The organism is Agromyces bracchium, assembly GCF_009709675.1.
In the GTDB taxonomy this organism is placed as follows: Bacteria; Actinomycetota; Actinomycetes; order Actinomycetales; family Microbacteriaceae; genus Agromyces; species Agromyces bracchium.
In genome coordinates this window covers 1-56,672 of record NZ_WMLB01000018.1, presented here as the reverse complement: position 1 = coordinate 56,672, position 56,672 = coordinate 1, and the positions used below count along the sequence as shown (strand labels likewise).

General features: G+C 72.2%; 54 protein-coding genes (1 of these 54 running past the window's edge). 20 read left to right on the top strand and 34 right to left on the bottom strand.

Features of this window, described 5'->3' with window-relative positions; genetic code table 11:
- A protein-coding gene (gene lpdA, locus GJ743_RS07035) for a dihydrolipoyl dehydrogenase (protein WP_155051198.1) crosses the window boundary here: on the top strand, positions 1-323 show its final stretch. It extends 1,078 nt beyond the left edge of the window; the window shows 323 of its 1,401 coding nt (coding positions 1,079-1,401); its start codon lies off the left edge, out of view; the stop codon is at positions 321-323.
- 60 nt (positions 324-383) lie between these two features.
- Positions 384-578: a hypothetical protein gene (locus tag GJ743_RS07030; protein ID WP_155051197.1), complete on the top strand. Its 195-nt coding sequence runs from the start codon at positions 384-386 to the stop codon at positions 576-578.
- 166 nt (positions 579-744) lie between these two features.
- Here GJ743_RS07030 and GJ743_RS07025 read toward each other — a convergent pair whose 3' ends face one another.
- Entirely contained in the window at positions 745-2,358 is a 1,614-nt protein-coding gene (locus tag GJ743_RS07025) for a solute symporter family protein (RefSeq protein ID WP_155051196.1), read from the bottom strand.
- Entirely contained in the window at positions 2,358-2,732 is a 375-nt protein-coding gene (locus tag GJ743_RS07020; RefSeq protein ID WP_155051195.1) for a DUF485 domain-containing protein, read from the bottom strand. The genes GJ743_RS07025 and GJ743_RS07020 overlap by 1 nt, the downstream gene beginning before the upstream one ends.
- Before the next feature lie 179 nt (positions 2,733-2,911).
- Here GJ743_RS07020 and GJ743_RS07015 point away from each other — a divergent pair, with 179 nt between their 5' ends.
- The 4 genes from GJ743_RS07015 to GJ743_RS07005 are packed head-to-tail and all read left to right on the top strand — an operon-like array spanning position 2,912 to position 6,814.
- A complete protein-coding gene (locus tag GJ743_RS07015) occupies positions 2,912-4,144 on the top strand; it encodes a sensor histidine kinase (RefSeq protein WP_155051194.1) in 1,233 nt (410 codons plus the stop codon).
- Positions 4,141-4,878, top strand: a complete 738-nt coding sequence (locus tag GJ743_RS07010) for a LytR/AlgR family response regulator transcription factor (protein ID WP_328288889.1) — start codon at positions 4,141-4,143, stop codon at positions 4,876-4,878. Before GJ743_RS07015 ends, GJ743_RS07010 begins: the two co-directional genes overlap by 4 nt.
- Entirely contained in the window at positions 4,875-5,351 is a 477-nt protein-coding gene (locus tag GJ743_RS19235) for a DUF485 domain-containing protein (protein WP_196216944.1), read from the top strand. The genes GJ743_RS07010 and GJ743_RS19235 overlap by 4 nt, the downstream gene beginning before the upstream one ends.
- Positions 5,348-6,814, top strand: a complete 1,467-nt coding sequence (locus GJ743_RS07005; protein ID WP_166548709.1) for a sodium/solute symporter — start codon at positions 5,348-5,350, stop codon at positions 6,812-6,814. The genes GJ743_RS19235 and GJ743_RS07005 overlap by 4 nt, the downstream gene beginning before the upstream one ends.
- Positions 6,815-7,125: 311 nt before the next feature.
- Here GJ743_RS07005 and GJ743_RS07000 read toward each other — a convergent pair whose 3' ends face one another.
- Positions 7,126-7,779, bottom strand: coding sequence for a GNAT family N-acetyltransferase (locus tag GJ743_RS07000; protein WP_155051192.1), 654 nt, complete (start codon positions 7,777-7,779; stop codon positions 7,126-7,128).
- A 134-nt stretch (positions 7,780-7,913) separates the two neighbouring features.
- Between GJ743_RS07000 and GJ743_RS06995 the strand changes: the two genes are divergently transcribed.
- Positions 7,914-8,135 carry a hypothetical protein gene (locus tag GJ743_RS06995; protein ID WP_155051191.1) on the top strand — a complete coding sequence of 74 codons (222 nt, stop codon included), beginning with the start codon at positions 7,914-7,916 and terminating at the stop codon, positions 8,133-8,135.
- A 104-nt stretch (positions 8,136-8,239) separates the two neighbouring features.
- Here the strand turns inward: GJ743_RS06995 and GJ743_RS06990 are convergent, their stop codons facing one another.
- The 4 genes from GJ743_RS06990 to GJ743_RS06975 all read right to left on the bottom strand — a co-directional run bounded on the left by GJ743_RS06990 (position 8,240) and on the right by GJ743_RS06975 (position 12,651).
- Entirely contained in the window at positions 8,240-9,526 is a 1,287-nt protein-coding gene (locus tag GJ743_RS06990) for an adenylosuccinate synthase (protein WP_155051190.1), read from the bottom strand.
- Between the two features lies 1 nt (position 9,527).
- On the bottom strand, positions 9,528-10,076 hold the full coding sequence (locus GJ743_RS06985) for a DUF3151 family protein (protein WP_196216943.1): 549 nt from the start codon (positions 10,074-10,076) through the stop codon (positions 9,528-9,530).
- Between the two features lie 51 nt (positions 10,077-10,127).
- On the bottom strand, positions 10,128-11,006 hold the full coding sequence (locus GJ743_RS06980; protein ID WP_328288888.1) for an NAD(P)H-hydrate epimerase: 879 nt from the start codon (positions 11,004-11,006) through the stop codon (positions 10,128-10,130).
- A 202-nt stretch (positions 11,007-11,208) separates the two neighbouring features.
- A complete protein-coding gene (locus GJ743_RS06975; RefSeq protein WP_155051188.1) occupies positions 11,209-12,651 on the bottom strand; it encodes a S8 family peptidase in 1,443 nt (480 codons plus the stop codon).
- A gap of 219 nt (positions 12,652-12,870) precedes the next feature.
- Between GJ743_RS06975 and argG the strand changes: the two genes are divergently transcribed.
- On the top strand, positions 12,871-14,298 hold the full coding sequence (gene argG / locus GJ743_RS06970; RefSeq protein WP_155051187.1) for an argininosuccinate synthase: 1,428 nt from the start codon (positions 12,871-12,873) through the stop codon (positions 14,296-14,298).
- Between the two features lie 198 nt (positions 14,299-14,496).
- Positions 14,497-15,972, top strand: a complete 1,476-nt coding sequence (gene cls, locus GJ743_RS06965; RefSeq protein WP_328288887.1) for a cardiolipin synthase — start codon at positions 14,497-14,499, stop codon at positions 15,970-15,972.
- Between the two features lie 21 nt (positions 15,973-15,993).
- On the opposite strand, the gene GJ743_RS06960 is transcribed toward cls, so the two are convergent.
- The 4 genes from GJ743_RS06960 to GJ743_RS06945 form a co-directional block, all read right to left on the bottom strand.
- Complete coding sequence (locus GJ743_RS06960) at positions 15,994-16,362, bottom strand: nuclear transport factor 2 family protein (RefSeq protein WP_155051186.1); 369 nt, start codon at positions 16,360-16,362, stop codon at positions 15,994-15,996.
- 15 nt (positions 16,363-16,377) lie between these two features.
- Positions 16,378-17,397: a magnesium and cobalt transport protein CorA gene (locus GJ743_RS06955; protein WP_328288886.1), complete on the bottom strand. Its 1,020-nt coding sequence runs from the start codon at positions 17,395-17,397 to the stop codon at positions 16,378-16,380.
- 118 nt (positions 17,398-17,515) lie between these two features.
- The gene (locus tag GJ743_RS06950) at positions 17,516-18,148 is read right to left on the bottom strand and encodes a TetR/AcrR family transcriptional regulator (RefSeq protein WP_155051185.1); all 633 of its coding nucleotides are present in this window, start codon (positions 18,146-18,148) and stop codon (positions 17,516-17,518) included.
- A gap of 46 nt (positions 18,149-18,194) precedes the next feature.
- Positions 18,195-18,866 (bottom strand): TrmH family RNA methyltransferase, encoded by a 672-nt coding sequence (locus tag GJ743_RS06945; protein WP_376862069.1) that lies wholly within the window; start codon positions 18,864-18,866, stop codon positions 18,195-18,197.
- A gap of 131 nt (positions 18,867-18,997) precedes the next feature.
- Between GJ743_RS06945 and GJ743_RS06940 the strand changes: the two genes are divergently transcribed.
- Genes GJ743_RS06940 through GJ743_RS06930 form a run of 3 tightly spaced genes read left to right on the top strand, consistent with a single transcriptional unit; the run spans position 18,998 to position 21,598 of the window.
- A complete protein-coding gene (locus GJ743_RS06940) occupies positions 18,998-19,915 on the top strand; it encodes a metal ABC transporter substrate-binding protein (protein ID WP_155051184.1) in 918 nt (305 codons plus the stop codon).
- Positions 19,912-20,700, top strand: coding sequence for a metal ABC transporter ATP-binding protein (locus tag GJ743_RS06935; protein ID WP_155051183.1), 789 nt, complete (start codon positions 19,912-19,914; stop codon positions 20,698-20,700). Before GJ743_RS06940 ends, GJ743_RS06935 begins: the two co-directional genes overlap by 4 nt.
- 1 nt (position 20,701) lies before the next feature.
- Positions 20,702-21,598: a metal ABC transporter permease gene (locus tag GJ743_RS06930; RefSeq protein ID WP_155051182.1), complete on the top strand. Its 897-nt coding sequence runs from the start codon at positions 20,702-20,704 to the stop codon at positions 21,596-21,598.
- A 111-nt stretch (positions 21,599-21,709) separates the two neighbouring features.
- On the opposite strand, the gene GJ743_RS06925 is transcribed toward GJ743_RS06930, so the two are convergent.
- The gene (locus GJ743_RS06925; protein WP_155051181.1) at positions 21,710-24,235 is read right to left on the bottom strand and encodes a rhamnogalacturonan lyase; all 2,526 of its coding nucleotides are present in this window, start codon (positions 24,233-24,235) and stop codon (positions 21,710-21,712) included.
- 183 nt (positions 24,236-24,418) lie between these two features.
- Here GJ743_RS06925 and GJ743_RS06920 point away from each other — a divergent pair, with 183 nt between their 5' ends.
- The 4 genes from GJ743_RS06920 (at position 24,419) to GJ743_RS06905 (ending at position 28,131) form a co-directional block, all read left to right on the top strand.
- Positions 24,419-25,078, top strand: a complete 660-nt coding sequence (locus GJ743_RS06920; protein ID WP_155051180.1) for a metal-dependent transcriptional regulator — start codon at positions 24,419-24,421, stop codon at positions 25,076-25,078.
- Between the two features lie 52 nt (positions 25,079-25,130).
- Positions 25,131-26,774 (top strand): FAD-dependent oxidoreductase, encoded by a 1,644-nt coding sequence (locus GJ743_RS06915; RefSeq protein ID WP_155051179.1) that lies wholly within the window; start codon positions 25,131-25,133, stop codon positions 26,772-26,774.
- Positions 26,771-27,181, top strand: a complete 411-nt coding sequence (locus GJ743_RS06910) for a UBP-type zinc finger domain-containing protein (RefSeq protein WP_155051178.1) — start codon at positions 26,771-26,773, stop codon at positions 27,179-27,181. The genes GJ743_RS06915 and GJ743_RS06910 overlap by 4 nt, the downstream gene beginning before the upstream one ends.
- Positions 27,182-27,333: 152 nt before the next feature.
- Positions 27,334-28,131, top strand: coding sequence for an HAD-IIA family hydrolase (locus GJ743_RS06905; protein ID WP_155051177.1), 798 nt, complete (start codon positions 27,334-27,336; stop codon positions 28,129-28,131).
- A gap of 55 nt (positions 28,132-28,186) precedes the next feature.
- On the opposite strand, the gene GJ743_RS06900 is transcribed toward GJ743_RS06905, so the two are convergent.
- The 9 genes from GJ743_RS06900 to GJ743_RS19960 form a co-directional block, all read right to left on the bottom strand.
- Positions 28,187-28,894 (bottom strand): NUDIX hydrolase, encoded by a 708-nt coding sequence (locus tag GJ743_RS06900; RefSeq protein WP_376862063.1) that lies wholly within the window; start codon positions 28,892-28,894, stop codon positions 28,187-28,189.
- 28 nt (positions 28,895-28,922) lie between these two features.
- Positions 28,923-29,150, bottom strand: coding sequence for a hypothetical protein (locus tag GJ743_RS06895; protein ID WP_155051175.1), 228 nt, complete (start codon positions 29,148-29,150; stop codon positions 28,923-28,925).
- Between the two features lie 10 nt (positions 29,151-29,160).
- Positions 29,161-30,108 carry a nucleoside hydrolase gene (locus tag GJ743_RS06890; RefSeq protein ID WP_155051174.1) on the bottom strand — a complete coding sequence of 316 codons (948 nt, stop codon included), beginning with the start codon at positions 30,106-30,108 and terminating at the stop codon, positions 29,161-29,163.
- Positions 30,105-31,043, bottom strand: a complete 939-nt coding sequence (locus tag GJ743_RS06885; RefSeq protein WP_328288885.1) for a ribokinase — start codon at positions 31,041-31,043, stop codon at positions 30,105-30,107. The genes GJ743_RS06890 and GJ743_RS06885 overlap by 4 nt, the downstream gene beginning before the upstream one ends.
- Positions 31,040-34,042, bottom strand: coding sequence for a septum formation family protein (locus GJ743_RS06880; protein ID WP_155051173.1), 3,003 nt, complete (start codon positions 34,040-34,042; stop codon positions 31,040-31,042). The genes GJ743_RS06885 and GJ743_RS06880 overlap by 4 nt, the downstream gene beginning before the upstream one ends.
- Positions 34,039-34,608, bottom strand: coding sequence for an orotate phosphoribosyltransferase (gene pyrE, locus GJ743_RS06875; RefSeq protein ID WP_328288884.1), 570 nt, complete (start codon positions 34,606-34,608; stop codon positions 34,039-34,041). Before pyrE ends, GJ743_RS06880 begins: the two co-directional genes overlap by 4 nt.
- A 9-nt stretch (positions 34,609-34,617) precedes the next feature.
- A complete protein-coding gene (locus GJ743_RS06870) occupies positions 34,618-36,024 on the bottom strand; it encodes a threonine/serine exporter family protein (RefSeq protein ID WP_155051172.1) in 1,407 nt (468 codons plus the stop codon).
- Positions 36,025-36,144: 120 nt separating this feature from the next.
- A complete protein-coding gene (locus tag GJ743_RS06865; RefSeq protein ID WP_196216942.1) occupies positions 36,145-37,548 on the bottom strand; it encodes a threonine/serine exporter family protein in 1,404 nt (467 codons plus the stop codon).
- 201 nt (positions 37,549-37,749) lie between these two features.
- On the bottom strand, positions 37,750-37,872 hold the full coding sequence (locus GJ743_RS19960; protein WP_268865787.1) for a hypothetical protein: 123 nt from the start codon (positions 37,870-37,872) through the stop codon (positions 37,750-37,752).
- Positions 37,873-38,009: 137 nt separating this feature from the next.
- Here GJ743_RS19960 and GJ743_RS06860 point away from each other — a divergent pair, with 137 nt between their 5' ends.
- Entirely contained in the window at positions 38,010-38,975 is a 966-nt protein-coding gene (locus tag GJ743_RS06860) for a LysR family transcriptional regulator (RefSeq protein WP_155051170.1), read from the top strand.
- Between the two features lie 72 nt (positions 38,976-39,047).
- Complete coding sequence (locus GJ743_RS06855; protein ID WP_155051169.1) at positions 39,048-39,836, top strand: enoyl-CoA hydratase/isomerase family protein; 789 nt, start codon at positions 39,048-39,050, stop codon at positions 39,834-39,836.
- 114 nt (positions 39,837-39,950) lie between these two features.
- Here GJ743_RS06855 and GJ743_RS06850 read toward each other — a convergent pair whose 3' ends face one another.
- From GJ743_RS06850 to GJ743_RS06835, 4 genes are read right to left on the bottom strand one after another with little or no spacing between them, the layout of a single operon-like run.
- Positions 39,951-40,763: an HPr family phosphocarrier protein gene (locus tag GJ743_RS06850; protein WP_155051168.1), complete on the bottom strand. Its 813-nt coding sequence runs from the start codon at positions 40,761-40,763 to the stop codon at positions 39,951-39,953.
- A complete protein-coding gene (dhaL, locus tag GJ743_RS06845) occupies positions 40,760-41,419 on the bottom strand; it encodes a dihydroxyacetone kinase subunit DhaL (protein WP_155051167.1) in 660 nt (219 codons plus the stop codon). The genes GJ743_RS06850 and dhaL overlap by 4 nt, the downstream gene beginning before the upstream one ends.
- 2 nt (positions 41,420-41,421) lie before the next feature.
- The gene (gene dhaK, locus GJ743_RS06840) at positions 41,422-42,414 is read right to left on the bottom strand and encodes a dihydroxyacetone kinase subunit DhaK (protein ID WP_155051166.1); all 993 of its coding nucleotides are present in this window, start codon (positions 42,412-42,414) and stop codon (positions 41,422-41,424) included.
- Positions 42,411-43,166, bottom strand: coding sequence for an MIP/aquaporin family protein (locus GJ743_RS06835; protein WP_155051165.1), 756 nt, complete (start codon positions 43,164-43,166; stop codon positions 42,411-42,413). The genes dhaK and GJ743_RS06835 overlap by 4 nt, the downstream gene beginning before the upstream one ends.
- A 152-nt stretch (positions 43,167-43,318) precedes the next feature.
- Here GJ743_RS06835 and GJ743_RS06830 point away from each other — a divergent pair, with 152 nt between their 5' ends.
- A complete protein-coding gene (locus GJ743_RS06830; RefSeq protein ID WP_328288883.1) occupies positions 43,319-44,089 on the top strand; it encodes an IclR family transcriptional regulator in 771 nt (256 codons plus the stop codon).
- 121 nt (positions 44,090-44,210) lie between these two features.
- Here the strand turns inward: GJ743_RS06830 and GJ743_RS06825 are convergent, their stop codons facing one another.
- From GJ743_RS06825 to GJ743_RS06785, 9 genes are all read right to left on the bottom strand, one after another.
- Complete coding sequence (locus tag GJ743_RS06825) at positions 44,211-45,746, bottom strand: CoA-acylating methylmalonate-semialdehyde dehydrogenase (protein WP_328288882.1); 1,536 nt, start codon at positions 45,744-45,746, stop codon at positions 44,211-44,213.
- A 98-nt stretch (positions 45,747-45,844) separates the two neighbouring features.
- Entirely contained in the window at positions 45,845-47,164 is a 1,320-nt protein-coding gene (locus tag GJ743_RS06820) for an aspartate aminotransferase family protein (RefSeq protein ID WP_155051164.1), read from the bottom strand.
- 134 nt (positions 47,165-47,298) lie between these two features.
- Positions 47,299-48,441, bottom strand: a complete 1,143-nt coding sequence (locus GJ743_RS06815) for an ABC transporter substrate-binding protein (RefSeq protein ID WP_155051163.1) — start codon at positions 48,439-48,441, stop codon at positions 47,299-47,301.
- 125 nt (positions 48,442-48,566) lie between these two features.
- Positions 48,567-49,442, bottom strand: a complete 876-nt coding sequence (locus GJ743_RS06810) for an ABC transporter permease (protein ID WP_230386616.1) — start codon at positions 49,440-49,442, stop codon at positions 48,567-48,569.
- Positions 49,439-50,371: an ABC transporter ATP-binding protein gene (locus GJ743_RS06805; protein WP_230386615.1), complete on the bottom strand. Its 933-nt coding sequence runs from the start codon at positions 50,369-50,371 to the stop codon at positions 49,439-49,441. Before GJ743_RS06805 ends, GJ743_RS06810 begins: the two co-directional genes overlap by 4 nt.
- The gene (locus tag GJ743_RS06800) at positions 50,368-51,243 is read right to left on the bottom strand and encodes an ABC transporter permease (protein ID WP_328288881.1); all 876 of its coding nucleotides are present in this window, start codon (positions 51,241-51,243) and stop codon (positions 50,368-50,370) included. Before GJ743_RS06800 ends, GJ743_RS06805 begins: the two co-directional genes overlap by 4 nt.
- 125 nt (positions 51,244-51,368) lie before the next feature.
- Complete coding sequence (locus GJ743_RS06795; protein ID WP_155051161.1) at positions 51,369-52,385, bottom strand: TIGR03842 family LLM class F420-dependent oxidoreductase; 1,017 nt, start codon at positions 52,383-52,385, stop codon at positions 51,369-51,371.
- A gap of 115 nt (positions 52,386-52,500) precedes the next feature.
- Positions 52,501-53,937 (bottom strand): dihydropyrimidinase, encoded by a 1,437-nt coding sequence (gene hydA, locus GJ743_RS06790; protein ID WP_155051160.1) that lies wholly within the window; start codon positions 53,935-53,937, stop codon positions 52,501-52,503.
- A gap of 108 nt (positions 53,938-54,045) precedes the next feature.
- Positions 54,046-54,894 carry a nitrilase-related carbon-nitrogen hydrolase gene (locus tag GJ743_RS06785; RefSeq protein WP_155051159.1) on the bottom strand — a complete coding sequence of 283 codons (849 nt, stop codon included), beginning with the start codon at positions 54,892-54,894 and terminating at the stop codon, positions 54,046-54,048.
- Between the two features lie 259 nt (positions 54,895-55,153).
- Between GJ743_RS06785 and GJ743_RS06780 the strand changes: the two genes are divergently transcribed.
- Positions 55,154-56,599: an aminotransferase-like domain-containing protein gene (locus GJ743_RS06780; RefSeq protein WP_328288880.1), complete on the top strand. Its 1,446-nt coding sequence runs from the start codon at positions 55,154-55,156 to the stop codon at positions 56,597-56,599.
- Positions 56,600-56,672: the final 73 nt, after the last annotated feature.

Genomic DNA, 56,672 nt, shown 5'->3' with positions numbered 1-56,672 from the left:
TCGGCCTCACCGAGCAGCAGGCGCGCGACGAGGGCTACGACGTGGTCGTCGCGAAGTTCCCGTTCACCGCGAACGGCAAGGCGAACGGCCTCGGAGACCCCGTGGGCTTCGTCAAGCTCGTCGCCGACAAGGCCCACTACGAGCTGCTCGGCGGCCACCTCATCGGCCCCGACGCCTCCGAGCTCCTGCCCGAGCTCACGCTCGCCCAGAAGTGGGACCTCGGCGCGCTCGAGCTCGCCCGCAACGTGCACACGCACCCGACGCTGTCGGAGGCGCTGCAGGAGGCGTTCCACGGCCTCACGGGCCACATGATCAACATGTAAGTCCTCGGTGGTCGAGTAGGGCGCCTGCGCCCGTATCGAGGCCCGCGGAAGGAACGACCGATGAACCTCTTCATGATCATCCTCGGCGCCGTGCTCGCCGTGGCCGGCGCGATCTGGACGCTTCAGGGCATGGGCGTGCTCCCCGGCTCGGTCATGTCCGGCGTGACGATGTGGGCCGTCATCGGTCCGATCGTCGCGCTCGGCGGGCTCGCACTGCTCTGGGTGGGCCTCGCGCGGCGGCGCCGCTCGCGCTGAGCGACGCCGCCCGGGCGCAGCGCAACGGGGGCGGATGCCGGGCCCGTGGCCCGAGGCATCCGCCCCCGTCGTGCCGGCGACGAGGTCGTGGGCAGGCGGTCCCACCCCGTCGCAGTCGTGTCCGGCGGCCGTCCATCCACCCCATCCCGGGCGGCCGCCGGAGTCTCTAGTGGTGCACCGCCTTCTCCGCGCCGAGCCCGGTGAGCGAGCGCACCTCCATCTCGGACTGCTTGAGCGGGTCCTCGCGACGCTTGTCGAGCACGCTCACGATCCAGCCGAGGAAGAAGGCCAGCGGGATCGAGACGATGCCGGGGTTCGACAGCGGGAAGATCGCGAAGTCGATCGCCTCGGTCTTCAGCATCGACGTCTCGGAGCCCGACACGACCGGCGAGAACGCGATGAGCACGATCGCCGAGACCAGGCCGCCGTACATGCTCCACAGCGCGCCGCGGGTCGTGAAGCCCTTCCAGAAGAGCGAGTACACGATCGTCGGCAGGTTCGCCGAGGCGGCGACCGCGAACGCCAGCGCCACGAGGAACGCGATGTTCTGGCCGTTGGCGCCGATGCCGCCGATGATCGCGACGATGCCGATGATGACCACCGTGCGGCGGGCGACCTTGACCTCGGCGCCCGGCTCGGGCTTGCCCTTCTTCACGACCGACGCGTAGATGTCGTGCGCGAATGACGCGGCCGCGGTGATCGTGAGCCCGGCGACGACCGCGAGGATCGTCGCGAACGCGACCGCCGAGATGAGGCCGAGCAGCAGCGGCCCGCCGAGGGCGAAGGCGAGCAGCGGCGCCGCCGAGTTCGGGCCGCCCGGAGCCGCGGCGATGACCTCAGGGCCGACGAGCGCGGCAGCGCCGTAGCCGAGGACCAGCGTGAACACGTAGAAGATGCCGATGAGCCAGATCGCCCAGACGACCGACTTCCGGGCCTCCTTGGCCGTGGGCACCGTGTAGAAGCGCATGAGCACGTGCGGCAGGGCCGCGGTGCCCAGAACGAGCGCCAGGCCGAGCGAGACGAAGTCGATCTTCGCGATCTCCGAGACGCCGTACTTCAGGCCCGGGTCGAGGATCGCCGGGTTCTCCGTGACCTCGACCGCACGGTCGAGCAGGGCCGAGAAGTCGAAGCCGTTGAGCGCGAGCACCCACACGGTCATCACGCCGGCACCGGCGATGAGCAGCACGGCCTTGATGATCTGCACCCAGGTGGTGCCCTTCATGCCGCCGACGAGCACGTAGAGGATCATGAGCGCGCCCACGACGGTGATGACCACGGCCTGTCCGACCTGGTCGCCGATGCCGAGCAGGAGCGAGACGAGGCCGCCCGCGCCCGCCATCTGGGCGAGCAGGTAGAAGAAGCAGACGACGAGCGTCGTGGTCGCCGCGGCGATGCGCACGGGGCGCTGCTTCAGGCGGAACGAGAGCACGTCGGCCATCGTGAACTTGCCCGTGTTGCGGAGCAGCTCGGCGACGAGCAGGAGCGCGACCAGCCAGGCGACGAGGAAGCCGATCGAGTAGAGGAACCCGTCGTAGCCCGTCATGGCGATGGCGCCGACGATGCCGAGGAAGGACGCCGCCGACAGGTAGTCGCCCGCGATGGCCGAGCCGTTCTGGCCGCCCGTGAACGAGCGTCCGGCCGCGTAGTAGTCGGCCGCGGTCTTGTTGTTCCGGCTGGCGCGGAACACGATGACCATCGTGATCGCGACGAAGGCGCCGAAGATCGCGATGTTGAGCCAGGGCTCGCCGGGCGATGAGCTCGCCGCTTCGAATCGCAGCATCAGCGGTTCACCTCCTCGCCGGCCTCTTCGAAGAGGCCGGTCTCGATCTCGTCGCGGATCGCCTCGGCCTTGGGGTCGAGGCGCTTGTTCGCGAAGTGCACGTACCACATGGTCACGGCGAAGGTCGTGACGACCTGGGCGAGGCCGAGGATCATGGCCACGTTGATGCTGCCGAACACGCGCGTCGACATGAAGTCGACCGCGTACACGGCCAGCAGCACGTAGGCCAGGTACCAGGCCAGGCAGACCCCGAGCACGGGGAAGACGAAACTGCGGTGGGTCTTCCGGAGCTCCTGGAACTCCGGGGATTGCTGCACGGCGGGGTAGTCGACGTGACTCAGGTCGACGTCCGCACTCAGGGCTTCTTTGCCCATGGCGTCTCTCCTTCGAGGGGGTGCGGCCGGGGCAAGCCCGCGCCGCTGCGGTCGCAATGCGTCCATGCTGAACCTGCGGATGCCGCGCCGGGGGGCCCGACCGCTCGTCGTCGGTGAACGGCGCCGACCGTGCGACGAACGGCGCGGGGCGACGACGAACGACGGCTACAGTCACATGCATGCCCGAGTCGATGCTGCTCGCCGCCGCTGCCGGCGTCGTCGCGGGCGCGCTCGCGGTGGGCGTCGTCGTGCTGCTGCGGCGCCTCGCGGTGCAGTCGAAGGAGCTGGGCACCGATGCCGAGCGCGCGACCTACGAGACGCTGCACCTGGCGTCTCGAGCCGCGAAGCACCTGCGCGGCGACATGACCGAGGCGGATGCCGCGCGCGCAGCGCGGCACCTGAGGTCCATGCTCGGCGCCGACACGGTCGCGCTCGTGATGACGGGCGGGCCGGTCGCGGTCGACGGCGACGAGACGCTCGTCTCCGTCGCGGAGCGGCTCGCCGACGAGGCGGTCGGAACCGGCAGGCCCCAGGTCGAGCGGCGCGTGCCGACCCCGTCGGGCGATGCGGATGCCGCGGCCGCGCCGATCCTCGCCGACGGCGTCGCGGTGGGCGCGGTCGTCGCCTTCGCGGGGCGGGTCCGCGCCGGGCTCGTGCGGGCGACGGGCGAGGTCGCCGAGTGGGTCGCCGCGCAGGTGGAGCTCGGCGAGCTCGACGCGTCGCGCGCGGCGCTCGCGGAGCTCGAGGTGCGCGCGCTCCGCGCGCAGATCAGCCCGCACTTCATCTACAACTCGCTGAACGCGATCGCGTCGTTCATCAACACCGACCCGGCCAAGGCGCGCGAGCTCGTGCTCGAGTTCGCCGACTTCACGCGCTACTCGTTCCGCCGCCACGGCGACTTCACGACCGTCGCCGAGGAGCTGCGCTCGATCGACTCGTACCTGAAGCTCGAGCGGGCGCGCTTCGGCGACCGGCTCCGCGTGACGCTGCAGGTCGCGCCCGAGGTGCTCTCGACCGTGATCCCGTTCCTCTCGATCCAACCGCTCGTGGAGAACGCCGTGCGGCACGGGCTCGAGGCGAAGGAGGGCGGCGGGCGCATCACGATCATCGCGGAGGACCGCGGCGCGTTCGCCGAGATCACCGTCGAGGACGACGGCGTCGGCATCGACCCCGAGGTCGCCGCGCAGGTGCTCGCGGGCGGCACGCCGGGCGAGCACGTGGGCCTCCGCAACGTCGACGCGCGCCTGCGGCAGGTGTACGGCGACGAGCACGGGCTCGTCGTGGAGACGAACGTCGGTGCGGGCACGCTGGTGCGCATGAGCGTGCCGAAATCGCAGCCGGGCCGCTCCGCGGCATCCGTCGACGCCCGCTCGGGCCGCCCCGCCGAACCGGATGGGAGACTGGTGCCGTGATCTCGGTCCTCATCGCCGACGACGAGCAGCCCGCCGTGGACGAGCTCGCGTTCCTCCTCGGCCAGGACCCGCGGATCGGCACCATCCACCGCGCGACCTCGGGCGCCGAGGCCATCCGGATCCTCACGCGCGAGCCCGTCGACGCCGCCTTCCTCGACATCCACATGCCCGGCCTGTCGGGCTTCGACCTCGCCCGCGCGCTCCAGCGCTTCGAGCACAAGCCGGCGTTCGTCTTCGTCACCGCCGACGAGGAGGGCGCGCTCGAGGCGTTCGACCTCGCCGCGGTCGACTACCTGCTGAAGCCCGTGCGCACCGAGCGGCTGCACCGGTCGGTCACGCGCGTGGTCGAGTCGATGGGCCAGGGTCAGGCGACGGATGCCGCGGCCGCGCGCCCCGAGATGATCGCCGTGACCCTCGGCGGCACGACCCGCATGATCCGCCGCGACGACGTGCGCTACGTGCAGGCGCAGGGCGACTACGCGCGGCTGCACACCGACGAGGCGAGCTACCTCGTGCGCGTGCCGATGTCCGACCTCGAGCGGCAGTGGGCGGAGGCCGGCTTCGTGCGCGTGCACCGGTCGTACCTCGTGGCGCTCCCGCACGTGACGCGGGTCCGGCTCGGCGGCGACCGGCCGACGATCGTCGTCGGGCAGGCCGAGCTGCCGGTCAGCCGTCGGCTGCTGCCCGGCCTTCGCGAACGACTCGAGGCGGCGACGCCGCGGGCGCGGCCGTGAGCGACGAACCGCGCGACGCCGACGGTGGTCGAGTAGGACGCGAAGCACCCGTATCGAGACCACCCTCCGCCGACGACTCCACACCGCAGGCCCCACCGCCCCGCGTCCGCGTCACCGCGCCGCGCAACTCGCACGCCGCGACATCCGACCGCCGCCCCGCCGCGCGCACGCGCGGACCCGGCACCGACACCGGGCCGACCGACATCCAGTCGGTCTACGTGCGCTCGCTGATCCGGTCGCAGTTGCGCCTCGCGCTGATCTGCGCGGGCGGGTTCGTGCTCGCGACGATCGTCTTCGTCGGCGTCGTCGTGCTGGCTCCCGCGCTCGACGACGCGTTCGTCGCGGGCGTGCCCGTCTCGTGGCTGCTCCTCGGCTTCGGGGTGTACCCGCTCGCGATCAGCGTCGCGGCGCTCTACGTGCGCGCGGCGTCGCGCAACGAGGCCCGCTACCGCTCGCTCGCGGAGGACGCGTGAGCCCCGCGATCGGGTACGCGGCGATCGTCGCCGTGGCCCTCGTGTCGGTGCTCATCGGGTTCTACGGGCTGCGCATCTCGCGCACGACGAGCGACTTCTACGTCGCGAGTCGCACCGTGCGGCCGTGGTGGAACGCGTCCGCCATCGGCGGCGAGTACCTCTCGGCGGCGTCGTTCCTCGGCATCGCGGGGCTGATCCTGCTGACCGGCTCGGGCGGCATGTGGTTCCCGATCGGCTACACCGCCGGATACCTCATGCTGCTGCTCTTCGTCGCCGCGCCGCTGCGCCGCTCGGGCGCCTACACGATCCCCGACTTCACCGAGGCGCGGCTCGAGTCGCTCGCGGTGCGGCGCGTCACGAGCGTCCTCGTCGTCGTCATCGGATGGCTCTACATCGTGCCGCAGCTGCAGGGCGCCGCGCTGACCGTGCGGATCACCACGGGGCTGCCGAGCTGGGTCGGCTCGGTCGCCGTCGCGGCCCTCGTCGCGATCGTCGTCGCAGCGGGCGGCATGCGCTCGATCACGTTCGTGCAGGCGTTCCAGTTCTGGCTGAAGCTCGCGGCGATCGCGGTGCCCGTCATCGCGCTGCTCATCGTCACCGGCGCGGTCGAGCCCGAGCTCGCGCCCGCACAGGCGTTCCCGGCGTCCGACGGCCCCGGCGCGCTCGATGCCTATCGGACCGTGTCGCTCATGGTCGCGCTGCTCCTCGGCACGCTCGGCCTCCCCCACGTGCTCGTGCGGTTCTACACGAACCCCGACGGCCCCGCCGCCCGTCGCACGACCGTCATCGTGCTCGTGCTGCTGTCGGTGTTCTACGCGTTCCCGACCCTGTTCGGGCTGCTCGGCCGCGCCTTCGCGCCCGACCTCGCGACGCCCGGAGATGCGGACGCACTCGTCCTCGTGCTGCCCGACCGCCTGCTGCCCGGCGTCTGGGGCGACCTGCTCACCGCGCTCGTCATCGGCGGCGCGTTCGCCGCGTTCCTCTCGACGTCGTCGGGCCTCGTCGTCTCCGTCGCGGGCGTCATCTCGCAGGACCTCCTCGGCGGCAGCGTCCGCGGCTTCCGCATCGCCGCGTTCGCCTCGACGGCCGTGCCGCTCGTCGTCGCGTTCGCGACCGAACCCGCAGGGCTCGCGGGCAGCGTCGGACTCGTCTTCGCGTTCACGGCGTCGACGCTCTGTCCGGTGCTCATCCTCGGCATCTGGTGGCGCGGGCTCACCGCGCGGGGCGCCATCGCGGGCATGGCCACCGGCGCGACGCTCTCGGGGGCGGCGATCCTCGGCGGCGCCCTCCTGACGGCGGCGGCGCCCGCCATCCGCCCGCTCATCGAGCAACCTGCCGCCTGGACGGTGCCGATCGCGGTGCTCGTGACCGTGCTCGTCTCGCGCGCCGACCGGCGACGGATGCCGCGGGGCACCGACGCGTTCCTCGCGCGGCTGCACCTGCCTGAGCGCGACCGCGGCTGAGCGCCGTGCGCGCCGGAATGCGGCCCGGCGTGCGGTCGTCCCACCGAGAGAGGGCCGTCGACGAGAGGTCTGAGCGGATCTCCGCGAGCCACCCCGCGGAACGGGCGATCAGCCACCGGGATCCGGCAGAAAGGGCCGCACGACGATCACCCATCGGGATCCGGGAGAAAAGGAGAACGGGACCACCTTTCCCCCACGTTTCACGAGGACACCCCCTCAGCGAGACGGGGTGCGGTGCTCCCGTCACGACGCGTCGGTGTCCTGGAGGAGCAGGCCGGCACTACCCGCGCAACGGCCCTGCGTGTCCTCCGTTAGCGTTCGCGCGGCGATCCTGCCAGCGTGACCGGCCTGTCGCCCCACGCCGCGAGCCGCGCCTCGAGGCCGGCCCGCACGGCGGGCCACTCGTCGACGACGATCGCGTACACCGCGGTGTCGCGCCACGTGCCGTCGGGGCGGCGCATCGCGCGGCGGTGGACGCCCTCGAAGCTCGCGCCGAGCTTCGCGATCGCGGCGCGCGAGCGCGCGTTGACGGCATCCGCCTGGAGCTTCACGCGACCGAAGCCGTGGTCGAACGCGAGGCCGAGCATGAGCAGCTTCACCTCGGGGTTGACGGCCGTGCCCCACACGCGCGGGTCGAAGCCGGTCCAGCCGATGTGGGCCGACTCGTTCGGCAGGTCGAGGTCGCCGAGCTTGGTGGCGCCGACGAGCGCGCCGTCGTCGGGGCCGCCGCGCAGCCGAACCGCGAACGGGATCGCATCGGACGCCGGGGTGTAGGAGACGCGGGCGAACACCTCGAACGCCGCATCGTCGGAAGGGAGTCCGGACGGTCCGCCGCCGAACCCGCCGGCGAAGACCTCAGGCCGCCCGATCGCCTCGCGCAGCGAGGGGAAGTCGTCCTCGCCGAGCGGCGTCAGCGCGACGTTGCGACCTTCGAGCGTGTGGACGAGCGGGCGACGAGCGGGCATCCGGCAAGTCTGGCACGCGCGACGGCGACGCCCGGCCTGTGAATCGGCCGCGACCCGTGCGGCTCGGCCTTCCGAGCCGCCGCGGCACGTACGTACGATTCCCGGGACACCGTTGTCGAGGGAAGGGGACACCCATGGGAGCGATGGACGACCTCGCGAAGAACGCGCAGGAGTTCGTGGAGCAGAACAAGGACAAGATCGACGAGGCGCTGAACAGCGAGCAGGCGGAGGACGTCAGCGACACGGTCCTCGACGCCGTCGCCGACGCCGTGAAGAAGGTCCTGCCCGACGAGCACGACGGCGTGGTCGACGACGCCCGCGCGAACATCGACAAGTCGATCGGCACCGAGCCGTAGGCGGCACGAGCGACGCGCGTCCCGCATCGAGACGAAGCGAGGGGCGGATGCCACGTGGCATCCGCCCCTCGTCGTCGCTGCAGGCCGGTACGGGCGCGCGGCCGCTAGTCGAGCAGGTCGTGCAGCTGCACGATCTCGTCGCGGCCGGGGCCGACGCCGATGGCGGAGAACCGCGCGCCCGACATCGCCTCGAGCTCGCGCACGTAGCTCTGCGCGTTCGGCGGCAGGTCGTCGAAGGACCGCGCGCCCGAGATGTCCTCGGTCCAGCCCGGGAACTCCTCGTAGACGGGCTTGGCGTGGTGGAAGTCGGACTGCGACACCGGGACCTCCTCCATGATCACGCCGTCGACGTCGTAGGCCACGGCGACCGGGATGCGGTCGATGCCGGTGAGCACGTCGAGCTTCGTCAGCACGAAGTCGGTGACGCCGTTGACGCGTGCGGTGTACCGCGCGATGGGCGCGTCGTACCATCCGGTGCGCCGGCGGCGGCCCGTGGTGGTGCCGAACTCGTGGCCCTTGTCGGCCAGGAACTCGCCCCACTCGTCGAACAGCTCGGTCGGGAACGGACCCGAACCGACGCGCGTCGTGTACGCCTTCACGATGCCGATGACGCGATCGATGCGGTTCGGCGCGATGCCCGAGCCCGTGACCGCGCCGCCCGAGGTCGCGTTCGACGACGTGACGAACGGGTACGTGCCGTGGTCGACGTCGAGCATCGTGGCCTGGCCGCCCTCGAAGAGCACCGTCTCGCCGGCCTCGAGCGCGCGGTGCAGCAGCAGCGACGTGTCGGTGACCATCGGGCGGAGCCGCTCGACGTAGCCGAGCAGGTCGTCGACGATCTCGTCGACCTCGATCGCGCGCCGGTTGTAGACCTTCAGCAGCAGGTGGTTCTTCTGGTCGAGGGCGCCCTCGACCTTCTGCCGCAGGATGTTCTCGTCGAAGAGGTCCTGCATGCGGATGCCGACCCGGTTGATCTTGTCCGCGTACGCCGGGCCGATGCCGCGGCCGGTGGTGCCGATCTGGCGCTTGCCGAGGAAGCGCTCGGTGACCTTGTCGAGCGTGCGGTGGTACTGCGTGATCACGTGCGCGTTCGCCGAGATCTTCAGCTGCGACGTGTCGACGCCGCGCGACTCGAGCCCTTCGATCTCCTCGAAGAGCACCTCGATGTCGACGACCACGCCGTTCGCGATCACCGGCGTGACGCCGGGCGTGAGGATGCCGGAGGGCAGCAGGTGCAGGGCGTACTTCTCCTCGCCGACGACGACGGTGTGCCCCGCGTTGTTGCCGCCGTTGAACTTCACGACGTAGTCGAGGCGCGAGGAGAGCAGGTCGGTCGCCTTGCCCTTGCCCTCATCGCCCCACTGTGCTCCGATCAGCACGACTGCGGGCATGTCAGTCCTCTCCTGCCGCGTCGGCGGCGTCGGGTTCGGCGAGGGGTTCGCCGGTGCGGGCCTCGGTGCCGACGGCCGGGGCGAAGAGCCCGGCTGCGGCCCCGACGACGGTGATGACCTGGGTGGGCGTGAACTCCGATGCGATGCGGGCGGGCGCCTCGGCGTCGGCGCCCTCGAGGTCGGATGCCGCGCGCGCAGCACGCTCGTCGAGCCCGAGCCGCGCTGCGGCACGACGTTCGGCGTCGAGCGCGCGCAGGTAGGCCCGGTTCGACTCCTCCGACCAGGGCACGGGCTCGCCAGGGCGCCATCCGGATGCCTCGAGCGAACCGCGTGCGAGGTCGACGGCGACGACGGCGTAGGCGAACGCGTCGAGCGCGCGCCCCTCGGAGTCGGCGAGGTCGGCGAGTTCGGCCCAGGCGAGGGGCGATGACGGGTGGTGGGCGACGACCCCGGCGACCGACCCACGGTCGGCTTCGCTCAGCGCCCGCCTGACCTCGGGTTCGTCGGCGAGCACCGCCTCGGCCTCCGGTGGGGTCTGTTCCTGAGTCACACTCAACCGTAACCCATGGGGTTCCGGCGGCCCGGGAGGGCGCCGTCGGCATCAGGGCAGCTCGTGCCGCCATCCGCTCGTGACGACCGGCTGCACCCCGGCGAGCGCCGGGCCGAGCCCGAGGTCGACGAGCACGATGCGCCCGACCAGTTCCACCGCGGGTCCGAACAGCAGTCCGGCCTTCACCGCACCCATCGTCACGGTCAGGTCTGCGGGCAGCACCGTCGGGTCGGGCACGCTCCCGTCGTCGGGCGAGATCCCGCTCGGCAGGTCGACCGCGACGACGAGCGGATGCCGCGTGCCGCGACCCGCACGCGCGACCCACTCCGGCCCGAGCACCGCGCGCACGCGCGCCACGACCTCGCGCGCCGTCCCCCGCAGCGCGGGGCTCGCGGCCGCCCCGATGCCGAGAATGCCGTCGATCAGCACGTCGGCCGCGCGGACCACCTCGTCGAACTCGATCGGGTCGTCGCCGAGCCCGGGGTCGAGGTCGCGAGCGCCCGCCGCGTGGGCCGCATCCGCCCCGGCCTCGTGGAGGCGCGAGCCGACCGCGACGATCCGCACGTCGGCGCCGCGCGCGGCGAGGTGCGCGCCGGCGAACAGCGCGTCGCCGCCGTTGTCGCCCGACCCGGCCATGACGACCACGAGCGGCGGCGGCGCCGCATCCGTCGTCTCGTCAGGCGCCCGAGTGTTGCCGGTTTCGCCGAATGATGCCGGTCTCGCGGTATCACTCGGCGCGAGCGGCATCACTCGGCGCCGCGGGACGGCCTCGGCCAGCAGCCGCGACACCTCGTCGGCGAGCGCCTCGGCCGCGCGTTGCATGAGCGGTTCCCCCGCCGCGAGCAGCGGGCGCTCGGCGGCGCGGACCTGCTCGGCCGTGTAGCCGTCGCGCGGCGACGGCCCGGCGGCTCGTGGATCAGAGGCGCTCACGTGCCGAGCCTACGCCGAGGCATCCGCCCCGCCAGGCGCACGTTTCTCAGGACCTGCCGACCCGCACGTCACCGTTCTCAGGAGGACACGCCGACGGATTCGGCGACGCGCCCGAAACATCCTGAGAACGGCATGGAACGCGACACGCGAGAGGGGCCGGGCCCGGACGGGCCCGACCCCTCAGGATCGATCGCTCAGTGCGTCACTGGACGACGTTGAAGGCGTTGACGTTGCCGGCTCCGTAGAAGCCGTTGCGCTCGCCGCCCGTGCAGGTCGCGGGGTAGCCCGGGCGCGGCTCGTAGACGCCCTCCGGGCACTCCAGCGCGGTCGCCGTGCGCTCGAGGAACGACGCGAGCTGGCCGACCTTCATGTCGGGGTGCGCCGAGATCGCGAGCGCCGCGACGCCGGCCGCGTGCGGCCCGGCCATCGAGGTGCCCTGCGACCAGCCCCAGCCGCCCGGGACGGTCGAGAGCACGGCGTCGGTGATGGTCGACGACGCGCCGCCGGTACGGAAGCGCGTGTCGCCGCCCGGAGCCGTGACGTCGACGACGCCCTGGCCGTAGGAGGAGTAGTAGCTCTTCTGCTCGGTCGGGCCGACGGCCGAGACCGTCACGACGCCGGGCGCCTCGGCGGGCAGGTCACGGCACGCGCCGTTGACCTCGCGCTCCTCGACCGGGCCGCTGCCGTCGTTCGGGCTGCCCGAGTCGATGAACTTGTGCTGCAGGTCGACGTTGCTGTTGCCGGCCGACGCCACGGTGAGCGTGCCCTTCGACTGCGAGTAGCTCAGCGCGCGCTGCACGGCCTGCCAGACCGGGCGCTGGCGCGGGTCGTTCACGCAGTTGAACTCCCACGGGTCGATGTAATAGCTGTTGTTCGTGATCGGCATGCCGTGGTCGGCGGCCCACAGGTAGGCGCAGATCGCGGCCTCGGGGTAGATGAAGCCCTCGTCGCTCACGACCTTGACCGAGGCGACCTTCACGCCGGGCGCGACGCCCGCGATGCCCACGCCGTTGATCGCCGCGGCGATCGTGCCGGCCACGTGCGTGCCGTGCGACGAGGTCGTGTTCTTCCATGCGGCCGGGTCGGTGTCGACGACGCCGCCGAGGCACGAGGCGCTCTGGTCGAACGCGACCTGCGACGCGAGGTCGGGGTGCGTGTAGTCGATGCCCGAGTCGAGCACGCCCACGACGACCGACGGGTCGCCGGTCGTGACGGCGTGCGCCTCGGGCACGTCGATCTGCTCCATGTCCCACTGGTTGGCCCAGAGGGGCTCCGCCGTGGGGTCGCCGGTCGCCTCGACCGCGGCCGAGTCGACCGTCTCGAGGATCTCGTCCTCGATGAGCGTCGTGCCGAGCCCGTCGGTCGACGCGACGGACTGCACGCCCCCGCCGACGACCGCGGTCTCGAACGCGGTGCTCGTCGACGTCGCGACGAGCACGCCGATCTGGTCGTAGCTGGCGACGACGGTGCCGCCGGCGGCCGCGACGCGCTTGGCCGCGGCCTTCGTGTTCGCGCCCTGCGGCGCGAGCACGAGGTAGGTGCTCTCCGGGCCGACCGCGGCGGCGGGGGCGACGGCTGCCGTCCCGACCAGGCCTACGGCCAGGGCGACGGCGGTTGCCGCGCCGATCACCTTGTGGTTCCTCATCCTGTCTCCGTTCGATGTGCGTGGAGTGGTGCACCGACGGCAGCATGGACCGTCGGACCGGCGTGTCCAGTGGATGCGACGAACGGCGGCGACGGTGTAGGGCCGCGCAGCCGGCCCGGCGAGCCTATCGGCGACCCCCGTCCGGGGGATAGCCCTTGCCCGATCGGCGCGTCGGCTGCACGTCGTCGCGCGCGCACGCGCGCAAGTAGGCTTGTCGGCATGTCGAAAGTCCTCTCGAGCCTTCCCGTCGGCGAGCGCGTCGGCATCGCCTTCTCCGGGGGTCTCGACACCTCCGTGGCGGTCGCCTGGATGCGCGAGAAGGGCGCTGTGCCCTGCACGTACACGGCCGACCTCGGCCAGCCCGACGAGCCCGATGTCGAGGCCGTGCCCGGCCGCGCCCTCGAGTACGGCGCCGAGATCAGCCGGCTGGTCGACGTGAAGACCGCGCTCGTCGAGGAGGGCCTCGTCGCCCTGCAGTGCGGCGCGTTCCACATCCGCTCGGGCGGGAAGACCTACTTCAACACGACGCCGCTCGGCCGCGCGGTCACGGGCACGATGCTCGTGCGCGCGATGATGGAGGACGGCGTCGACATCTGGGGCGACGGCTCGACCTACAAGGGCAACGACATCGAGCGGTTCTACCGCTACGGCCTCATGGCCAACCCGCGCCTGCGCATCTACAAGCCGTGGCTCGACAGCGCCTTCGTCACCGAGCTCGGCGGTCGCACCGAGATGAGCGAGTGGATGCAGGCGCGCGACCTGCCCTACCGCGCCTCGGTCGAGAAGGCGTACTCGACCGACGCGAACATCTGGGGCGCGACGCACGAGGCCAAGAAGCTCGAGGACCTCGACGCGGGCGTCACGATCGTCGAGCCGATCATGGGCGTGCGCTTCTGGGACGAGTCGGTCGCGATCCCCGCCGAGGACGTCTCGGTCCGCTACGACCAGGGCCGCCCGGTCGCCCTCAACGGCGTCGAGTTCGACGACCCGGTCGAGCTCGTGCTCGAGGCGAACCGCATCGGCGGCCGCCACGGTCTCGGCATGAGCGACCAGATCGAGAACCGCATCATCGAGGCGAAGTCGCGCGGCATCTACGAGGCGCCGGGCATGGCGCTGCTGCACATCACGTACGAGCGGCTGCTCAACGCGGTGCACAACGAGGACACGGTCGCGAACTACCACAACGAGGGCCGCCGTCTCGGGCGCCTCATGTACGAGGGCCGCTGGCTCGACCCCCAGTCGCTCATGCTCCGCGAGTCCATCCAGCGCTGGGTCGGCTCGGCCGTGACCGGCGAGGTCACGCTTCGCCTGCGCCGCGGCGACGACTACACGATCCTGAACACCGAGGGCCCGGCGCTCAGCTACCACCCCGACAAGCTCTCGATGGAGCGCGTCGGCGACCAGGCGTTCGGGCCGGAGGACCGCATCGGCCAGCTCACCATGCGCAACCTCGACATCGCCGACTCGCGGGCGCGCCTCGAGCAGTACGCCGCACTCGGCATCGTCGGCGGTGCGACCGCCCAGCTCGTCGGCGAGATCGCCGCGGGGCGGGCGGCCGAGATCCTCGAGGGCGAGGCCGAGACCGCGCTCGATGCGGCGACGGATGCCGCGAACGAGGCGGCCGCGTTCGACCTCGGCACCGACTGACGACGGGCGTACGTTTCTCAGGAGTTCTCCGGCGTGTCGCCGCAGGCGACGGCGTGTCGTCCTGAGAAGCGTCGGATCCGGCGCGTGGTTCCTGAGAAAAGAACCACCGCGGTCGTCGGGCGAGGCGCTCGCACCAATACGATCACCTCAGGACTCGTGGACTGGGGGCGATCGTATGGGTGCTGTCGAGGTGACGCCGTGAGCGGCGGCGAGTGGGCGGCGGTCGTCGGGGGTCTCGTGATCCTCGTCGACCTCGCGATCCGCATCACCGCGCTCATCATCATCCCGCGCGACCGCAAGCCGACGGCCGCGATGGCGTGGCTGCTCGCCATCTTCCTCATCCCGTTCGTCGGGATCCTGCTCTACCTGCTGATCGGCAACATCAGACTGCCCAAGCAGCGGATGGCGCGACAGGACGAGGCCGACCGGATGATCGCCGAGCGCACCGCCGGCGTCGACCTCGTGGCCGACCACGCGACGTGGCCCGCGTGGTTCGACTCCACCGTCGAGCAGAACACCCGACTCACGGGCCTGCCGGCGACCTCGGGCAACCGCGCGACCCTGATCGACGACTACCAGGGCTCGATCGACGCGATGGCGGCCGACATCGCGACCGCGACCCGGTTCGTCCACGTCGAGTTCTTCATCGTCGCGCTCGACGACACCACGCGCGGCTTCTTCGCGGCGATGGAGGACGCCGTCCGCCGCGGCGTCCGCGTCCGGCTGCTGATGGACCACATCGCCTCGTCGAAGGTCCCGCTGCACAAGGCCACGGTCGCGGAGCTCGATCGCATCGGCGTCGAGTGGCACTACCTGCTGCCCGTCCGCCCGTTCAAGGGCGAGTGGCAGCGGCCCGACCTCCGCAACCACCGCAAGATCGTCGTCGTCGACGGCGTCGTCGGGCACATGGGCTCGCAGAACCTCATCGACCGCAGCTACGACTCGCCGAAGAACCTGAAGCGAGGCCTCAAGTGGCAGGAGCTCGTCGCCAGGGTCACGGGCCCCGCCGTCGCCGAGCTCAACGCGGTCTTCCGCTCCGACTGGTACGCCGAGACGGGCGAGGTGCTCGGCGAGGACGCCAACGTGCCCGCGACCGACCTGCCGATCGACACCTCGGCCGAGGCGCTCGACTGCCAGGTCGTGCCGAGCGGCCCGGCGTTCGAGAGCGAGAACAACTTGCGGCAGTTCCTCACCCTGGTGAACTCGGCGCAGGAGCGGGTGATCATCACGAGCCCCTACTTCGTGCCCGACGAGGCGATGGTCTACGCGATCACGTCGGCGAAGCTGCGGGGGCTCGACGTGCAGCTGTTCGTGTCGGAGATCGGCGACCAGGGCGGCGTGTGGCACGCCCAGCGTTCGTACTACCGCGCGCTGCTCACGGCCGGAGTGCGGATCTGGCTCTACCCGGGCCCGTTCATCCTGCACGCCAAGCACCTGTCGATCGACGACGACGTCGCGGTGATCGGCTCGAGCAACATGGACATCCGGTCGTTCGCGCTGAACTTCGAGGTCACGATGCTCGTGCGCGGCGCCTCGTTCGTGGCCGACATGCGCGCGGTCGAGGCGAAGTACCGTGAGCTCGGCCGCGAGCTGACGCTCGAGGAGTGGAACCGGGAACCCGCGTCGGCCACGTTCCTCGACGGCATCGCGCGGCTCACCTCGGCACTGCAGTAGCGACGAGGGCGACGGATGCCGCTACGCCGGCGTCTGCTGGTGCGCGGCCACGTGCCACGCGCCGTCGTCGTAGAGGTAGGTCGTCGACATCCGCAGGTCGGCGACGTCGTCGCCGCGGCGCGCCACCGCACGGTACGCGAGGATCCCGGCCCGGTCGCCGAGTCGGACGATCGCCGGCTCGTGGATCTCGTACGCATCCCACGGGGGCGCGGCGCGGAAGGCCGCGATCACGTCGTCGCGGCCGAGCACGGCCCCCTCGACGATCATGACGGCGTCGCGGGTCATCGCGCGGGCGTAGTGCTCGCCTCCGTGGCCGTCGAGGATGGCGCGCCATCCGGCGTGCTCCTCGTGCAGGAGCCGGGCGGGCAGATCGTCGGTGATCTCGGTCATGCGGACACGCTACGCCTACATCCAGTTGCGGCGCTTGAAGATCACGTAGAGCACGACCGCGAACGCCGCCATGCCGGCCAGGGTCAGCGGGTACCCGAGCGGTTGGTCGAGCTCGGGCATGAACCGGAAGTTCATGCCGTAGATCGAGGCGATGAGCGTCGGCGCGAAGATGATCGCCGCCCAGCTGGAGATCTTCTTCACCTCCTCGCTCTGCCGGAGGCTCGTCTCGGTGAGCCGCTGCATCTCGTCGTTCTGCCGTTGGGTGACGAGCGTCGAGTGCACGGCGAGCGCGTTCTGCAGGAGCTGTCGGAACGACTCGCCGCGGTCGACGATCCGGAGCACGTGGTCGTCGGCGTCGCGCAGGTAGCGCTGCAGCTCGAGGTCGACGCCGTACTTCTCGAATCCGCGCTCGAGCGCTTCGAGGATCCCGACGATGGGCTTCGTGGCGCGCTGGAAGTCCATGACCTCCGAGGCGAGGTCGTAGATGCGGCGCGTCACCGCGGGATCGCCGTCGAAGAGCTGCTGCTCGATCTCGTCGATGTCGTTCTCGAGGCCCGACACGACCGGGCCGTACTCGTCGACGACCTCGTCGATCACCGCGTAGAGGACTGCCTCGGGACCTCGGGCGAGCAGTTCGGGCGCGCCCTCCAGGCGCCGGCGCACCCGGGCGAGGTCGGGCGACTCGGCATGGCGGATGGTGATGGCGAAGCCCGGCCCGACGAAGACGTGCAGCTCGCCGAACTCGACCTCCTCGGCCTCGTCGAGGTACCGGGCCGGTTTCAGGACGGCGAAGAGCGTCTGCCCGTAGCGCTCGAGCTTCGGGCGCTGATGCCCCTTCCGCGCGTCCTCGACGGCCAGGTGATGCAGCTCGAACTCGGCGGCCACGGCGTCGAGCTCGGCGTCGGTCGGCCGGTACAGCCCGATCCAGGCGAATCCGCCGCCGTGGCGCTCCCGGGTCTCGAACGTCTCCTCGAGCGACGCGGGCGTCGCGACGCGGCGCCCGTCGCGGTACACGGCGTTGTCGATGATCGGCACGGGACCAGTGTCATCCCGTCGTCGCGTGAGGCCGCGGCGACACGCACGCGGGGCGGCACCGATACCGGCGCCGCCCGCAGGCCCGGCCGCGGGTTCTGCGCGGCGGTCGCCGTACTCGTCAGTGAGTGACGGCCCAGCGGCTGGCCTCGGGCGTCGCGCGCGAGCGCACCAGCACGCCGGGTTCGAGCCCGAGCCGCGCCTCGGCCGTGCGGAAGGCGATCCGGTCGGCCTCCGCCTCGTCGATGAGGCCGAGCGCGTGGTGCTGCACGGCGACGCCGTCGATCAGCGCGGTGAGCGTGCGGGCGTCGGCCTCGGGGTCGGCGCTCGTGCCGTCGCCCGCGTCGACGATGCGTCGGATGATGCCCGCGAGGCGGGCATCGGACTCCCGGTGGTGGCGCGTGAGCGACGCGTGCAGCTCAGGGTTGCGCGGCGCCTCGCTCCAGGCGTCGATCCAGACGAAGTAGTGGTCGCGAGGCGTGGTCGAGAGCCAGTCGGCGAGCGCGGGGATGGGCTCGAGTCGCGTCGCGAGCTCCTCGTCCTCCTTCGCCTCTTCGAGCACGGCCGCGTCGAACGCGGCGGCGACGAGCTGCTCGCGCGTAGCGAAGTAGTGACGGATCAGGCCGTGGACGACGCCCACCTCTGCCGCGACGTCGCGGAGCGTGACACGCGCGAAGCCGTCGCGGGCGACGAGGCGCAGGGTCGCGGCGATGATCTGCTCGCGGCGCTCGGCGGGGTCGAGTCGGGTGGCCATCCTCCGATGGTAGGGCGCTCTTGTCCGCGCGGCCAACCGATCCGCGTCAGTGCCGGGCGTGCCGCCGCGCCCACTCGTGCATGACGATCGCCGCCGCGGCGCTCGCGTTGATCGAGCGGGTCGACCCGTACTGCGTGATCTCGACCACCCGATCGGCGGCCGCGAGCGCCTCGTCGCTGAGCCCGGGTCCCTCCTGTCCGAAGAGCAGCACGCAGCGCTCGGGCAGCTCGACGAGGTCGACCGGCTCGGAGCCCTCGACGTTGTCGACCGCGACGACCGGCAGCCCCTCGGCCGCCGCCCACGCGGTGAAGTCGGCCACGTCCGGGTGGTGCATGAGGTGCTGGTACCGGTCGGTGACCATGGCGCCGCGCCGGTTCCACCGGCGTCGACCGATGATGTGCACGGTCTCGGCGGCGAAGGCGTTCGCCGTGCGCACGATCGAGCCGATGTTGAGGTCGTGCTGCCAGTTCTCGATCGCGACGTGGAACGGATGGCGCCGGGTGTCGAGGTCGGCCACGATCGCGTCGAGCGACCAGTAGCGGTAGCGGTCGACGACGTTCCGTCGGTCGCCGTGCTCGAGCAGGTCGGGGTCGTAGCGCGGGTCGTCGGGCCAGGCCGCGCGACCGCCCGGCCACGGGCCGACGCCGTGCAGCGGGAGTTGGGGCTCGTCGTGGGCGTCGGCACCGGCGTGCGACGCGGCACCGACAGGCGGCTCCACTCCCGCGATATCCGCTCGGTCATCGGTCACGCGACCACGGTAGTCGCCGCGCCGCGCCCACGTCGCCACGGCAGGGACGGGGTGCCGCGAGGCGTGGTTTCGGTGCGCCGAAAAGCCGCTACGATTTCGGTATGCCGAAACGTGTCGTCGTCGCCACGAGCCTGATCGCCGCCGCCCTCGCCCTGAGCGGGTGCTCGGGCCTGTCCGCGAACGGGCAGGGAGACGGCCGCCCGGTCGTGCTCACGACCTTCACGGTGCTCGCCGACATCGCCGAGGAGGTCGCGGGCGAGCACCTGCGCGTCGAGTCGATCACCAAGGTCGGTGCCGAGATCCACGGCTACGAGCCGACGCCGGGCGACCTGCGGCGCGCGTCCCAGGCCGACCTCATCCTCGACAACGGCCTCAACCTCGAGGCGTGGTTCGAACGGTTCGTCGCCGACCTCGACGTGCCGCACGTGGTCGTCAGCGACGGCGTCGAGGTCATGTCGATCGCCGACGGCGAGGCCGAGGGCCTGCCCAACCCCCACGCGTGGATGTCGGCCCTCAACACGCAGGTCTACGTCGACAACATGGTCGAGGCGTTCTCCGAGCTCGACCCCGCGCACGCCGACGACTACGCCGCGAACGGCGAGGACTACCGGGCCGAGCTCCAGACCGTGCACGACGAGCTGATCGCCGAGCTGTCGGCCCTGCCCGACAACGAGCGGGCCCTCGTGACCTGCGAGGGCGCCTTCTCGTACCTCGCGCGCGACGCGGGCCTCACCGAGCAGTACCTCTGGGCGGTGAACGCCGAGCAGCAGGCGACGCCGCAGCAGGTCGCCGGGACCATCGAGTTCGTCGACGAGCAGCAGGTCCCCGCCGTGTTCTGCGAGTCGACCGTCTCCGACGAGGCCATGCAGCAGGTGGTCGAGGCGACGGATGCCGCGTTCGGCGGCGTCCTCTACGTCGACTCGCTCTCCGAGCCCGACGGCCCGGTACCCACCTACCTCGACCTGCTCCGCCACGACGCGGAGGTCATCACCGAGGCGCTCACCGGAGGCGCGCGATGAGCGGCCCCGCGACATCCGCTCGCCGCCCCTCGACGGACGGACCCGCACTCGAGGTGCGCGGCATCACGGTGCACTACGGCGACGTGCTCGCGCTCGACGACGTGAGCCTGACGCTCGACCGGGGCACGATCTGCGGCCTCGTCGGCATGAACGGGTCGGGCAAGTCGACGCTCTTCAAGGCGATCATGGGCAACATCCGCCCCGACCGCGGCACCGTCTCGATCGGCGGCCGGTCTCCTCGCCAGGCGCGGCGGGCGGGCATCGTCGGCTACGTGCCGCAGAGCGAGGAGGTCGACTGGTCGTTCCCGCTCAGCGTGCACGACGTCGTGATGATGGGCCGGTACGGGTTCCAGGGCTTCACCCGTCGGCCCCGGCGGGCCGACCGCGAGGCCGTCGCCGAGGCGCTCGATCGCGTCGAGCTCGCCGACCTCGCCGACCGCCGCATCGGCGCGCTCTCCGGCGGCCAGCGCAAGCGCGCCTTCGTCGCGCGCGGCCTCGCGCAGGGCGCCGACCTGCTCCTGCTCGACGAGCCGTTCGCGGGCGTCGACAAACGCAGCGAGGCGACGATCACCGACCTGCTGCGCGAGCTCGCCGACGGCGGCGCGACCGTGCTCGTGTCCTCCCACGACCTCGAGGCGCTGCCGCGCCTCGCCGACGAGGCGATCCTGCTCCTCCGCCGGGTGCTGCTGCACGGCACGCCGGAGGAGGCGCTGCGGCCCGAGCAGCTCGCCCGGGCGTTCGGGCTCGACCTCGCTTCCGGACGCCCCACCGACGGAGGCGACTGAGATGCCGCTCGACCTGCTGCTCGAACCGCTCGGCTACGACTTCATGCAGCGCGCGTTCCTCGTCACGATCACCGCGGCGATCGTGTGCGGGGTGCTCAGCTGCTGGCTCGTGCTGATCGGCTGGTCGCTCATGGGCGACGCGGTCTCGCACGCCGTGCTGCCGGGCGTCGTGATCGCGTACCTGATGGGCACTCCGTTCGCGGTCGGAGCCCTCGTGTTCGGGCTCGGCGCGGTCGCGCTGATCTTCCTCGTCCGGTCGACGAGCCGGGTCAAGGAGGACGCCGCGATCGGCGTGGTCTTCACCACGCTCTTCGCGCTCGGGCTGGTGCTCATCTCGGTCGTGCCCAGCCAGACCGACCTCGGGCACATCCTGTTCGGCAACCTGCTCGGCGTGAGCGCGGCCGACCTGGTGCAGGTGCTCGTGCTCGGGGCGTTCACTCTCGTGGTCCTGGTGCTCAAGCGCCGCGACCTTACGCTCTACGCGTTCGACCCGACGCACGCGCACGCCATCGGACTGAACCCGAAGGTGCTCGGCGCGCTGCTGCTCGCGCTCCTCGCGCTCACGGTCGTCGTGGCGCTGCAGGCCGTCGGCGTGGTGCTCGTCGTCGCGATGGTCATCATCCCGGGAGCGACCGCGTACCTGCTCACCGACCGGTTCGCGCGGATGCTCGTGATCTCGCCGGCCATCGCCGCGGGCTGCGCGATCGTCGGCATCTACGCCAGCTACTACCTCGACGCGGCCTCCGGCGGCATGGTCGTGCTGACCATGGGGGTCGTGTTCGCGCTCGTCTATCTCTTCGCGCCGCGGCACGGGGTCATCGGCCGGAGCCTGGCCGCCGCCCGCCGCCGTCGCGCCGGGGTCGCGCGGTCCGCCGAGGCCGAGCGCCAGCCCGCCTGACGCGGAACCGCCCCGGGAGCGCGGCACGGATCGCGCCCCCGGGGCGGGGTCGTCGGGCGGTGACGGATGCCGCGGCGCGCGGCACGCGGCATCCGTCACCGCATCACGGGCTCAGTCGTCGAACACGACCGTCCACTCCGCGTCGGCGCCGTCGGCGATCGACACCCAGGCCTTGGGCACGGCCACCACCGTGACCTCGCCGTCGGCGTCGAGCTTGCCCTTCTCCACGAGCTCGCCGTCGACGGAGTACGCGAACGCCGGGTCGTGCGGGATCTGCACCTCGTCGTGGTCGGTGCCGGGGCGGTCCTTGAACGTCGGGCCGACCGGCGTCGCCGGGGCCGTCAGCACGGGCACCCCCGCGAAGTCCATGTCGCTCGCGAGGTAGTAGGACGTGTACGACGGCTGGTTGTACGTCGTGTTCTGGCGGGCGACCTCGGCACGGTACTGCGGGTCGTGCATCAGGGTCGTGAGCTTGTGGCCGGTGACCTCGGTGCTCGTGTAGATGCGCAGGGCGTTCGAGTCGACGGTGCGGACGAGCAGCTCCTCGCGCCAGTCGCCGAACACGTCGGCGACGAGCGACGGGTTGCCCTTGGTCGAGTTGTTCGTGCGCGTGCCCTCCGCCGTGAGCACGGTGCCCCGCGTCCAGTCGTCGATCGTCGGCGTCGCGTTGCCGCTGCCGTTCACGATCTGCGTCGTGAGGTCGGCCGCCCAGCGGATCGACATGTTCGTGCCGGGCGTCGCCGCCGAGAGGATGTCGCCCTCGGTCGAGAGCAGGCCGCTCGCGTCGGTGCCGCCGGGCATGCTCGCCCAGACCTCCGTGCCCGCGACATCCGCCCGCACGTCGCCGATCATGCCGCGACCGGTGTCGCGACCCGAGTAGGCGCCGAACAGGATCTCGCCGGTGGCGGCGTCGCGCATGACCGAGCCGTACGGCGCCCACGTGCCGCCCTCGTGCACGGTCCAGATCTCCTGGCCCGGGCGGTTCGGGTCGATGTCGGTCACGTGCATGGCGTCGCCGTGGCCGAGGCGCGCGAGCGTGCCGGGTGCCGCGCTGCCCTCGGGCAGCACGTCGTACGAGCTGTAGAGCACGCTGCCGTCGTCGTCGATCGTCGCTGCGCCGTAGACGATCTCGTGCTTGCCGTCGCCGTCGACGTCGGCCGCGCTCAGCGAGTGGAAGCCCTGCGTCGTGATGCCGCCGTACTCGGGGTCGGTGCCGTCGACGCCGTGCGGCGAATCGTTGAACGGGTTCGACATGGGCGCGTGGCCGGAGTCGACGAAGAAGCGCTCCTGCAGCGCCTCGCCGTCCCAGTCGTAGGCGACCATCGTGGTGCGCGTGTAGTAGCCGCGTGCGAAGACCGCCGACGGGTGCTCGCCGTCGAGGTAGGCGACGCCCGCGAGGAAGCGGTCGACGCGGTTGCCCGGCTCGATGCGGCTCATCGCGTAGTCGCCCCACAGGAGGCCGTCGTCGCCGCGGCCGGGCCTGTAGGGAATGGTCTGCAGCTCCTCGCCCGTGGCGCCGTCGAAGACCGTGAGGTACTCGGGGCCGTCGACGATGAAGCCCTCGAACGTGGTGAGGTCGTTCCGGCTGCTGCGGCTCGGCGCGTAGACGTCGATGAAGTGGTCGACGAGCTCCTCGGCGGACTGCTCGCTCAGCGGGTACTCGTGGGCGACGGGAATCCCGAAGGCCTCCTCGAGCGTCGCCGGCCAGTTCCCGGCGACCACCTCGGGGTGCTCGCTCCAGCCCTGGAACATCTCGACGAGGTGCTGGCGGTAGTCGTCGGCGCTCATGCGGTAGTCGTCGTCGTGCGCGTAGCCGGCCGCGACATCCGCCTCGGGCATGGTGACGAAGGCCTCGGCGGCGACCGAGCCGTCGGCGTCGTAGGTGATCGACTTCGTGCCGGGTGCGGTCTTCAGCATGGTCTCCGCACGGCCGTCGCCGTCGAAGTCATAGGTCATGAACTGCGTGTAGTGGGCGCCGGCGCGGATGTTCACGCCGAGGTCGATGCGATTCAGCAGCGTGCCGTCGAGCTCGTAGGTGTCGAGGTAGACGGTGCCGGTGTAGCCCTTCTGCGAGACGTCCTTCGAGTTCGACGGGTCCCACTTGACCTGGAACTCGTAGGCGCCGTCGCCGTCGACGTCGGCGACCGTGGCGTCGTTCGCCGAGTAGGTGAAGGCCTCGCCGACCGGCGTCACGCCGTCGGCGGGCTTCTGCAGCGGCAGGTCGTAGGCGCCGTCGGCCCAGGCGGATGCCGCGGCGCTCGCCTCGAGTTCGACGCCGTTCACGATCGGCGCCACGGCGTACTCGGCGGTGGCCGATCCGTCCTCGTCGAGGTGGTTGGTGCTGTCGGAGACGGTCGCGATCTTCTCGCCGTCGCGGTAGACGGCGAAGTCGGGCCCGGCCATGCCGGTGTCGGTGGAGCCCGTCGCCTCGGAGCCGAGCAGGCGCCACGAGAGGAACACGCCCTCGTCGGTCGAGACGGCCACGAGGCCGCGGTCGAGCGCCTCGAGCTGCGGGGTGCCCGCGGGCGGGCCGGCGTCGGGCGGTGCGGCGTTCGCGGTCTGCGCGACGCCGGCGATCAGGCACCCGGCGGCGGCGACCGCCAGGGCTGCGCGGAACGGATGGTGTCCGAGATTCATCGTCGAATCCTTTGCTGGGCGTAGGGCCCGTCGTGGGGATTGAGCCGTCCCGATCTGGGATAGCGCTTTCCGTGCCCGAGCGACGCTACCCCCGAACGGGGGCGCGGTCAACCCCGCGGCATCCGCCCGGCCCGCCTGCTCGCCCCGCCCGCGCCGGAACGGACGCGGGTATCGTGGGGCCCGATGCCGACGACCCCCAGCCCCGCGATCGAGGACTACCTCAAGACGATCTACGGTCACACCGAGTGGCAGCCCGAGGCGATCACGCCGTCCGGGCTCGCCGCGGCGCTCGGCGTCGCCCCCTCGTCGGTCACCGAGATGGTGAAGAAGATGGCCGCCCAGGGGCTGGTGCAGCACGTGCCCTACGGTGCCATCCGGTTGACGGATGCCGGGCGCGCCCGCGCGCTCGCGGTCGTGCGCCGCCACCGGCTCATCGAGACCTGGCTCGTCCGCGAGATGGGCTACGCGTGGGACGAGGTGCACGACGAGGCCGAGGTGCTCGAGCATGCGCTCTCCGACCGGCTGCTCGAGGCGATCGACACCCGGCTCGGCCGGCCCGAGCGCGACCCGCACGGCGATGCGATCCCCCGAGCCGACGGCTCGCTCGTGAGCGAGCCCGCGATCCGCCTCGACGAGGCCCCGACGGGGCACGTGGGCCGCGTCATCCGGATCAGCGATCGCGACCCCGCGGTGCTGCGCGAACTCGAGACGGCCGGGGTCGGGCCGGGCCGCGAACTGCGGGTGACGGATGCCGCGGCGACCGCCGCCGTCGGCGTCGCGCTCGACGGGGCCGACCACGCGATCCCGCGCGCCGCCGCGGCCGGGATCTGGATCACGGCCTGAGCAGTCGCTGAACCCCCTCCCGGAAGCGCCTTCCGTCGGCGAGGATGGGGGGATGGGCGGTGCCGTCGAGAAGATCACCCCGGAACTCACTGACGCGCAATGGTCGCGACTCAGACGCTACGGCGTGCCGCAGGACGTCGCCGAGGGCGACGTCCTCTTCAAGGCCGGCGATCGCTCGTACGACCTGATCCTCGTCGAGACCGGCGAGGTCGAGGTGGTGCGCGAGGCCCTGTGGTGGACCGAGGAGACGCAGCTGGCCCGGCTCGGACCGCGCACGTTCGTCGGCGAGCTCGGCCTGCTCAACGGGCAGCGCGCGTTCCTCACCGCCCGCGTCACCGTGCCGGGGCGCGTGCTCCGGATCGACCACGACGCGCTGCAGAAGATGATGGCCGACGACGACGAGCTGTGCGACCTCATGCTGCGCACGCTGTGGGCGCGCCGCGAGATGCTCCGGCACGGCCCCGCCGCGTGGACCCTGAAGCTCGTCGGCTCGCAGAGCCCCGAGTCGCAGGCGCTGCGACGTTACGCCGACCGGCTCGAGCTCGTGCACACCTGGATCGACGTCGACGACCCGGACCTGTCGCACGACATCTGGTCGCACGGCTACACGCGCGACGACCTGCCGGTCGCCATCGTGCAGGGCGAGATCATCCGCAATGCGACGCCCGGCCAGATCGCCGAGATGCTCGGGCTCGCGTACACGGCCGAGGACGACACCGAGTTCGACCTCGCCGTCGTGGGCGCCGGGCCCGCGGGCCTCGCCGCGGCGATCTACGGCGCATCCGAGGGGCTGCAGACGGTGCTGCTCGACGCGGTCGCGCCGGGCGGGCAGTCGGCGACCACGTCGCGCATCGAGAACTACCTCGGCTTCCCCTTCGGCGTGAGCGGCGACGCCCTCACCTCGCAGGCCTCGCTGCAGGCCTTCAAGTTCGGCGTGCGCATCGCCTCGCCGTGCCCGGTCGTGAAGCTCGACGCCGAGAGCGGCGTGCACCGGCTGCTCCTCGCCGACGGCGCGATCGTGCGTGCACGGGCCGTCGTCGTCACGACCGGCGTCGCCTACCGCGGGTTGCCGATCGCGCGCTGGGACGACTTCGAGGGCGCCGGCATCCACCACGCCGCGACCGCGCTCGAAGTCCGGCAGGCCTCCGGGTCCGACGTGGTCGTCATCGGCGGCGCGAACTCGGCCGGGCAGGCGGCCCTCGCGCTGGCCCAGGGCGGATGCCGCGTGCGACTCGTCGTGCGATCCGGCGACCTCGCCGACCGGATGTCGAGCTACCTGGTCGACCGGATCCGCGAGGACCCGCGGATCGACGTCCACACCGGCACGCAGGTCTCGGCGTTGCACGGCGACGACACGCTCGCGCGCGTGACGCTCACCGGCGCCGTCGACGAGACCGTCGACTGCCGGGCCCTGTTCTGCTTCATCGGCGCGGTGCCCGCGACCGACTGGCTCGCCGACCTCGAGCGCGACGACGACGGGTTCGTCCACACGGGCGCCGACGTGCTCGCCCTCGGCGACGCCTGGCGGGCGGCGGGGCGGATGCCGCTCCCCTTCGAGACCTCGGTGCCACGCGTGTTCGCGGCGGGCGACGTGCGTCGCGGATCGATGAAACGCGTCGCGGCCGCGGTCGGCGAGGGATCGAGCGCGGTGGCGTCGGTGCATCGGGCGCTCGCCACGGCGGAGGTGTACGCATGAGCGCGGCAGCGTCGTCGGCGCCCGGGTCGGAGCCGACGCCCGGCGCCGAGCCCACGCCCGACGGGGTCGCCGAGCCCGTGCTCGCGCCCCCGCCGTCCGGCACCGGCTGCGCGGAGTGCCTCGACCTCGGCGGCTGGTGGTGGCACCTGCGACGCTGCGTCGAGTGCGGGCACATCGGATGCTGCGACGCGTCGCCCGGCCAGCACGCGCGTCGGCACGCCGAGGAGACCGGGCATCAGGTCGCCGCGTCGTTCGAGCCCGGCGAGGGGTGGTTCTGGGACTACGCCGCGGAACGCGGGGCGCGGCACGTGCCGCTCGCCCCGCCGCGCTGGCGGCCGGAGGACCAGGCCTGCCCCGGGCCGAACGGCAGCGTCCCCGAGAACTGGGAGGAACTGCTGCACCCCTGAGGGCCGTGCATGAAGATCCGGTGCACAGGCCGGCCAGCCGACCCATGGGGCGGAATCTCATGCGCTGGCGTCCGCGGCGGCGCTCGGGGCCCGTCGCGCGCGCGGCATCCGCCGTTCATCGTGCTGTGATGCGCGCGGCCTAGGCTTGGCGCATGGCGAAGCGTGAAGAGGTCGAGGCCTGGCTCACCGACATGGACGGCGTGCTCGTGCACGAGAACCACGCCCTCCCCGGCGCGGCCGACCTGCTGCAGCAGTGGGAGGACTCGGGCACGCCCTACCTCGTGCTCACGAACAACTCGATCTTCACGGCCCGCGACCTCTCGGCGAGGCTCCGCGCCTCGGGCCTGAACGTGCCCGAGGAGCGCATCTGGACCTCGGCGCTCGCCACCGCGGACTTCCTCAAGCAGCAGGTGCCCGGGGGGTCGGCGTTCGTGATCGGGGAGGCCGGCATCCTCACCGCGCTGCACGAGGCCGGCTTCATCATGACCGAGACCGACCCCGACTTCGTGGTCGTCGGCGAGACCCGGAACTACTCCTTCGATGCGATCACCAAGGCGATCCGGCTGATCGGCGCGGGCGCCCGGTTCATCGTCACCAACCCGGATGCCACGGGGCCGAGCGCCGACGGACCGTTGCCCGCGACCGGGGCGATCGCCGCCCTCATCACGAAGGCGACCGGCAAGGAGCCCTACGTCGTCGGCAAGCCGAACCCGATGATGTTCCGGTCTGCGCTGAACAAGATCGGCGCGCACTCCGAGCACACCGCGATGATCGGCGACCGCATGGACACCGACATCGTGGCGGGCATCGAGGCCGGACTGCACACCGTGCTCGTGCTCACGGGCATCAGCGACCAGCGCGAGATCGAGAAGTACCCCTTCCGGCCCGACGAGATCCTCGACGGCGTGTTCGAGCTCGTCACGGCCGAGCCGGTCGAGAGCGACCTGTAACCGGAGGGCGGCAGCCGACCGGCACGGGCGACCGGCGACGGCGACCTGCGGTCGCTCAGTCCACGTCGATCTCGCGCGCTCGATCCCACGGCTCGGTCCAGGCGAGCGCCTCGAACATCGCATCGAGCACCATCGCGGTGAACCCCCAGACCAGGCGGTCGGCCCCGCCCGACGTCACGAGGAACCCGGGACCGCGCCACTCGTCGCCGTCGCGCCGCAGCACCGTCGTGCGACGGTTCGCAGGATCGAGGAGGTCGGCCACCGGCGTCCGGAACACGGCGGACGACTCGGCGACGTCGACCGCGCGCACGGGCGACGGCTGCGACCACCAGCCGAGCACCGGCGTCACGAGGTGGCGGGAGTACGCGAGCGGGATGGGGTCGAGTTCGCCGAGCACGTCGACGCCCGCCGGGTCCAGCCCGGTCTCCTCGCGCGCCTCGCGCAGTGCCGCCGAGACGAGATCGGCGTCGCCGGGTTCGACGCGACCGCCCGGGAACGCGATCTGCCCGGCGTGCGAGCGCAACGTGTCGGCGCGCGCGAGCAGCAGCACGTCGAGGTCGCGCGAGACGGCCCCGGCCTGGGCCTCGTGGTCGCTCGGCAGCCCGTCGAGCACGCCGAAGAGGATGAGCACGGCGGCGGCCCGTGCGGCCTCGGGATCGATCGGCGGCCGCGCCGCGCGCCACAGGTCGCGCAGCTCCTCGTCCGCGGCCAGCGCGGCCAGCTGCGTGCGGGCCGATCGGCTCGCGTCGTCGCGGGAGTTCACCCGACGAGCGTAGCCCGCGCGGTCGTGGTCAGCGCGAGCGATCGCCGTCGCCCTCTCCGTCGGACGGCGCGACGGAGGGCGGCTCCGACGACGGATCCTCCGGCGCGTCCTCGGGCGCTCCATCGCCCGACGCGTCGGCGTCGATCGGCTCCTCCTCGCGCGGTCGGCGCGACCACCGGCTCTCGTGGAAGAAGACCTGCGTCACGATCACGAGCCCGACGATGACGATGCCGGCGACCCAGAACGTCCAGTCCATTCGCGCCCCCTCAGGCCAACCGTGCCACGGCGGCCTCGACATCCGCCCAGAACCGCTCGACGTCGAGCCCGACCGCGACGAAGGCGTTCGGCTCGCGGGCGAGCATGCCGTCGAGGTCGACGCTCGTCGCGCCGACGGTCTCCGACCCGATCAGCTCGACGTCGAGCCGCGTGCGCACGATCTCGACGGCGTCGGGGTCGGCGAGCACGGCGACCGCGACCGGGTCGTGCAGCGGCCCGTCGGGCATGCCGAACACCTCGTCGTTGGTGCGGCAGAAGAACTCGAGCAGCTCGTCGCCGAAGCCCGCGGTGCGGGTGCCGATCGCGGCGAGGCGCTCGCGCACGCGACTCGTCACGAGTGCCCGGTGCGTGACGTTCAGCCCCACCATGGTGAAGCGGATGCCGCTCTGCAGAACGAGGTCCAGCGCCTCCGGGTCGACCCACGCGTTGAACTCGGCGTACGGCGTCGCGTTGCCGCGTTCGGTCGAGCCGCCCATCCAGACGACCTCCCGGATCCGCGGTGCGAGGTCGGGCCGGTCGCGGAGCAGGACGGCGACGTTCGTGATGGGTCCGGTCGCGATGATCGCCACGGGCTCGGATGCCTCGGCGAGCGTGTCGGCGATGAGCTCCGTCGCGCTGCGCGGGTCGAGCGGCACGGGCGTCGGGCCGGCGTCGGGGTCGGGCAGCTCGGGGCCGCCGAGCCCGTTCTCGCCGTGGATCCACTCGGCCGTCGAGAGCTCGCGGGCGAGCGGCCCGCGGGCGCCGGCCGCGACCGGGACGTCGACGACGCCGGCGACCGACAGGGCGACGCGGGCGTTGCGGCTCGTGTGCTCGAGCGGGACGTTGCCGCCGACCGTGGTCACCGCGAGCAGCTCGAGCGACGGATGCCCCGCGGCGAACCAGAGGGCGAAGACGTCGTCGTGACCGGGGTCGCAGTCGACGATCACGGGAACGGTCATCCGAGCTCCAACCGGTCGGCCAGCGCGAGCACGTCGGCGCGCCCGGCGTACGAGTCCACGGTGCCGCGCGAGCCCACGGCGATCGCGCCCGCGGCCACGGCGACGCGCACCGCATCGGGAAGGGCGCGCCCCTCGGCGAGCATCGCGGCCAGGGCGCCGGTCGCGGCATCCCCCGCGCCCGTCGTGTCGACCGCGTCGACCTCGGGCGCCGCGACGGCCCACGCACCGTCGGCGTCCGCCGCGACCGCACCGCGTGCACCGAGCGTCACGACGACCGAGCGAGCGAGGTCGCCGACGACGGATGCCGCGGCATCCCGCCACGCGTCGACGTCGGCGTCGTCGGCCAGCGTTCGGCCGATGCCGACCGCGCGCGCCTCGTGCACGTTGACGACGAGCGGGTCGGCGACCGACGTGGCGTCCGCGGTGACGCCGACCGGGGGCGCGAGGTTCAGCACGAATCGCGTGGCGGCGTCATCGCACGCGCGCGCGAGCGCCTCGATGGTCGCCACGGGGAGTTCGCCCTGCGTGAGCACGACGTCGGCGGCCGCGATGCGCTCGGCTTCGGCGGCGACGACGTCGGGCCCGACTGCGGCGTTCGCCCCGGCCGTGACGACGATGGTGTTCTCCCCCGTCGCGGCCACGGTGATCTGGGCGACGCCGGTCGGGCTGCCCGGAACGGTCGCGACCCCCTCGGCCGGGAGCCCGAACCGCGCGAACGCGGCGCGCGCGACCTCGGCCGCGGCGTCGTCGCCGAGGCGCGCGACGAAGGCGACGTCGGCACCGCACAGGTGCGCGGCGATCGCCTGGTTCGCGCCCTTGCCGCCGAGCGACATCCGATAGTCGTGCGAATGGATCGTCTCGCCGGGCTCCGGGAACGCGTCGACGTAGCTCGTCGCGTCGACGTTCACCGACCCGAGGACGACGAGGCGGCTCACGCGGCGGCGGGCCCGGCCCCGGCGAGGCTCACCGTCAGCGGCTCGCCGCTCACCTGCTCGACGAAGCAGTAGTAGCTGCGCTGTCCCGCGTCCCACTGCTCCGCGGTCACGGGGAACGCCGTCACCATCTGCAGTTCGCCGACGCCTCCGGCCGCGGCCGGGTCGATGACGCCCTCGGCGGCGCAGAGCTCCTGCGACTGCGCCGCGAGCGCCTCCTCACCCGGGAACTCGGCGGCCTCGTCGCCCGCGAACGTGCCGCGGTAGGCGAGCTGCGCCGTGTGCGGGCTCGCGCAGTCGACCACCGTGAACTCCTCGGCCCACGGAGACTCGAACGGTTCGAGGCACTCGGTGCCGAACAGCGCCTCCCACGAGTGGACGCCAGCCGGCTGGGGCGCGGTCGGCGCCGCGACGGGTTCCTCCGTCGCGACGGGCGCGGCCGTGCCGGCGTCGCTCGGCGCGAGGAACCGCGTGCCGAAGGCCACGACGGCGACGATGAGCACGACGAGCGCGAGGCCTCCGGCCACCCAGGTCAGGACCTTGACCGGCGAGCGGCCGGTCGCGTCGTCGTCGGTGCGCGCGGCGGGCGTCGCCCGGTATCCGCCCCGATCGTCGTCGCCGGGGCGGGGCGGGGTCGCTCGGGCGGCACCGTACCCGTCGTCCCATCCGCCGCGGTCGTCACGGCCGAAGGGGTCGGCGGCGGGGGACTCGTATCCGTAGCCCGACTCGCGAGCCGGCGACCGGTCGAGCGCGGCCTGCTCGGATGCGTCGACCACCGACATCGGGCCGGTCGCGCCGAAGCCGGCGCCGCCGAACAGCGCGGCGAGGCCGTCGTCGCCGGCGCCGTTCGACTCGGGCCGGCCGCGCTCGGGGCGCTCGGTCGTGCGCTCGTCCACGTCGTACGCGGCCCAGGGGTCGTCGAACGCGGGCCGGTCGTCGTGGGCCGGTCCGTCGTCGAGCGCCGGCTGGTCGTCGAAGGCCCGGCGGTCGTCGTACGCCTGGCGGTCGTCGACCCGATCGTCGGGCGCGCCGAGGCCGAACGGGTCGTCGTCGACGGTGCCTGGGACGGCGGGCGTCGCGGCGCCGCGACGCGGACCGGGCGTCTCGTCGTCGCCGGACTCCTCGACCGGGACCTTCGGGTCGCGACCCTCGGGGTCCGGGGTCAGGTTCCAGAGGTAGCCGGACTGCGCGAACTCCCGCGCGCGCGGCGACTCGTCGGCGTTCCACGGGTCGGCCTCGGACCGCTCGTCGGCTGACGGCTGGGCGGCCTCGGGGGCACGTCGACGGTCGGCGAGGTCGTCGGCGTACCAGCGCACGTCGTCAGCCGCGTCGGCCGCCGGCTGGCCGACGTCCTCGCGCCAGTCGGTCGGCTCGTCGGACCATGCGCCGTTCGCCTGCTCGGCCTCGTCGCTCTCGCGCCACAGCTCGCGCAGGTCGTATCCGTCGTCGTGCGCCGCCACCTCGTCGTGCGCGCCGAACCGGTCGGCGCCGTAGTCGCCGGTGTCGGCGTAGGCGTCCGGGCCGAATCCGTCCGCGTCGTTCCCGTACGCGTCGTTCCCGTACCCCTCGGTGGGGAACGCCGCGCCGTCGAACGGACCGGGCCGGGTCTCGTCGTCGCCGTCGCCTCGGCCGTCGTCCGCGCCGTTCGCGCGGTGACCGGCTGCATCGTATGCCGGCCGCGTGTAGCCCTGCCGGTCGTACCCGTCGCGGTCGTAGCCGTCCTGGTCGTAGCCCTCCCAGTCGTAGCCCTGGGCGTCGAGTCCGTCGCCGTACCCCCGGGCGTCGCCGTCCCCGTCGTACGAGCCACCCCGCGCGGCGAAGTCCTGCACGTACCCGTCGAGTCCGAAGTCGCCCTGGCCCGCGCCCACCGCCGGACCGACCGGGTCCGCGTGGCCGGCGCCATCCGCCCAGCCCTGATCGGAGCCCGGCTGCTCGTAGCCGGTCGGGTCGTAGGCGCCCTGGTCGTAGCCCGGCTGCGCGTAGCCGGCCCCGTCGTATCCGGCGCGGTCGTAGGCCGCCGCGCGGTCGTACGCGCTCTGCTCGGCGTAGGCGCGCTGCTCGGCGTAGGCACCGCGATCGTCGTACGCACCGCGCTCGACGGGCTCGTCGAACGCCGGTCGATCGTCGTACGACGCGTGGTCGTACCCGTCGGCGGCCGGCTCGGTCTCCGTCGGCTGCTCGTCCTCGTGCAGCGCCGACCACAGCTCGTCCGCGAAGTCGTCGGGTGATCCCGGCGCCGGCGTCACCGGGGTGAACGAGCGGCGAGCGACCGGCGGTGGCGTGAATCCCTCGAACGGCGATCCCGCCTCGGGCTGCTCCGGCCCCGGCTCCGGCCGGGCCTCGGTCTCGCGGACGCGGGGCGGCGTGTTCGACGGGTCGGCGAGCTGCCGGAAGGCGGCGCGCAGCCCCGCTTCCGTGTCGAGCGACTGGGGCTCCGGCGACTCGCCCCAGGTCAGCGCGAAGTTCGCGGGCGGGGTGACCGGCCCGGGCGGAGCGTGCGGCGGCTCGGGCTGCCGCGCGAACGCGGGCGGCACGATGCCGCCGACGGGCGGCTCGACCGACGTCAGCCGGTCATCGACCGGCGGCTCGGGGATCCGGGGCCGCTCGGCGGGCGGGTTGGTCCAGGCCGGCTGGTTCCAGGCCGGCGGGTTCCACGCCGGCGGATTCGAGGTCGGCTGGTCCCAGGCCGGCGGCGCGTCCACGCGCCCCGACACGGTCGGTTCGATCGGCTCGCCCACGACGGGGAGCGCTCGCGTCGGCGCGTCATCGGACGCCGCGGGCTCGGCGACCGAGAACCAGTCGAGCGACTCCTCGCTGCGACGGCGGGGGCGCGACGGCGACGCGGGCTCGACGCGTGGCGCCTCGGCCTCGGGTGCGACGGGCGGCTGCGGGGCCTGACGGCCCTCGAGATCGGGTCGACGGCCGCTGCCGAGCTGGCTCATGAGCCAGTCGGTGTCGTCGTCGAATCCGTTCGCGCCGAAGCGTCCGTCGCGTTCGTTCATGACAGTCCCAGATCCTTCAAGCCGATGGCCGCGAGGTAGGGGACCCCCGCGGCTTCGATGACCTCGCGTGCGCCGGTGTCGCGGTCGACGACGACCGCGACGGCCGCGATCTCGGCGCCGACGGCGCGGAGCGCCTCGATCGCCTTGAGCGGCGAACCGCCCGTGGTCGAGGTGTCCTCCAGCACGATGACGCGCTTGCCCGCGACATCCGGCCCCTCGACCTGCTTGCCGCGGCCGTGGTCCTTGGGCTCCTTGCGGACGACGAACGCGTCGTACGCGAGGCCGCGCGCGGCGCCCTGGTGCAGCACGGCGGTCGCGATGGGGTCGGCGCCCATCGTCATGCCGCCGACGGCGACGACGTCCGGGACGTCGGCGATGAGGTCGAGCATCACCTGGCCGATGAGCGGCGCGACGCGATGGTCGAGGCTCACCTTGCGGAGGTCGACGTAGTATGACGCCTTCTTGCCGCTGGTCAGCGTGAAGTCGCCGTGGAACACCGCGTCGCTCGAGATGAACTCGATGAGCTGTCGGCGGGCCTCGGCGGACTGGGGATTCCGGGAAGTCACCCGAATACTCTAAGACTCCACCGCCTGAGAGGAACGTGCGGATGTCTCGGGAACCGCCCCGGCGACCTCGCCGGGGCGCGCACGCCGCCTCCGCCCGCCGCCCCAGAACGACCGCGGCATCCCCGGGACGAAGCGCGCCCACAGCGGGGCGTCCTCGTCCTGCAGGGCCGCGGGCATGTCGACGTGGAACTGCGCGATCTCCTCGGCGCCGTGGTGCACGACGCGGTAGAGCGCCGTGCCGATGAGCACGCCGAGCGCGATCGACATGACCGCGGTCAGCGCCGTCGCGAAGTCCTCGAGCCCGGCCGCCGTGCCGACGGCCTCCGTCAGTCCGACGAGTCCGGCCGCGCCCGGGACCAGGATCCAGAACGCGGGGAGGAAGGTCAGCTGCGACGGCGCTCCGCGCCGCAGGCTCGCGATCCACAGCACGACCGGGGTCATCGCGAGCGCGCCGATGAAGCCGCTCACCGTCGCGCCCACGAGCGCGGCGCCCGCTACCTGTCCGGCGTAGGCCACGCCGACCGCGAGCAGCACCCAGCCGAACGTCGACGGCGGCGAGGAGAAGTGCAGGTGGTTCCCGATCGCGAACAGTACGACGCCGACCGGTGCGACCCACCACGCGAGTCCGGACGACGGCTCGAGGGGCACGTACGTGGCGCTGGAGACGCCTACGACCGTGCCCGCGGCGAGGATCCCGAAGGAGAGGAGCGCGAGCTGGACCATGCCGAACACCAATCGGGCGGCCCCTGCGATCATCTGCCCGGCGGCGAGCTCCATCGTCGCCGTCGTCAGCACCCCGCCAGGGAGGAAGGTCGCCAGCGGCGCGATGAGCAGGCGGATCGGATCGCCGATCTCGATGTACTGCGCTAGGAGGAAGACGCTGAGCGCGCACGCGAAGGCCGCGAACACCGGGAACACGAGCTGGAGCGTCGGCGACCGCACGAGCTTGGCGAGCCCGACGAAGGCGCCCAGCGCGAACGCGACCACCGCGCCCTCGATGGTCGGTGCGAGGAGGAGGGCGAGTCCGGTGGTGAGGAGGGCGTGCCCGAGCGTGCGGACGAGCCATCCGTGCCTCGGATGCATCGCACCGATCTCGTTCAGGCGGCGGATGCCCTCGACCGGGGCCACCGCCGCCCGTCGGGCCTCCTCGATCAGCCGGTACAGCGCGGCGATCTGGTCGAAGCGGAAGTTCGCCCGGACCGACCGGATCGCAACTCGGCCCTCCTCCGCACCTCCGACCTGGACGAGGATCACCGTCGGCAGCACCACGAAGTCGGTGTCGTCCCGCCCGTAGGCGCGGGCCACGGCGTCCACCGTGTCGTTGATGCGGTCGACCGCCTCGCCCGCGGCGTTCATCCCCTCGGCGAGGCCGAGGAGGAAGCGACGGAGGACGGCGCGCTCGTCGACGTCGGACATCGGTCCCCCTCGCGTCGCCGGCCCTTGCCCACACGGTACGACGGGATGCGGGCGCCGCTGCGGTGCGACGCGCGATCGGCCGACTCCGGGCCGCGCCGAGGACGGGCGTGGACGACGAGCTCAGCCTTCGGGACCGGTGGGCTTCGGGTCGGGCTCGGGTTCACGGTCGCGCGCCGCCGCGTCGGCGACTCCGACGCCGGTGCCGGGCGACCGGTCCGCCGTCCCCAGCATCGCAGGCAGGTCCACGTGGAAGTCCGCGATCTCCGCCGCACTGCGCCGGAGGAAGCGGTAGAGCGCCGATCCGATGAAGACGCCGAGCGCGATCGACATGACTGCGACGAAGGCGGTCGTGACGTCGTCGATGCCTGCCGACTGCGCGACGGCGCCCTCGGTGACCCCGACGAGGCTCGCGGCGCCCGGCACGAGGATCCAGAACGCGGGGGTGAACGTGAGCTGCGACGGCACCGCGCCCCGACGGAGGTCCTCGATCCACAGCACGAGCGGCGTGGCGGCGAGCGCACCGATGAACCCGCTCGTCGGCGCGCTGAGCACCAGCGCGCCCAACTGCTGGGCGGCGTACGCGACGACCAGCGCGAGCAGCACCCACCCGAAGGAGCGGCCGGGCGCTGCGTAGTGCAGGTAGACGCCCAGCCCGTAGAGCGCAAGGCCGATGCCGGCGACCCACCAGGGCAGCGTCTGCTGGACCTCTCGGGGCACATACTCATCCTCGCCGACGCCGATCACGGTGCCCGCGGCGAGGATGCCGAGGGCGAGCAGCGCCAGTTGGACGACGCCCGCTCCGAGCCGTGAGGAGCCCGCCACCATCTGACCGGCGGCCAGTTCGCGCACGCCGGTCGTGAGCATGGCTCCGGGCAGGAAGGTCGCGAGCGGCGCGATGAGCAGCCGAAGCGGATCGCCGATCGCGACGACGGGCGCGAGGAGGAAGACGATGAGCGCGCAGACGAAGGCCGCGGCGACCGGGAGGATGAGCGCGAGCGTCCTCGACCGGGTCAGCTTGGCGATTCCGACGATCGCGCCGAGGCCGAAGCCGACGACCACGGCCTGCCAGCTCGGGGCGAGCAGCAGCGCGAGGCCCGCGACGAGCAGCGCGTGCCCGAGCGTGCGCATGAACCAGTGGCGGGACGGCGGCATGGCGCCGATCTCGTTCAGGCGACGGATGCCGTCGGCCGGCTCGATCTCGGCGGACTTCGCCGAGCGGACGAGGCGGGCCATCGCCGCGATCTGGTCGAACCGGAACGACGCACGGACCGAGGTGAGCGCGAGCCGGGCGGACTCGGCGCGACCGGTCTGGACGATGGCGATGGTCGGCAGCACGACGACGTCCACGTCGTGGAGTCCGTACGCGTCGGCGACCTCGACGACCTCGGCTCGGATCCGGTCCGTGGTCTCGTCGGAGGCCGTGAGGCCCTCCGCGATGCCCAGCAGGAACGCCCTGAGCAGTGCCGGGTCCTCCGACGTCGGTGCGGCCTCTGCCGATGGCGGGGGCGTGGGGGTGATGGGCATCCGCTCGTTCCTCCGGTCGTGCCGGGGCATCATGTGGGCGGGCGTCCGGGCCCCGGTGGTGCGGTCACGGTAATCCCGGCGGGGAGTCCATGTCGAGGGGGTCCTCCCCGCGTCCGGGACATGCGAAGGGCCGCCCTGCGGGGTGTCCCTCCCCCGCACGGCGGCACTGCTCGGAGCCCTGACGGCCCCGCGACGCGCGACCTAGACGGTGCGCGCGAAGGTCTCGCGCGGCTGGCGACGGTATCCGTCGCGCGCGGTGACGACGAAGGAGCTGACGATGCCGGCGATCGAGGCGGCGGCGAGCATGGCGAAGACGGTGAACACGGCGGTTCCTTTCGAGAGTTCGTTGGAATGTCGGGCGACTCGGTGCGCCCTTGCACGTGTCCGACATGAACCATTGTGCACCTTCGAACAGTTCAGCACAATCTCACGGAACTACACTGATGATGTAGCATTGCTACATGGACGTACGCCGCCTCGACCTGCTCCGCGAACTCGCCGAACGCGGCAGTGTGACCGCCGTCGCCGAGGCGACCGGTCGCACCCCCTCCGCGGTGTCCCAGCAGCTCAAGGTGCTCGAGCGCGAGGCCGGCATGCCGCTCACCGAGCGCAGCGGTCGCGGGGTCGTGCTGACGAGCGCCGGGCACGCGCTCGCGCGCAGCGCGACCGAGGTGGCGGTCGCCCTCGAACGCGCCTCGGCGCTCTGGGACCAGTTCCGCAACCACCCGAGCGGCGAGGTCTCGCTGCTGACGTTCCCCACGGTCGGAGCGACGCTCCTGCCGCAGGTGCTCGCCGACCTCCGCTCGGTCGCCGGCCTCGTCGTGCGGGCGACCGACCTCGACCCCGAGCTCGCCGAGTTCCCCGACCTGACGAACGAGTACGACATCGTGCTCGCGCACACCATGCCCGGCGAACTGCCGTGGGGCGGCCGCGGCCTCCGTGCGCTCCCGCTCCTCACCGAGCCGCTCGACATCGGCCTGCCGGCCGATCACCGGCTCGCGGGGCGCGCGCACGTGACGCCGGCCGACCTCGTCGAGGAGACCTGGCTCGGCGTGCCGCCCGGCTTCCCGTTCGAACGGATCCTGCACGCGATCGAGCAGGCCGGGGGCCGACGCGTCGAGGTCAGCCAGCACTTCAGCGACATGCGCATCATCGAGGCGTTCATCGCGGCCGGCCTCGGCATCGCCTTCGTGCCGCGCTACACCTCGGGCGCGGTGCCCGAGGGGATCGTGCTGAAGCCCCTGCGCGGCGTCGCGTCGGTCCGCCAGATCTTCGCGCTCGTGCGGCCGGATGTCGCGGAGCGGCTCGCCGTGCGGACCGTGCTCGAGGTGCTCGTCGACCGGGCCGCACGGCTCGAGCGGTCGTACGACCACCCGTCGCGCGGCGCGGTCACGCCGGCGGAGTCCTCCGCGACGGCGACCGACTGACCCGGCCCGCGAGCGCGCGACCTTCGGAGATCGCCCGCCGGAGGCGACGGGCCAGCGGGGTAGCATCCGAGCATGCCCGACGACGTGATCCTGTTCGACGTGCGCGACGGCCTCGCGCACCTCACCCTCAATCGACCCGAGCGGCTGAACGCGGTCGATCCGGCGGCGATCGACCGGTGGCAGGCGCTCGCGCACGAGATCGCGGAGCGCGACGACATCGGCGCGGTGCTCTTCGACGCTGCGGGGCGTGCGTTCTGCGCGGGCGGCGACGTCGTTGCGATGGCGCAGCTCGCGGCGACCGCGAGCAGAGACGGCGACGGCGGCCCGGGCGCGCTCATCGAGGCACTCGCCGACCGCATCCACGACGGTCATCGCGTGCTGCGAGAGAGCACGAAGCCCATCGTCGCGGCCGTGCAGGGCCCCGTGGCCGGCGGCGGCCTCGGCTTCATGCTCGTGGCCGACGTCATCGTGGCGTCCGAGCGGGCGACGTTCGCGAGCCGCTACAGCGACGTCGGGCTCACGCCCGACTGCGGGGTGAGCACGCTGCTTCCCGAAGCCGTCGGCGTGCGCCGCGCGCTCGAGCTCACGCTCACGTCGCGGACGCTCTCGGCGACCGAAGCACTCGAGTGGGGGATGGTGGCCGAGGTCGTCGCGCCGGATGCGCTCGTGGCTCGCGCACGCGAGATCGCCGACGGATGGCTCGCAGGCGCGACGCACGCGTTCGGCCAGGCGAAGCGCCTCGTGCACGCGGGCCGCGCGCGGTCGTTCCAGGACTCGCTCGACGATGAGGCGGCGACGATCGCCGCGGCGTTCACGACCCCCGACGCCCAGCGCCGCATCGCTGCGTTCGCCGGCCGCTGACCCGCCTGACGCTCACCCCTCCCTCCACGTCCAAGTGCGGTTCCTGCGGTGGAGTGCGGTACGGAACCGACCTCCACCGCAGGAACCGCACTCGGACGCGGGCGGGCGAGCGCGTCAGCCGGCGGCCGGCGTCGGGAGCTCCCCGAACCCGTCGGCGAGCAGGCGGCGCAGCGCGTCGACCGCGGTGGCGGCGTCGGGTCCGCTGCCGTCGAACCGCACGGCATGGCCCTGCTTCGCCCCGAGCGACATCAGCCCGATCATGCTCCTCGCCGGCACGGGCCCGGTCCCCGTCGTGAGGTTCGTCACGTCGACGACGGCGTCGAACGCGCCCACGGCCTGGACGAGGAGCGCCGCGGGCCGGGCGTGCAGCCCCTCGGGATTGACGACCACCTCGTCCGCCGACCGCGGATCGTCGACCTCGACGGCCTCGGCGGGCGCCGCTGCCGGCGCCGCGTCACCCGGCGCGGCGTCGACCGGCTGCACGACCGGCTCCACGACCCGCTCCGCGGGCGCCGCCGCGGCCGTCGCATCGGACGACCCCCGCTTCGCGTCCAGCGCCGCGGCCGACTCGCGTGCGACCTCGTCGAGCGCCGCGCCCGTCGCCGCCAGCACGAGTCCCGCCGTGATTCCCTCCACGAACGGCCCTGCACCGACCACGACCTCCGTCGTGGACTCCCGGAGCTCGAGCGCGAGTCCGGCGCTCAGCACAGCCGAGCCGAGGTCGGTGACGACGAGCACGCCCGGGACGCCCTGACCGGCGAGTTCGTCGATCGCGGCGGCGACCGCCGTCGCATCCGTGCCGAACCGGCCGTCGGAACCCGCGGCGATGCGCACCGGCGGCGCCTCGCCGTGCACCATCTGCATGCCGAGCTCGACCGCGGCCTCGGCGAGGCCCGGGCTGTGCGAGACGACGACGAGCCCGATCATCCGATGCGCTCCGATCGAGCGTCGGCGAGGGCCTGCACGAGGATGGCGGCCGAGGTCGCCCCGGGATCGAGGTGGTCCGCGCTGCGCTCGCCCAGGTAGCTCGCCCGCCCCTTGCGGGCGACGAGCGGGATGGTCGCGTCCCGCCCGAGGGCTGCGGCGGCGGCCGCCTCCCGCAGCGACTCGACGATCGGGCGGCCGCCCTCGGCCGCCGCACTCAGCGCCTCGGCCGCCGGCTGGAGCGCGTCGACCATCGTCTTGTCGCCCGGCTCGGCCCGGCCACGGGCGACGACCCCGGCGACACCCGCGCGGAACGCGTCGGCGAGGCCGGCGGTGTCGAGCTCCGGAGTCGGACCGACGGACTTGGCCATCTCGAGGAACAGCGTGCCGTACAGCGATCCGCTCGCACCCCCGACGGTCGACACGAGCGCCATCCCGGAAGACTTCAGCAGTGCGCCCGCGTCGTCCGGCGGCGCGTCCGCGAGTCGCTTCCGCACCGCACCGGTGCCTCGCGCGATGTTCGTGCCGTGGTCGGCGTCGCCGATGGCCGAGTCCAGCGCGGTCAGCCGATCGGCCTCGGCCGCGATCCGCTCGTCGAAGCGGAACATCCACGCCACGAGGTCGTCGACCGTCAGGCGGCCGTCGTCGGAGCCCGCCATGCCTACACCCCCCACCGGAGTGCGGCGGTGCTCACGGGCGCGTCCCAGAGTCGCAGCATCTCGTCGTCGGCGCGCAGCAGGGTGAGGGAGCATCCGGCCATGTCGAGGCTCGTGATGTAGTCACCGACGAGGACCCGAGCGACGGTGACGCCGCGCTGCTCGAGCAGGGAGGCGACGGCGCCGTACATCAGGTAGAGCTCGATGAGCGGCGTGCCGCCGAGCCCGCTGAGCATCGCGATCACCGGCGCACCGGTGAAGTCGTGGTCGGCCAGGATCGCCGACACGAGCGTCTCGGCGATCTCCGACGCGGAGGTCAGCGGGGCGCGCGTGCGTCCCGGTTCGCCGTGGATGCCGACGCCCATCTCGATCTCGTCCTCAGGGAGGTCGAAGCTCGGCTTGCCCACCGACGGCAGCGTCGCGCTGGTGAGGGCGACCCCCATCGACCGGCCGTTCTCCGAGACACGGGTCGCGACGGCGTGCACGGCATCGAGGTCGGCCCCCTCCTCCGCTGCGGCACCGGCGATCTTCTCGACGAAGACGGTCGTGCCGACCCCGCGACGCCCGGCGGTCCAGGTCGAGTCCTCGACGGCGACGTCGTCGGCGACGAGGACGGTCTTCACCGCGATCCCCTCCGCCTCGGCGAGCTCGGCGGCCATCTCGAAGTTGAGCACGTCCCCCGTGTAGTTCTTCACGATGAAGAGCGCACCGGCTCCAGTGCTCACGGCCTGCGCGGCGGCGAGCATCTGGTCGGGCGTCGGCGAGGTGAAGACCTCGCCCGCGCAGGCGGCGTCGAGCATGCCGGGGCCGACGAACCCGCTGTGCAGCGGTTCGTGCCCCGAGCCGCCGCCTGAGATCAGCGCGACCTTGCCGGGTTTCGGGTTCGCTCGTGCGACGACCCGGTCGGCGAAGTCGACGGCGAGCTCGGGGTGGGCTGCCGCGACGCCCTTCAGTGCGTCGGCCAGCACCTCCGACGGTGCATCGATGAACTTCTTCATGCGCGTGCCTCCTCTTCGACGAGCGCTTCGGTCAGGGTGGTGCGGTCGGCCCGGGTGCGGGAGACCAGGCCGAACGCGAGGCCGGCGAGGACTCCGCCCGCGAGCTCGGCGATGACGTAGACCGGCCACTGCTCCCACTGCACCGTTCCGCCCAGGAGCTGCTGCACGAGCATCGGGCCGGTGGTGCGGGCCGGGTTGATCGACGCACCGGTCGCGGGCGCCACGGGGATGATCGCGGCGAACACCACGAGGCCGATGACGAGCCCGGCGAATCCGGGGGCCGCCTTGCGGTGGATCACCCCGAAGACGGTGAAGACCAGGAGGAAGGTGCCGAGGAACTCGGCCGTGAACGCCTGCCAGATCGGGATGTCGCCGTAGGATGCCACGCCGAGGCCGAGTTCGCTCGCCTGCGGGCCGAGGGCCCCGACGATGGCGAACGCGCCGACGGTCGCGCCCAGCACCTGCGCGATCACGTACCCGGGTACGTCGCGCCAGGCGAACTTGCCCGTCGCGGCGAGGGCGAGCGTCACGGCGGGGTTGATGTGGTTGCCCGAGATGTAGCCGAACACGTACACCGTCGCGACGACGATGGTGCCGAAGGCGAGCGAGATGAAGCCGAGATCGGCGGGGGCGAAGGGCGCGTCGCCCCTCACCAGTGCGAAGGCCGGCACGGAGCCGACGCCGACGAACACGAGGAAGGCGGTACCGAGGAACTCGGCGGCGAGCCGCTGCCAAGTCCGGTTGTCATCCATGATCTGCGTTCTCCCTTGAACGAGGTTTCACCAATCGATTCGGTATTATCGAATGGCTTTCGGTAATACTGAATGGTGGACCTCTCGCTCCTCGCTGTCAAGAACCAGACAGAATGGGGATGCACGGTGGGCGCGACGATGAGGGGGAGCCGGTGATCCAGTCGATCGACCGTGCGGCGAAGATCCTCACGCTCCTGCAGGGCTCGCGCCGCATGGGCATCTCGGAGCTCGCCGCCGCGCTCGACCTGCCGCCGTCCACCGTGCACGGCATCGTGAAGTCGCTCCAGGCGCACGGGCTCGTGGCTCAGCAGCCGAGCGGGAACCGCTACGTGCTCGGGCCGGCGCTCCTGAAGCTCTCGAGCGTCTACCTCGACACGCTCGACGTACGGGCGCGCGCGATGCGCTGGATGCACGAGCTCTCCAGCCGCACCGGCCTCGCGACCCGTCTCGGTGCGGAGCTGTTCGGCGAGGTCATCGTGATCCACCACGACCGTCGCCCCGACGGCACCGAGCAGATGCCCGAGACCGGCCTGACGATCCCGAGCCACGCCTCGGCGCTCGGGAAGGTGCTGCTCGCCTACGACTCGGCGCACGCCGCGGACGCCCTGTCGCGCCCGTTGGCGGCGCTCACGGCGGACACCGTCACCGATCCCGAGCAGGTACGGGCCGGCCTCGAGCAGGTCCGCAGGGAGGCGCTCGGCTTCGAGAACGAGGAGGCCGTCATCGGCGAGTCATCCGTCGCCGCACCGGTCTGCTCGGAGGACGGCGACGTGGTCGCCGCGGTCGCGGTGGTCATGCCCTCGACCGACTGGCCGCCGTCGGACGCCCTCATCGGCGCGCTCCGCGACGCCGCGCGGAGCATCTCGCGCGACCTCGGCGCGCCCACCTGGCCGCCGCGCCCGCCCGCGCCCGCCCGCGCCTGAGTGCGCCCGAGCGCGCCTGAGGGCGATTCCTGCGGTGGAGTACAGGAAGAGCACCACCTCCACCGCAGAAATCGCCCTCGGTCGCGCGGCGCGGGGCCGCGTCGGCGCGACCCGCGTCGGATCAGTCGTGCTGCGGGAAGCCCAGGTTCAGCCCGCCGTGGCTCGGGTCGAGCCAGCGCGAGGTGATCGCCTTCTCCTGCGTGAAGAAGTCGAAGCCGCGCGGGCCGTAGGCCTTGGCGTCGCCGAAGAGCGAGTCCTTCCAGCCGCCGAACGAGTGGTACGCGACGGGCACGGGGATCGGCACGTTGATGCCGATCATGCCGACCGTCACCTCGCGCTGGAAGCGCCGCGCGGCGCCGCCGTCGTTGGTGAAGATCGCCGTGCCGTTGCCGTAGCGCGAGGAGTTGATCAGGTCGACGCCGTCCTCGTAACCGTCGACGCGGACGACCGAGAGCACCGGGCCGAAGATCTCGTCGCGGTACACGGCCGACGAGGTCGGCACGTGGTCGATGAGCGTCGGCCCCATCCAGAAGCCGTCGGGTTCGCCGTTCACGTCGGGGTCGCGGCCGTCCACGACGACGGATGCCCCGTCCGCGCCGGCCACGTCGAGGTACCCGGCGACCTTGTCGCGGTGCTCGCGCGTGATGAGCGGACCCATGTCGCAGCCCCTGGTGCCGTCGCCGGTGACGAGCCGCGACATCCGCTCGCTGATCTTCGCGACGAGCTCGTCGGCGATCGAGTCGACCGCGACGACCGCGGAGATCGCCATGCAGCGCTCGCCCGCCGAGCCGAAGCCCGCGTTGACGGCGGCGTCGGCCGCGAGGTCGAGGTCGGCGTCGGGCAGCACGAGCATGTGGTTCTTCGCGCCGCCGAGCGCCTGGACGCGCTTGCCGTTCGCGGTCGCCGTCGCGTAGATGTACCGCGCGATCGGGGTCGAGCCGACGAACGAGATCGAGCGCACGGTGGGGTGCTCGAGCAGCGCGTCGACCGCGACCTTGTCGCCGTGCACGACGTTGAAGACGCCGTCGGGCAGTCCCGCCTCCTGGAAGAGGCGCGCGAGCCAGACCGAGGCCGACGGGTCCTTCTCCGACGGCTTCAGCACGACGGTGTTGCCCGTCGCGATCGCGAGCGGGAAGAACCACAGCGGCACCATCGCCGGGAAGTTGAACGGGCTGATGACGCCGACGACGCCGAGCGGCTGGCGCAGCGAGTACACGTCGATGCCGGTCGAGACGTTCTCGGAGTACTCGCCCTTCGTGTACGCGGGCATCCCGCAGGCGAGCTCGACGACCTCGAGGCCGCGGGCGATCTCGCCGAGCGCGTCGGCGGTCACCTTGCCGTGCTCGCTCGTGAGGATCGCGGCGAGCTCGTCGGTCCGTGACGCGAGCAGCTCGCGGAAGCGGAACATGATCTGCTGGCGCTTGGCGATCGAGGCGTCGCGCCACGCGGGGAACGCGCGGGCGGCGGCCTCCACGGCGAGGTCCACGTCCTCCGTCGAGGCGAAGCGCACGCGGCGCTGCTCGATGCCGTGCGCGGGGTTGTAGACGGGGCCGGTGCGCTCGGAGGCGCCCGACGCGGGCGCGCCGTCGATCCAGTGCTCCACCATCTCGGCGGTCGCGGTGCCCTCGGCGCTGGGGGCGGTCTGGGTGTCGGTCATCAGTCTCGTTCCTTCCGAATCGAGTGTCCGGGTCGTGTTCACAGGGTGGTGGCCGGGTGGTGCGTGCCGCGGTGCCCCGGGATGCCGCGGCATCCGTCTCACACGGCGACGGTGCCGAGCACCTCGTCGTAGATCGCGGTGGCCTGCTCGACCTCCTCGGCCGTCACGACGCACGGCGGCACGACGTGGATGCGGTTCTCGGCGACGAACGGCAGCAGGCCGCGCTCGACGAGCGCGCCCTGGATGCGGCCGACCTCGGCCGCGGGCAGCGGCTCGCGCGTCTCGGGGTCGGCGACGAGGTCGAGCGCCCAGAAGACGCCCTCGCCGCGCACCTCGCCGATCACGGCGTGCTTCTCGGCGAGCTCGGTGAGGGCGGGGGCGATCGCCTCGGCGCCGACGCGGCGCGCGTGGTCCACGATGCCCTCCGACTCCATGGCGTCGAGCGCGCCGACGATCGAGGCCATCGCCAGCGGGTGGCCCGAGTAGGTGAGCCCGCCGGGGAACACCTTCTCGTCGAAGTCGGCGGCGATCTCGTCGGAGATGACGACGCCGCCCACGGGCACGTAGCCCGAGTTCACGCCCTTCGCGAAGCTGATGAGGTCGGGCTTCACGTCGTAGCCGTCGAACGCGAACCAGCGCCCGGTCCGGCCGAAGCCGCACATGACCTCGTCGAGGATCAGCATGATGCCGTGCCGGTCGCAGAGCTCGCGCACGCCCGCGAGGTAGCCGGGCGGCGGCACAAGCACGCCGGCGGTGCCGGGCACGGTCTCGAGCAGCACGGCGGCGATCGTCGCCGGGCCCTCGGCCTCGATCACGCGCCGCAGGTGGCGAAGGGCGCGCTCCGACTCCTCCTCGGGCGTCGTCGCCCAGAACTCGGAGCGGTAGAGGAAGGGCCCGAAGAAGTGCACGTGTCCGCGCGCGAACTCGTTCGGGATGCGACGCCAGTCGCCCGTCGACACGATCGCGGCGCCGGTGTTGCCGTGGTACGAGCGGTACGTCGAGAGCACCTTGTCGCGGCCGGTGTGCAGGCGCGCCATCCGGATCGCGTTCTCGTTCGCATCGGCGCCGCCGTTGGTGAAGAACACCTTCGACATGCCCTCGGGCGCACGGTCGGTGATGCGCTTCGCGGCCTCGCCGCGGGCGAGGTTCACGGTCGGCGGGCCGATCGTGGTCAGGAGCTCGGCCTGCTCGCGGATCGCCGAGACGACCGCGGGGTGCTGGTGGCCGATGTTGACGTTGACGAGCTGGCTCGAGAAGTCGAGGTACTCGCGACCGGAGTGGTCCCAGACCTTCGTGCCGCGCCCGCTCGCGACGACGAGCTGCGGGGGGCTGCCCTGCGCCGACCAGGAGTGGAAGACGTGTTCGGCGTCGAGCTCGCGCGCGAGCGCGTCGAGGTCGGCGGTGAGGTTCTCGGTCATCAGCGTCGTCGCCTTTCTTCAATGATGCACCCGGCCCGGTGATCGAGTAGCGCCCGGCGGGGCCGGACGCGTATCGAGATCCCGCACGGGTCTCGATACGGCGCTGCGCGCCTACTCGACCACCGGAGGTGCCACTAGTTGCCGCCCTCGGTGAGGGTGACCTCGATGGGCTCGTAGGACTCGCCCATCACGTCGACGCCGTCGGCCTCGAGGTTCGCGATGGCCTCGTCGACGTACTCGTTGGTGTACGAACCCTCCGGCGGGTCGGTCGTGATGACCTGCGCGCCGTCCTGGTTCTTGGTGGCGAGGGCCATCTCGACGGTGGCGTCCCACTGGTCCTCGTTGATGTGGCCGATGCCGCTCGACGACGGCCAGATCAGCTTGTTGATCTCGTTGGCCATCCAGAGCTGGTGGCTCGTGCCGAGCGTCGAACCGGCGGCCGTGACCGCGTCGGCCGCGGCCTGCGGGTCGTCGCGCTGGTCGATCCAGCCGAGGATCGCGCCCTGGATGAGCTTGACCGCGGTCTCGGCGTACTCGGGGTCGTCCGCGAGGCGGTCGGAGTTCGCCCAGATCGCATCCTGGAGCATGGCCGTGCCGACCTCGTTCCAGTCGATGACCGAGAAGTCCTCGGGCTGGTAGAGCTCCCCCGTCTCGGGGTTCACGGCCTCGAGCAGCTGCGCGTACTCGTTGTAGGTCATCGCCTGCGCGGCGTCGATCTCCTTGTTGAGCAGCGCGTTCATGTCGAAGTTCTGCTGCACGATGGTGTAGCCCGACGCATCGACCTCGGTGAGGCCCGCGAAGAGCTCCCACTCGTTGCCGAAGCCCCAGCTGCCGATCTGCTTGTCCGAGAGGTCCTCCGGGCCCTCGATGCCGCTGTCGGCCCAGGCGACCTGCAGCGTGCCGCTGCGCTCGAAGACCTGCGCGATGTTCGTGATGTTCGCCCCCGCCTCGATCGACGCGAGCGCCTTCGGCACCCACGCGATCGCGAAGTCGACGTCGCCGGCGGCCAACACGTCCTGCGGGACGATGTCGACCGCACCCGGGATGATCTCGACGTCGAGGCCGAGCTCCTCCCAGTAGCCGTTCGCCTCGGCGAGGTAGTACCCGCCGAACTGGGCCTGCGTGAGCCACTGCAGCTGCAGGGTCACGGGTGTGAGCTCGCCGTCGGCGGTGTCTCCGCCGTCGCCCGAGTCGCTGCCCCCGCCGGAGCAGCCGGCGAGCACGAGCGCGGTCGCGGCTGCTGCCGCCGCGCCCGCGAGGATCCGGTTGCGCTTCATGTGCATTCCTCTCTTGGTGGTGGTGCTCGTGGTGCGGGATCCGACCGGCGGTGCCGGTGGCTGGGGCCGGACGGCGTCGGCCGGCGAGGCGTTGGCGGGGTCCCGGGTTCGGGCCGGGTCCGAGGTCATCGGTGGCGCGAGGCGATCCTCTCGATCAGGCTGGTGAGGACGAAGAAGACGAGGCCGAGCAGGATGGCGCCGATGACGAACGCCCACGCGCGGGCGTACGCGCTCGACGCGGCGGCGGTCGTGATCGCCGAGCCGAGCCCCTGGCGCGGGCCGCCGAAGTACTCGGCGACGAGCGCGGAGATCACGGCGAGCGACGAGGCGATGCGGAGGCCCGTGAAGAAGTGGGGCAGCGCCGATGGGATCGTGACGAGCCGCGTGAGCTGCGACGGCGTCGCCGCGTACGACTTCATGAGGTCGCGGTGCACCGGCCGCACCTGGCGGAGGCCGCGGAGGGTGTTGAGGAAGACCGGCACGAACGCGGCGATCGAGGCGATGAGGATGCGCGCGACCTCGGAGGTCGAGCCGAACATCGTGTAGAACACCGGCGCGAGGGCGACGATCGGCACCACCGCCACCGCGGCGACGACCGGCGCGAGCATGCCGTCGACGGGCCTGCCGACGGATGCCGCGATCGCGAGCAGCACGCCGATGACCGCGCCGATCACGAGGCCGATGAGCGCGTTCAGCCCGGTCGCGAGCGTTGCGGCGAGCACCTGCGGGGCGTACTGCACGAGCTGGTCGAGGATCGCGGAGGGACTCGCGAGCACGAACGGCGGGATGCCGGCGGCGACCACGACGAGCTCGGCGAGCAGCACGAGCACGATGAACAGCGCGACGGGCGGCAGCACGAGCTTCGCGAAGCGGGCGAGCGGGCCGTCGCCGGCCGCGCGGCGGCGCGGGGCAGCGGATGCCGCGAGCCCGGGCATCGCGATCGTCGGGTCCGCCGCGGGCGGCGGCGTGGTCTCGACGCGCTCGGGTGCGGCACTCGTCATCGCACGTCCACCCCCCTCGCCGCGCCGGCGGCCGGCGCGGTCTCGGGCCCGTGGAGGGCCTCGCGCACGGCGGTCACGCCCGCGAAGAACGCGGCGTCCTCGCGGAGGTCCTCGCCGCGGTCGGCGGCGTCGCCGAGGCGCACGTCGATCTCGTCGGTGATCCGGCCGGGCCGGGGCGACATCACGACGACGCGGTCGGAGAGGTAGACGGCCTCGGGGATCGAGTGCGTCACGAACACGACCGCGGCGCCGGTCTCGGCGCGGATGCGGAGGAGTTCGGTCTGCATGCGCTCGCGCGTCATCTCGTCGAGCGCGCCGAACGGCTCGTCCATCAGCAGGAGCCTCGGCTGCTCGGCGAGCGACCGGGCGATCGCGACGCGCTGCTGCATGCCGCCCGAGAGCTGGTCGGGGTAGTGCTTCGCGAAGTCGGCGAGGCCCACGAGCTCGAGCAGCTCGGCGACGCGCGAACGGCGGGTCGCGGCATCCGCCCCGTGCAGTTGCAGCGGGAGCTCGATGTTCGCGGCGACCGACCGCCAGGGCAGGAGTCCGGCCTGCTGGAAGGCGATGCCGTACGACTGGTCGATGCGAGCCTGCTTCGCGGTCTTGCCGAAGACCCGGATCTCGCCGGCGGTCGGCTCGTCGAGGTCGGCGATGAGACGGAGCAGCGTCGACTTGCCGCAGCCCGACGGGCCGATGAGCGAGACGAACTCGCCGTCGTGCACCGCGAGCTCGATGCCCGTGAGCGCGGTGACCTCTGCACCTTTCGCACCCGCGAAGACGCGCTCGACGCCGCGCGCGACGACGGCCTCGGTGGCATCGGCGGTCGCGGTGGCCGTTCCGGCGGTCGCGGTCGCGGCGGTCGCGACGGACGTCGACTCGGCTGCCGGCGTCGGCTCGGGGGCGGGCATGCTCGGGGTCGGGCTGCTCATGCGACGGTCTCCTGTCGGCGGAACGGGCTGAGGAAGGCGGCGAGGAGGGCGACGAAACCGGCGGCGACGAGGCCGAGCAGCACCGCACCGAGGATCGGCGCCCAGGGCTTGGCGGGGTCGCTCGAGGCGGCGACCGCGGTCTCGAGGATGAGGCGGCCGATGCCGCCCGTGAAGCCGACCGAGATCTCGGCGACCACGGTGCCGACGACGGCGTTCGCGGCGGCGAGCCGCAGTGCGGGGATGAGGAACGGCACGCTCGCGGGCAGCCGCAGGCGGAAGAGCGTGGTCCACCACCCGGCCGCATAGCTGCGCATGAGGTCGAGGTGCGCGGCATCCGGCGACTGCAGGCCCCGCAGGGCGCCGACGGCGACCGGGAAGAACGCGAGGTAGCTCGCGATGATCACGACCGACATCCAGCTCTCCCACGAGAACGCGCCGAACTCGAGGCGCGAGCCCCAGTTGCGGATGAGCGGTGCGAGCGCGATGAGCGGCACGGTCTGGCTGAGGATCACGAACGGGAGCACGGCCCGCTCGGCGATCCGGAAGCCGAGCATGAGGAGCGCGAGCGCGAAGCCGACGACGACGCCCACGAGCCATCCGAGCGCCGCGACCCCCAGGCTCGTCAGCGCGGCGAGGAGCACCACGACGCCGAGCGGGAGCGCGCCCTGCGCGCGGGTCACGGGTTCGATGACCCGCGCGACCATGTCCCAGGTGTGCGGCATCGCCTGGTCGCTCGTGCGCGGGAGCAGGCGGATGCCGCTGCCGGTGACGCCCTCCTGCGCGCCGACCAGCCAGCCGTCGGCGGGGCCGACGAGCTTGTACAGCTCCCACAGCGCGGCGAGCGCGAGGACGCCGACGACGCCCCAGACCACGGCGCGCCAGCGGTTCCCCGTCGGTCGAGGTGCCCGGCGCGGAGCGTCGCGCGTACCGAGACCTCCACGTGGGGATCTCGAACCGCGTCCGCCTGCGGCGGGCGCCACTCGATCAGCGGGAGCCGTCATCGCTTCGCCGTGATGTGCTCGGAGAGCGCCGGGATCACGGTCTCGCCGTAGACCCGCAGCGTCTCCTCCTTGTTGTCGTGCTGGAGGTAGCCGGCGAACTGGTCGACGCCGAGCTCGGCGAGCGCCTTCAGCTTCTGGATGTGCTGGTCGGCCGTGCCGAGCACGCAGAACCGCTCGACGATCTCGTCGGGCACGAACTCGGTGTGGGTGTTCCCCGCGCGTCCGTGCTCGTTGTAGTCGTAGTCCTGGCGTCCGCGGATGTAGTCCGTCAGCGCGTCCGGCACCGTGCCGTGCGCGCCGTACTTCGCGACGATGTCGGCGACGTGGTTGCCGACCATCCCGCCGAACCAGCGGCACTGGTCGCGCATGTGCGCCCAGTCGTCGCCGATGTACATCGGTGCGGCGACGCAGAACTTCACGGATGCCGGGTCGCGCCCGACCTTCTCCGCGGCGTTCCGCACCGTCGTGATCATCCACTCGGCGATGTCGAGGTCGGCGAGCTGGAGGATGAACCCGTCGCCCACCTCGCCCGCGACGCGGAGCGCCATCGGGCCGTAGGCCGCGACCCACACCTCGAGCTCGGAGCCCCGGCTCCAGGGGAACTGGATCTCCGAGCCGTGGTACTCGACCGAGCGCGAGTTGCCGAGCTCGCGGATCACGTGGATCGACTCGCGCAGCTCGGTCATCGTCGTCGGCTTGCCGTTCGTGACGCGCACCGCCGAGTCGCCGCGGCCGATGCCGCACACCGTGCGGTTGCCGAACATCTCGTTGAGCGTCGCGAAGACGGACGCCGTGACCGTCCAGTCGCGCGTGGCCGGGTTCGTCACGAACGGGCCGACCTTGATGCGCTGGGTCTGCGCGAGGATCTGGCTGTAGATGACGTAGGGCTCCTGCCACAGGATGTGCGAGTCGAACGTCCACACGTGGCTGAAGCCGTGCACCTCGGCGAGCTTCGCGAGCTGGATGGTCCGCGATGCCGGGGGGTTGGTCTGGAGGACCGCTCCGAATTCCATGGTGTTCCCTTTCCTCCCGGTGGTCGAGTAGCGCGAAGCGCGTATCGAGACCTCGTGACGTGATCTCGATACGGTCGCTTCGCTCCCTACTCGATCACCGGTGCCGGACGTTTGGTCAGATCAGGTACTGGCTCAGGCCGCGCTTGAGGTAGCGACCGTCGCCCTTGGCGCCGACGTAGGCGTCGTCCTCGACGACGACCTTGCCGCGGCTCATCACCGTGTCGACCTTGCCGTCGATCTCGTAGCCCTCCCACGCCGAGTAGTCCATGTTCATGTGGTGCGTCTTGTCGAGGCCGATCGACGTGTGGCCGTTCGGGTCGTAGACGACGATGTCGGCGTCGGCGCCGGGCTGGATGACGCCCTTGGTGCCGTAGAGGCCGAACATGCGCGCGGGCGTCGTCGAGGTGAGCTCGACCCACCGCTCGAGCGTGATCTCGCCGGTCACGACGCCCTGGTACATGAGGTCCATGCGGTGCTCGATCGAGCCGATGCCGTTCGGGATCTTGCGGAAGTCGCCGAGGCCGAGCTCCTTCTGGTCCTTCATGCAGAACGGGCAGTGGTCGGTCGAGACCATCTGCAGGTCGTTCGTGCGCAGCGCCTGCCACATCGAGTCCTGGTGGCCCTCGGCGCGGCTGCGGAGCGGCGTCGAGCAGACCCACTTGGCGCCCTCGAACGCGCCCCACTCGTCGCTCCTCGCGCCGAGCTGGTCCTCGAGCGAGAGGTAGAGGTACTGCGGGCAGGTCTCGCCGTAGACGTTCTGGCCCTTGTCGCGCGCCCAGGCGAGCTGCTCGACGGCCTGCTTGGCCGACACGTGCACGACGTAGAGCGGTGCGCCCGTGAGCTTGGCGAGCATGATCGCGCGGTGCGTCGCCTCCTCCTCCATCTCCCAGGCGCGGGCGATGCCGTGGTAGTACGGGTCGGTCTTCCCCTGGTCGACGAGTTGCTGGGCGAGCACGTCGATCGCCGGGCCGTTCTCGGCGTGCATCATCGTGAGCATGCCGGTGTCGCGCGAGACCTGCATGGCCTTCAGGATCTGCGCGTCATCCGAGTAGAAGACGCCCGGGTAGGCCATGAACAGCTTGAAGCTCGAGACCCCCTCGTCGGGCAGCTTCTTCATGGCCTCGATCGAGGCCTCGTTGACGTCACCCACGATCTGGTGGAAGCCGTAGTCGATCGCGCAGTTGCCGCCGGCCTTCTCGTGCCAGGCGGCCAACCCGTCTTCGATGCGCTGGCCGTAGGTCTGCACGGCGAAGTCGATGATCGAGGTCGTGCCGCCGTGGGCGGCGGCGATGGTGCCCGACTCGAACGTATCGGACGCCTCGGTGCCGCCGAACGGCAGCTGCATGTGGGTGTGGGCGTCGATGCCGCCGGGGATGACGTACTTGCCGGTGGCGTCGACGACGCGGTCGACGGATGCCGCGACATCCGTGCCCAGCAGTTCGCTGCCGGGCTGCAGGACGGCGACGATCTTCTCGCCGTCGACGAGCACGTCGGCCGCGGCGCGGCCGGTGGCGCTGACGACGGTGCCGCCGGAGATGAGGGTGGTGGCCATGTGTGGAGCTCTCCTTCCTTCGGTGATCGAGTAGGACCGAAGGCCCGTATCGAGATCACGCCGGCGTGGTCTCGATACGCGCTTCGCGCTACTCGACCACCAGATGACTTACGGCTTCGGGATGGACGTGTACGAGTCGGGGCGGCGGTCGCGGTAGAACTGCCAGGCGTTCCGGACGTTCCGGATCATGTCCATGTCGAGGTCGCGGACCACGACCTCCTCGGAGGTCTCCGAGCCGTAGTCGCCGACGATGTTGCCCTGCGGGTCGACGAACTGGCTCTTGCCGTAGAAGTTCACGGCGAGGTCGCCGTACTCGTTGTCCTCGAGGCCGACGCGGTTCGCGGCACCGATGAAGTAGCCGTTCGCGGCGGCCGCCGCGGGCTGCTCGATCTCCCAGAGCCGGTTGGAGAGGCCGGGCTTGGTCGCGTTGGGGTTGAACACGATCTGCGCGCCGTTGAGGCCCAGCTCGCGCCATCCTTCGGGGAAGTGCCGGTCGTAGCAGATGTACACGCCGATCGGGCCGACCGCGGTCTGGAAGACGGGGTAGCCGAGGTTGCCGGGGCGGAAGTAGAACTTCTCCCAGAACTTGTCGAGGTTCGGGATGTGGTGCTTGCGGTACGAGCCGAGGATCGTGCCGTCGGCGTCGACGACGACCGCGGTGTTGTAGTAGACGCCGGGCTGCTCCTCCTCGTAGATGGGCAGGACCATCACCATCTCGAGCTCCTTGGCGAGCGCGGCGAAACGCTGGACGATCGGGCCGTCGGCCGGCTCGGCGAAGTCGTAGTACTTCACGTCCTCCGTGATGCCGAAGTAGGGCCCGTAGAAGAGCTCCTGGAAGCAGATCACCTGGGCGCCCTGCTGCTTGGCCTGGCGCGCGAACTGCTCGTGCTTGTCGAGCATCGACTCCTTGTCACCCGTCCACGTGGTCTGGGTGATGGCCGCTCGAACGATCGTCATGGTGCCTCCTGTGTCGGTCGGCGTCGTTGCCGCCAGCAGCCAGACCCGGGCGCATGGTGCTTCGTGCGCTAGTGCCTGCCGTGCGTGCGGTGACGCCGAGCAGTGGTGCCGAGAATCGACGCCGGCTGGGGACCGGCGGCAGGTGCCAGATCGGGGTAGCGACCCGTTCTGTTATTCTTCGGCGTGAACATTTCCCTTGTGTTTCACTCTGTGACGTGGTGGTTAAACATCCTGTCCCTTGCTTCGTGAGGAGGCAATGGTGCGATCAGGTATTCGAGTGGATGTCTCCGAGCTGACGGCGTTGGCGCCCTTCGCCGACACGACTCCGCGAGGCATCGCGGCCGACCTCGCGCGCCTCGTGAACAGCGGCGAGCTCGAGGCGGGCGACCGCCTGCCCACCGTGCGCGAACTCGCCGCGTCACTGGGCGTGAGCCCCGCCACGATCAGCCAGGCGTGGCAGGCGCTCGCACGCGCCGGGCTCATCGAGTCGCGCGGCCGTGCCGGCAGCTTCGTGCGACGGGATGCCGCGGCCGGCCCCGCCGTGCGCATGCGCGGGATGGCGGCGCCCGACGATCCGGTCCGGCTCGACCTCTCGCGAGGGACGCCCGATCCGCTCCTGCTGCCCCCGCTCGGCCCCGCGCTCTCGCGCGTGTCCGCCCGTGCCGACGTCGGCAGCTACCAGGCCGAGCCCGTCATTCCGGCACTCGCCACGGTGCTCCGGGACTCGTGGCCGAGCGAGGCGGAGTCGATCGTCGTCGTCGACGGCGCGCTCGACGCGATCTCGCGCACGCTCGACCAGGTCGTCCGCTTCGGCGACCGAGTCATCGTGGAGCATCCCGGCTTCCCGCCGTTCCTCGACCTCCTCGACCTGCTCGGCGCCGAGGCCGTGCCCGTCGCGATCGACGAACAGGGGATGTCGCCCGAAGGGCTCGCCACCGCGCTGCGGCGCCGGCCGGCGGCCATCCTGCTGCAGCCTCGCGCCCAGAACCCGACCGGGGCGTCGATGACGCCGTCACGCGCGGCGGCGCTGGCGGGAGCCATCCGCTCGGCCGTCGACGAGCACGGGCTCGACCTCGTCGTCGTCGAGGACGACCACTCCGGACTCATCTCGACCGAGGGCGACGTCACGCTCGGCACCCACCTGCCCGACCGCGTCGTGCACGTGCGCAGCTTCTCGAAGTCGCACGGCCCCGACCTGCGCATCGCCGCCGTCGGCGGCCCGCGCGACCTCATCGGGCGCATCATGGCGCGACGCATGCTCGGCCCCGGCTGGACGTCGCGCATGCTGCAGTCGATCCTGCTCGACCTGCTGACGGATGGCGCGGCCATCGACGCCGTCGCCGAAGCGCGCCGCGCGTACTACACGCGCCAGCGCGCGCTCGGCGACGCGCTGCGTGCTCGGGGCGTGCCGGTGATGCACGCCGACGGCATCAACCTCTGGATGCCCGTCGAGTCCGAGCGGTCGACGCTCGTGCAGCTCGCGGCGGCGGGGATCCGGGTGGCCGGCGGGACGCCGTTCCTGGCGGCGGCGAACGGGTCGCCGGTGGCGGGAGCGTCGTCGGTGCGCGGGTCGTCGGCGGCGCGGGGATCTGCCCGCGAGCGCGAGTACGTGCGGGTCACGGTGGGCGCGGTGCGCGAGGGGGCGGCGTCGCTGGCGGATGCGCTCGCGGTCGCGGCGCAGCACCTCGCGGCGGGCGGGTACTGAGGGGAGCTGCGCTCGTCGGCTCGTCGGCTCGTCGGCTCGTCGGCTCGTCGGCTCGTCGGCTCGTCGGCTCGTC

Coding starts and splice junctions, on each gene's coding strand:
- GJ743_RS07030 (WP_155051197.1), top strand. CDS start 384: ATGAACCTCTTCATGATCATCCTCGGCGCCGTGCTCGCCGTGGCCGGC.
- GJ743_RS07025 (WP_155051196.1), bottom strand. CDS start 2,358: ATGCTGCGATTCGAAGCGGCGAGCTCATCGCCCGGCGAGCCCTGGCTC.
- GJ743_RS07020 (WP_155051195.1), bottom strand. CDS start 2,732: ATGGGCAAAGAAGCCCTGAGTGCGGACGTCGACCTGAGTCACGTCGAC.
- GJ743_RS07015 (WP_155051194.1), top strand. CDS start 2,912: ATGCCCGAGTCGATGCTGCTCGCCGCCGCTGCCGGCGTCGTCGCGGGC.
- GJ743_RS07000 (WP_155051192.1), bottom strand. CDS start 7,779: ATGCCCGCTCGTCGCCCGCTCGTCCACACGCTCGAAGGTCGCAACGTC.
- GJ743_RS06995 (WP_155051191.1), top strand. CDS start 7,914: ATGGGAGCGATGGACGACCTCGCGAAGAACGCGCAGGAGTTCGTGGAG.
- GJ743_RS06990 (WP_155051190.1), bottom strand. CDS start 9,526: ATGCCCGCAGTCGTGCTGATCGGAGCACAGTGGGGCGATGAGGGCAAG.
- GJ743_RS06975 (WP_155051188.1), bottom strand. CDS start 12,651: ATGAGGAACCACAAGGTGATCGGCGCGGCAACCGCCGTCGCCCTGGCC.
- argG (WP_155051187.1), top strand. CDS start 12,871: ATGTCGAAAGTCCTCTCGAGCCTTCCCGTCGGCGAGCGCGTCGGCATC.
- GJ743_RS06960 (WP_155051186.1), bottom strand. CDS start 16,362: ATGACCGAGATCACCGACGATCTGCCCGCCCGGCTCCTGCACGAGGAG.
- GJ743_RS06950 (WP_155051185.1), bottom strand. CDS start 18,148: ATGGCCACCCGACTCGACCCCGCCGAGCGCCGCGAGCAGATCATCGCC.
- GJ743_RS06940 (WP_155051184.1), top strand. CDS start 18,998: ATGCCGAAACGTGTCGTCGTCGCCACGAGCCTGATCGCCGCCGCCCTC.
- GJ743_RS06935 (WP_155051183.1), top strand. CDS start 19,912: ATGAGCGGCCCCGCGACATCCGCTCGCCGCCCCTCGACGGACGGACCC.
- GJ743_RS06930 (WP_155051182.1), top strand. CDS start 20,702: ATGCCGCTCGACCTGCTGCTCGAACCGCTCGGCTACGACTTCATGCAG.
- GJ743_RS06925 (WP_155051181.1), bottom strand. CDS start 24,235: ATGAATCTCGGACACCATCCGTTCCGCGCAGCCCTGGCGGTCGCCGCC.
- GJ743_RS06920 (WP_155051180.1), top strand. CDS start 24,419: ATGCCGACGACCCCCAGCCCCGCGATCGAGGACTACCTCAAGACGATC.
- GJ743_RS06915 (WP_155051179.1), top strand. CDS start 25,131: ATGGGCGGTGCCGTCGAGAAGATCACCCCGGAACTCACTGACGCGCAA.
- GJ743_RS06910 (WP_155051178.1), top strand. CDS start 26,771: ATGAGCGCGGCAGCGTCGTCGGCGCCCGGGTCGGAGCCGACGCCCGGC.
- GJ743_RS06905 (WP_155051177.1), top strand. CDS start 27,334: ATGGCGAAGCGTGAAGAGGTCGAGGCCTGGCTCACCGACATGGACGGC.
- GJ743_RS06895 (WP_155051175.1), bottom strand. CDS start 29,150: ATGGACTGGACGTTCTGGGTCGCCGGCATCGTCATCGTCGGGCTCGTG.
- GJ743_RS06890 (WP_155051174.1), bottom strand. CDS start 30,108: ATGACCGTTCCCGTGATCGTCGACTGCGACCCCGGTCACGACGACGTC.
- GJ743_RS06880 (WP_155051173.1), bottom strand. CDS start 34,042: ATGAACGAACGCGACGGACGCTTCGGCGCGAACGGATTCGACGACGAC.
- GJ743_RS06870 (WP_155051172.1), bottom strand. CDS start 36,024: ATGTCCGACGTCGACGAGCGCGCCGTCCTCCGTCGCTTCCTCCTCGGC.
- GJ743_RS06865 (WP_196216942.1), bottom strand. CDS start 37,548: ATGCCCATCACCCCCACGCCCCCGCCATCGGCAGAGGCCGCACCGACG.
- GJ743_RS06860 (WP_155051170.1), top strand. CDS start 38,010: ATGGACGTACGCCGCCTCGACCTGCTCCGCGAACTCGCCGAACGCGGC.
- GJ743_RS06855 (WP_155051169.1), top strand. CDS start 39,048: ATGCCCGACGACGTGATCCTGTTCGACGTGCGCGACGGCCTCGCGCAC.
- GJ743_RS06850 (WP_155051168.1), bottom strand. CDS start 40,763: ATGATCGGGCTCGTCGTCGTCTCGCACAGCCCGGGCCTCGCCGAGGCC.
- dhaL (WP_155051167.1), bottom strand. CDS start 41,419: ATGGCGGGCTCCGACGACGGCCGCCTGACGGTCGACGACCTCGTGGCG.
- dhaK (WP_155051166.1), bottom strand. CDS start 42,414: ATGAAGAAGTTCATCGATGCACCGTCGGAGGTGCTGGCCGACGCACTG.
- GJ743_RS06835 (WP_155051165.1), bottom strand. CDS start 43,166: ATGGATGACAACCGGACTTGGCAGCGGCTCGCCGCCGAGTTCCTCGGT.
- GJ743_RS06825 (WP_328288882.1), bottom strand. CDS start 45,746: ATGACCGACACCCAGACCGCCCCCAGCGCCGAGGGCACCGCGACCGCC.
- GJ743_RS06820 (WP_155051164.1), bottom strand. CDS start 47,164: ATGACCGAGAACCTCACCGCCGACCTCGACGCGCTCGCGCGCGAGCTC.
- GJ743_RS06815 (WP_155051163.1), bottom strand. CDS start 48,441: ATGAAGCGCAACCGGATCCTCGCGGGCGCGGCGGCAGCAGCCGCGACC.
- GJ743_RS06810 (WP_230386616.1), bottom strand. CDS start 49,442: ATGACGAGTGCCGCACCCGAGCGCGTCGAGACCACGCCGCCGCCCGCG.
- GJ743_RS06805 (WP_230386615.1), bottom strand. CDS start 50,371: ATGAGCAGCCCGACCCCGAGCATGCCCGCCCCCGAGCCGACGCCGGCA.
- GJ743_RS06795 (WP_155051161.1), bottom strand. CDS start 52,385: ATGGAATTCGGAGCGGTCCTCCAGACCAACCCCCCGGCATCGCGGACC.
- hydA (WP_155051160.1), bottom strand. CDS start 53,937: ATGGCCACCACCCTCATCTCCGGCGGCACCGTCGTCAGCGCCACCGGC.
- GJ743_RS06785 (WP_155051159.1), bottom strand. CDS start 54,894: ATGACGATCGTTCGAGCGGCCATCACCCAGACCACGTGGACGGGTGAC.